The organism is Enterococcus sp. 125944 (genome assembly GCF_051909435.1).
GTDB lineage: Bacteria > Bacillota > Bacilli > Lactobacillales > Enterococcaceae > Enterococcus_D > Enterococcus_D gallinarum.
Genome location: NZ_JBQASY010000010.1, coordinates 57,672 through 112,394 on the forward strand (window position 1 = coordinate 57,672; position 54,723 = coordinate 112,394).

At 40.9% G+C, this 54,723-nt stretch carries 51 protein-coding genes, 2 tRNA genes and 1 pseudogene (1 of these 54 cut by a window edge); 4 read left to right on the plus strand and 50 right to left on the minus strand.

The features are described 5' to 3' along the window. The 4 genes from ACTFWY_RS10285 to ACTFWY_RS10300 all read right to left on the minus strand — a co-directional run. Window positions 1–310: the start of a ComF family protein gene (locus tag ACTFWY_RS10285; RefSeq protein ID WP_439926802.1), read on the minus strand. Its footprint begins 365 nt before the window's first position; only the first 310 of its 675 coding nucleotides appear in the window; it begins with the start codon at window positions 308–310; its stop codon lies off the left edge, out of view. Then, window positions 300–1,610: a DEAD/DEAH box helicase family protein gene (locus tag ACTFWY_RS10290; RefSeq protein ID WP_439926803.1), complete on the minus strand. Its 1,311-nt coding sequence runs from the start codon at window positions 1,608–1,610 to the stop codon at window positions 300–302. The genes ACTFWY_RS10285 and ACTFWY_RS10290 overlap by 11 nt, the downstream gene beginning before the upstream one ends. 215 nt (window positions 1,611–1,825) lie before the next feature. After that, complete coding sequence (locus ACTFWY_RS10295) at window positions 1,826–2,146, minus strand: PTS sugar transporter subunit IIB (RefSeq protein WP_003127611.1); 321 nt, start codon at window positions 2,144–2,146, stop codon at window positions 1,826–1,828. 71 nt (window positions 2,147–2,217) lie between these two features. Then, window positions 2,218–2,511 (minus strand): DUF7662 domain-containing protein, encoded by a 294-nt coding sequence (locus ACTFWY_RS10300; RefSeq protein WP_003127610.1) that lies wholly within the window; start codon window positions 2,509–2,511, stop codon window positions 2,218–2,220. A gap of 101 nt (window positions 2,512–2,612) precedes the next feature. On the opposite strand from ACTFWY_RS10300, the gene ACTFWY_RS10305 reads away from it, so the two are divergent. Next, on the plus strand, window positions 2,613–3,248 hold the full coding sequence (locus tag ACTFWY_RS10305) for a YigZ family protein (protein WP_003127609.1): 636 nt from the start codon (window positions 2,613–2,615) through the stop codon (window positions 3,246–3,248). Between the two features lie 192 nt (window positions 3,249–3,440). Here the strand turns inward: ACTFWY_RS10305 and ACTFWY_RS10310 are convergent, their stop codons facing one another. Continuing rightward, window positions 3,441–4,148, minus strand: coding sequence for a GntR family transcriptional regulator (locus ACTFWY_RS10310; RefSeq protein ID WP_003127608.1), 708 nt, complete (start codon window positions 4,146–4,148; stop codon window positions 3,441–3,443). Between the two features lie 188 nt (window positions 4,149–4,336). Beyond that, on the minus strand, window positions 4,337–8,569 hold the full coding sequence (locus ACTFWY_RS10315; RefSeq protein WP_439926804.1) for an acyl-CoA dehydratase activase-related protein: 4,233 nt from the start codon (window positions 8,567–8,569) through the stop codon (window positions 4,337–4,339). A 176-nt stretch (window positions 8,570–8,745) separates the two neighbouring features. Between ACTFWY_RS10315 and ACTFWY_RS10320 the strand changes: the two genes are divergently transcribed. Next, window positions 8,746–9,351 (plus strand): TetR/AcrR family transcriptional regulator, encoded by a 606-nt coding sequence (locus ACTFWY_RS10320; protein ID WP_060813470.1) that lies wholly within the window; start codon window positions 8,746–8,748, stop codon window positions 9,349–9,351. Window positions 9,352–9,507: 156 nt separating this feature from the next. Here ACTFWY_RS10320 and ACTFWY_RS10325 read toward each other — a convergent pair whose 3' ends face one another. The 43 genes and pseudogenes from ACTFWY_RS10325 to ACTFWY_RS10535 form a co-directional block, all read right to left on the minus strand. Next, window positions 9,508–9,675 (minus strand): hypothetical protein, encoded by a 168-nt coding sequence (locus ACTFWY_RS10325; protein WP_003127605.1) that lies wholly within the window; start codon window positions 9,673–9,675, stop codon window positions 9,508–9,510. Window positions 9,676–9,815: 140 nt separating this feature from the next. Next, a tRNA-Gln gene (locus tag ACTFWY_RS10330) sits at window positions 9,816–9,887 on the minus strand. A 1-nt stretch (window position 9,888) separates the two neighbouring features. Next, a tRNA-Tyr gene (locus tag ACTFWY_RS10335) sits at window positions 9,889–9,972 on the minus strand. A gap of 85 nt (window positions 9,973–10,057) precedes the next feature. Then, window positions 10,058–10,294 carry a DUF2969 domain-containing protein gene (locus ACTFWY_RS10340; RefSeq protein ID WP_005471857.1) on the minus strand — a complete coding sequence of 79 codons (237 nt, stop codon included), beginning with the start codon at window positions 10,292–10,294 and terminating at the stop codon, window positions 10,058–10,060. Between the two features lie 124 nt (window positions 10,295–10,418). Continuing rightward, window positions 10,419–11,066 (minus strand): CBS and ACT domain-containing protein, encoded by a 648-nt coding sequence (locus tag ACTFWY_RS10345; protein ID WP_003127602.1) that lies wholly within the window; start codon window positions 11,064–11,066, stop codon window positions 10,419–10,421. Window positions 11,067–11,091: 25 nt separating this feature from the next. Then, the gene (locus ACTFWY_RS10350) at window positions 11,092–11,793 is read right to left on the minus strand and encodes an ABC transporter ATP-binding protein (RefSeq protein ID WP_005471855.1); all 702 of its coding nucleotides are present in this window, start codon (window positions 11,791–11,793) and stop codon (window positions 11,092–11,094) included. Continuing rightward, window positions 11,793–12,569 carry an ABC transporter ATP-binding protein gene (locus ACTFWY_RS10355; protein ID WP_439926806.1) on the minus strand — a complete coding sequence of 259 codons (777 nt, stop codon included), beginning with the start codon at window positions 12,567–12,569 and terminating at the stop codon, window positions 11,793–11,795. Before ACTFWY_RS10355 ends, ACTFWY_RS10350 begins: the two co-directional genes overlap by 1 nt. Then, window positions 12,550–13,527, minus strand: coding sequence for a branched-chain amino acid ABC transporter permease (locus ACTFWY_RS10360; RefSeq protein ID WP_005471852.1), 978 nt, complete (start codon window positions 13,525–13,527; stop codon window positions 12,550–12,552). Before ACTFWY_RS10360 ends, ACTFWY_RS10355 begins: the two co-directional genes overlap by 20 nt. Before the next feature lie 9 nt (window positions 13,528–13,536). Then, window positions 13,537–14,415: a branched-chain amino acid ABC transporter permease gene (locus ACTFWY_RS10365; RefSeq protein WP_003127599.1), complete on the minus strand. Its 879-nt coding sequence runs from the start codon at window positions 14,413–14,415 to the stop codon at window positions 13,537–13,539. A 209-nt stretch (window positions 14,416–14,624) separates the two neighbouring features. Continuing rightward, a complete protein-coding gene (locus ACTFWY_RS10370; protein WP_003127598.1) occupies window positions 14,625–15,812 on the minus strand; it encodes an ABC transporter substrate-binding protein in 1,188 nt (395 codons plus the stop codon). Window positions 15,813–16,072: 260 nt separating this feature from the next. Beyond that, window positions 16,073–16,945, minus strand: a complete 873-nt coding sequence (locus ACTFWY_RS10375; RefSeq protein WP_439926809.1) for an ROK family protein — start codon at window positions 16,943–16,945, stop codon at window positions 16,073–16,075. Window positions 16,946–17,129: 184 nt separating this feature from the next. After that, window positions 17,130–17,585 (minus strand): GNAT family N-acetyltransferase, encoded by a 456-nt coding sequence (locus ACTFWY_RS10380; protein ID WP_439926810.1) that lies wholly within the window; start codon window positions 17,583–17,585, stop codon window positions 17,130–17,132. A gap of 53 nt (window positions 17,586–17,638) precedes the next feature. Then, window positions 17,639–17,914 carry a membrane protein insertion efficiency factor YidD gene (yidD, locus tag ACTFWY_RS10385; protein WP_003127593.1) on the minus strand — a complete coding sequence of 92 codons (276 nt, stop codon included), beginning with the start codon at window positions 17,912–17,914 and terminating at the stop codon, window positions 17,639–17,641. Window positions 17,915–17,997: 83 nt separating this feature from the next. Further along, a complete protein-coding gene (locus tag ACTFWY_RS10390) occupies window positions 17,998–18,174 on the minus strand; it encodes a DNA-directed RNA polymerase subunit beta (protein ID WP_005471848.1) in 177 nt (58 codons plus the stop codon). Between the two features lie 15 nt (window positions 18,175–18,189). After that, a complete protein-coding gene (gene murA, locus ACTFWY_RS10395) occupies window positions 18,190–19,479 on the minus strand; it encodes a UDP-N-acetylglucosamine 1-carboxyvinyltransferase (RefSeq protein WP_439926811.1) in 1,290 nt (429 codons plus the stop codon). 92 nt (window positions 19,480–19,571) lie between these two features. Beyond that, complete coding sequence (locus tag ACTFWY_RS10400; RefSeq protein WP_003127591.1) at window positions 19,572–19,805, minus strand: DUF1146 family protein; 234 nt, start codon at window positions 19,803–19,805, stop codon at window positions 19,572–19,574. Window positions 19,806–19,957: 152 nt separating this feature from the next. Then, entirely contained in the window at window positions 19,958–20,380 is a 423-nt protein-coding gene (locus ACTFWY_RS10405) for a F0F1 ATP synthase subunit epsilon (protein WP_003127590.1), read from the minus strand. Window positions 20,381–20,410: 30 nt separating this feature from the next. After that, on the minus strand, window positions 20,411–21,817 hold the full coding sequence (atpD, locus tag ACTFWY_RS10410; RefSeq protein WP_439926813.1) for a F0F1 ATP synthase subunit beta: 1,407 nt from the start codon (window positions 21,815–21,817) through the stop codon (window positions 20,411–20,413). Between the two features lie 26 nt (window positions 21,818–21,843). Continuing rightward, window positions 21,844–22,746, minus strand: a complete 903-nt coding sequence (locus ACTFWY_RS10415; protein ID WP_003127588.1) for a F0F1 ATP synthase subunit gamma — start codon at window positions 22,744–22,746, stop codon at window positions 21,844–21,846. 15 nt (window positions 22,747–22,761) lie between these two features. Then, complete coding sequence (gene atpA, locus ACTFWY_RS10420) at window positions 22,762–24,318, minus strand: F0F1 ATP synthase subunit alpha (protein ID WP_003127587.1); 1,557 nt, start codon at window positions 24,316–24,318, stop codon at window positions 22,762–22,764. 23 nt (window positions 24,319–24,341) lie between these two features. Further along, window positions 24,342–24,884, minus strand: coding sequence for an ATP synthase F1 subunit delta (atpH, locus tag ACTFWY_RS10425; protein WP_005471844.1), 543 nt, complete (start codon window positions 24,882–24,884; stop codon window positions 24,342–24,344). Then, the gene (atpF, locus tag ACTFWY_RS10430) at window positions 24,871–25,395 is read right to left on the minus strand and encodes a F0F1 ATP synthase subunit B (protein ID WP_003127585.1); all 525 of its coding nucleotides are present in this window, start codon (window positions 25,393–25,395) and stop codon (window positions 24,871–24,873) included. The genes atpH and atpF overlap by 14 nt, the downstream gene beginning before the upstream one ends. Before the next feature lie 82 nt (window positions 25,396–25,477). After that, a complete protein-coding gene (gene atpE, locus ACTFWY_RS10435; RefSeq protein WP_003127584.1) occupies window positions 25,478–25,693 on the minus strand; it encodes an ATP synthase F0 subunit C in 216 nt (71 codons plus the stop codon). A gap of 32 nt (window positions 25,694–25,725) precedes the next feature. Further along, window positions 25,726–26,445, minus strand: a complete 720-nt coding sequence (gene atpB / locus ACTFWY_RS10440; protein ID WP_003127582.1) for a F0F1 ATP synthase subunit A — start codon at window positions 26,443–26,445, stop codon at window positions 25,726–25,728. Between the two features lie 291 nt (window positions 26,446–26,736). Beyond that, entirely contained in the window at window positions 26,737–27,195 is a 459-nt protein-coding gene (gene smpB, locus ACTFWY_RS10445) for an SsrA-binding protein SmpB (RefSeq protein ID WP_003127581.1), read from the minus strand. Window positions 27,196–27,207: 12 nt separating this feature from the next. Continuing rightward, window positions 27,208–29,541 (minus strand): ribonuclease R, encoded by a 2,334-nt coding sequence (gene rnr / locus ACTFWY_RS10450; RefSeq protein ID WP_103300945.1) that lies wholly within the window; start codon window positions 29,539–29,541, stop codon window positions 27,208–27,210. A gap of 3 nt (window positions 29,542–29,544) precedes the next feature. Further along, window positions 29,545–30,300 (minus strand): alpha/beta hydrolase, encoded by a 756-nt coding sequence (locus ACTFWY_RS10455; RefSeq protein WP_003127579.1) that lies wholly within the window; start codon window positions 30,298–30,300, stop codon window positions 29,545–29,547. A gap of 122 nt (window positions 30,301–30,422) precedes the next feature. Further along, window positions 30,423–30,659, minus strand: a complete 237-nt coding sequence (gene secG / locus ACTFWY_RS10460; RefSeq protein ID WP_003127578.1) for a preprotein translocase subunit SecG — start codon at window positions 30,657–30,659, stop codon at window positions 30,423–30,425. 209 nt (window positions 30,660–30,868) lie between these two features. Further along, window positions 30,869–31,171 carry a GNAT family N-acetyltransferase gene (locus ACTFWY_RS10465; protein ID WP_225585961.1) on the minus strand — a complete coding sequence of 101 codons (303 nt, stop codon included), beginning with the start codon at window positions 31,169–31,171 and terminating at the stop codon, window positions 30,869–30,871. A 12-nt stretch (window positions 31,172–31,183) separates the two neighbouring features. Further along, window positions 31,184–32,119 (minus strand): alpha/beta hydrolase, encoded by a 936-nt coding sequence (locus ACTFWY_RS10470; protein ID WP_103300947.1) that lies wholly within the window; start codon window positions 32,117–32,119, stop codon window positions 31,184–31,186. Window positions 32,120–32,184: 65 nt separating this feature from the next. Beyond that, window positions 32,185–32,496, minus strand: a complete 312-nt coding sequence (locus tag ACTFWY_RS10475) for a hypothetical protein (RefSeq protein ID WP_208774862.1) — start codon at window positions 32,494–32,496, stop codon at window positions 32,185–32,187. A gap of 2 nt (window positions 32,497–32,498) precedes the next feature. Further along, window positions 32,499–33,842, minus strand: coding sequence for a hypothetical protein (locus ACTFWY_RS10480; RefSeq protein ID WP_341873446.1), 1,344 nt, complete (start codon window positions 33,840–33,842; stop codon window positions 32,499–32,501). Window positions 33,843–33,912: 70 nt separating this feature from the next. Continuing rightward, on the minus strand, window positions 33,913–34,296 hold the full coding sequence (locus ACTFWY_RS10485; RefSeq protein WP_003127574.1) for a hypothetical protein: 384 nt from the start codon (window positions 34,294–34,296) through the stop codon (window positions 33,913–33,915). Then, window positions 34,293–35,309 (minus strand): sugar transferase, encoded by a 1,017-nt coding sequence (locus ACTFWY_RS10490; protein WP_103300949.1) that lies wholly within the window; start codon window positions 35,307–35,309, stop codon window positions 34,293–34,295. The genes ACTFWY_RS10485 and ACTFWY_RS10490 overlap by 4 nt, the downstream gene beginning before the upstream one ends. Next, window positions 35,306–36,292, minus strand: coding sequence for a helix-turn-helix domain-containing protein (locus ACTFWY_RS10495; protein ID WP_003127572.1), 987 nt, complete (start codon window positions 36,290–36,292; stop codon window positions 35,306–35,308). The genes ACTFWY_RS10490 and ACTFWY_RS10495 overlap by 4 nt, the downstream gene beginning before the upstream one ends. Before the next feature lie 46 nt (window positions 36,293–36,338). Beyond that, on the minus strand, window positions 36,339–36,521 hold the full coding sequence (locus ACTFWY_RS10500) for a hypothetical protein (protein ID WP_005471830.1): 183 nt from the start codon (window positions 36,519–36,521) through the stop codon (window positions 36,339–36,341). An 83-nt stretch (window positions 36,522–36,604) separates the two neighbouring features. After that, window positions 36,605–37,138, minus strand: a complete 534-nt coding sequence (locus ACTFWY_RS10505) for a hypothetical protein (protein ID WP_003127569.1) — start codon at window positions 37,136–37,138, stop codon at window positions 36,605–36,607. Between the two features lie 7 nt (window positions 37,139–37,145). Further along, window positions 37,146–37,994 carry a hypothetical protein gene (locus ACTFWY_RS10510; protein ID WP_439926815.1) on the minus strand — a complete coding sequence of 283 codons (849 nt, stop codon included), beginning with the start codon at window positions 37,992–37,994 and terminating at the stop codon, window positions 37,146–37,148. Beyond that, window positions 37,984–39,423: a glycosyltransferase gene (locus tag ACTFWY_RS10515; RefSeq protein ID WP_138371634.1), complete on the minus strand. Its 1,440-nt coding sequence runs from the start codon at window positions 39,421–39,423 to the stop codon at window positions 37,984–37,986. The genes ACTFWY_RS10510 and ACTFWY_RS10515 overlap by 11 nt, the downstream gene beginning before the upstream one ends. A gap of 16 nt (window positions 39,424–39,439) precedes the next feature. Next, on the minus strand, window positions 39,440–40,333 hold the full coding sequence (gene asp3 / locus ACTFWY_RS10520; RefSeq protein WP_138371633.1) for an accessory Sec system protein Asp3: 894 nt from the start codon (window positions 40,331–40,333) through the stop codon (window positions 39,440–39,442). A 15-nt stretch (window positions 40,334–40,348) separates the two neighbouring features. After that, on the minus strand, window positions 40,349–41,941 hold the full coding sequence (gene asp2 / locus ACTFWY_RS10525; RefSeq protein WP_081131222.1) for an accessory Sec system protein Asp2: 1,593 nt from the start codon (window positions 41,939–41,941) through the stop codon (window positions 40,349–40,351). Further along, window positions 41,928–43,547: pseudogene (gene asp1 / locus ACTFWY_RS10530) on the minus strand (accessory Sec system protein Asp1). Before asp1 ends, asp2 begins: the two are co-directional and overlap by 14 nt. 3 nt (window positions 43,548–43,550) lie before the next feature. After that, window positions 43,551–44,768, minus strand: coding sequence for an accessory Sec system protein translocase subunit SecY2 (locus ACTFWY_RS10535; RefSeq protein ID WP_103300955.1), 1,218 nt, complete (start codon window positions 44,766–44,768; stop codon window positions 43,551–43,553). A 263-nt stretch (window positions 44,769–45,031) separates the two neighbouring features. Here ACTFWY_RS10535 and ACTFWY_RS10540 point away from each other — a divergent pair, with 263 nt between their 5' ends. Together ACTFWY_RS10540 and secA2 are read left to right on the plus strand one after the other, a co-directional pair. Next, window positions 45,032–45,487: a hypothetical protein gene (locus ACTFWY_RS10540; protein WP_103300956.1), complete on the plus strand. Its 456-nt coding sequence runs from the start codon at window positions 45,032–45,034 to the stop codon at window positions 45,485–45,487. A gap of 41 nt (window positions 45,488–45,528) precedes the next feature. Continuing rightward, the gene (gene secA2, locus ACTFWY_RS10545; protein ID WP_171917940.1) at window positions 45,529–47,898 is read left to right on the plus strand and encodes an accessory Sec system translocase SecA2; all 2,370 of its coding nucleotides are present in this window, start codon (window positions 45,529–45,531) and stop codon (window positions 47,896–47,898) included. Between the two features lie 136 nt (window positions 47,899–48,034). On the opposite strand, the gene ACTFWY_RS10550 is transcribed toward secA2, so the two are convergent. After that, window positions 48,035–54,673 carry an LPXTG cell wall anchor domain-containing protein gene (locus ACTFWY_RS10550; protein ID WP_439945123.1) on the minus strand — a complete coding sequence of 2,213 codons (6,639 nt, stop codon included), beginning with the start codon at window positions 54,671–54,673 and terminating at the stop codon, window positions 48,035–48,037. Window positions 54,674–54,723: the final 50 nt, after the last annotated feature.

Sequence of the window (54,723 nt, forward strand, 5' to 3'; positions counted from 1 at the left end):
GAAAGGTAGCTCGCAGACGAAAATCGCCCATTAATTTGTATTGATGGAGCCACTCCTGCATTCCTTGATTGTATGTCATCAGAGCACGATGCTGTAGCTGAAACTTTGGATAACGTTGCCCCCAATAGCGACAATCCCGACAATTTTGGCTTTCATTACAACATGTCTTGCAGCAGCTAGTCAAATCAACAAACTGCACTTTACTCCTACAGTCTGGACACTTCTCTGAAGCAGGAATTCCTAATGGCCATAAAATCTCCCGCAGCCACAGTTCTCGTGCAAACTCCTGTTGGCACCAGCTACACTTCACTTGCCAGCCACTCCTTTGCTAATCGATTCATCGCTTGGATTTCCAAGATCGCCTTACGAATCGCTGATGTTGCTTGATCATAGAAAAAGAAAACTTCTCCATGATTGAATGGACCTTTTCGATCAACTCGTCCAGCAATCTGGACCAGTGCTGATTTAGAAAAAACAGGATGATCTGCTCCTATCACCACTACAGAAACATTTTCAAAGGTAACACCTCGTTCCAAGATGGTAGTTGTGAAAAGAATCTGATACTTTGAATTGCGCGCCTTGACTACTTTTTCTATTCGAGCAGGGTCTTTTGCTGAAACACTGGTTATCGTCTCCTCTTTTAAGAATGATCGAACAGCTTTTTCTAGCCGTTCCATAAAAACAATACTTGGGCAAAAAACTAAGACAAAATTTGTTTGAGATAGGTGTTGCAGATGAAACAATAAGCGCCGTAGTCTTCTTTTTGTTTGATACACATTACGCCAACCTTCATACCAAATCAGTTGAGGAACGATCAGTGGTCGCTGATGAAAACGCAGCGGCATTTTTTCCACTGCAAAATTTGTTGTTTCTTTTAGTAACGCATCTGAAGGTGTGGCACTTAGATAAATCAGACAGCCGGTCGCTTTCAGTGCATTCATTAACCCGAACCTTAGTTGCTGGTCCCCTTCATAAGGAAAAGCATCTACTTCGTCAACGATTATCAGATCAAATGCCCGATAAAAATGCAGCAGTTGATGAATGGTCGCCACAAGCAAGTCTGTATACCGATAGTCTTCCTCTGAATCTCCGTAAAGCAGTAAACAAGATTCTTTGGGAAATGCCTGTTGGATCCGAGGGAACAGTTCGCGGCACACATCGATTCGCGGAGAGACGACAGCTACCCGATGTCCTTGCAGCCTTGCCGCTTGTATCACTTCAAAAATCATTTCCGTTTTGCCAGAGCCGGTTACCGACCAAACCAACGTTGCTTTTTTTTGTTGATAATTTCTTACCAACGCTTGTGAGATTCTTTTTTGAAAAACCGTTAGTGGACCAGGCCAATGAATTTTCGGAAAACTGACGCTGCTTTGTTCCGAAACTGTCACAAAAACTTTAGACGTATCTGCCCGTCCGTAATGGATGCAGGCAGGGCAATAGTGAATCCCTGTTGGCAGTTGTACCTCCTCTTTATTGAAGCAGCTGCCACAACGCTGACATTCAATTTGTGCCTCTTTGATTAAGACGGCTGGACGAATGTCACCTTTGAGTTGGTCGGAGTTGTTGCGTTCCCTTTCGGATACTAAAATTTGACGACCACCTTCTTCCATCGTATCCCTCCTCTCGTTATATATGACTGATCAAGCCTTCAAAAGCAGGTACATTCTCTAGTTTTTTCGAAAGCCTTGGTCATTCGACACAATTAAAGTACGCCATCCACAAAAAAAGAACCTTACTCGTTCTCATTTTCTGCCAAAACAGAGAAATTCGAAACCTGTAAGGTTCTACTCAATAGTCTTAAGTAATCGTTGAAAATGGATTGGGCTTATTCACCAATCAATGTCAATGCTTGATCCAACACTTTTTCACCATTCATCATACCATAGTCAGCCATGTTGATAACTTCCAATGGGATTCCCTTTGGTGCTAAACGTTTTTCAAAATCGCCTTTCATGAAACGAACTTGAGGGCCTAATAATAAAACGTTCACATCTTTGCTTTCTAAATGTTGATCTGCTTCTGAAGCGGAAACAGCAAAAATATCTGTATCAAGACCTTTTGCATCAGCAGCTTTCTGCATTTTTGTCACTAATAAGCTGGTGCTCATTCCTGCGGAACAAACTAACATAATCGTTTTTTTAGCCATATCGAACACTCCCTAAAATTTTAAATAATATAACATTACCTATTCCTAGTATAGAACAAGTTTCAAATTTGTCAACGCTTACTGTCTATTAACCAATTGGACTTGACCAATTGATTGAAAACAACATATTCCTTCTTTAAATTCACGTGAACCACTTCATATCTTGCATTCAACCACGCATAGGCACCGTTTTCCGGATGTCGATAATCATTGGCCCACCAATCAATGCTCTTGCGGGCACTCTTTGGCAGCCCTGTCGCCGGAAATAACAGTTCATCAAATTGTGTGAAAGTCAATGTGACTTGAGAACCGCCATTAGATTTTAAGTAATGAGTGATGATATCGTATTTCTTGCGTTTACTCAATGGCAACGCCTCCTTTTTTATCCGTTCACTTATTCTTTACTGATTTCTTTCATTGAAACTTTTCTCCACATTACCTATACTGAAAATAAAAGGAGGAGCCTATGAAGAATAGTTATCGCACCATTCGTGAGGATGGACAAAGTGAACAAGAAATCAAGAAATCCCGATTCATTTGTTCCCTTAAACGTGTCACTTCCGAAGAGGAAGCCAAAGCATTCATCCTCGCTCTCAAAAAAGAGCATTGGAAGGCCAATCATAATTGCAGTGCTTTTGTTATTGGCGAAAACAATGAGATCCAACGAAGCAGCGACGATGGGGAACCAAGCGGTACCGCTGGTGTCCCCATGCTAGATGTCCTCAAAAAAAATGAATTAATCAATGTGGTTGCTGTTGTGACCCGTTACTTTGGTGGGACGAAATTAGGCGCTGGCGGTTTGATCCGCGCTTATGCAAGCACTGTTGCCGCTGCCTTAAAGGAAATCGGTATCGTTGAAGGGACACTTAACCAGACACTTTATTTGACCATCGATTATCCTCAGCTAGGAAAGCTGCAAAATCACTTAGAGCACCAAAACATTCACTTAGCATCCATTGACTATACGGATAAAATCCGAGTAACGCTGATGGTTCCCGAAATATCCTTGTCCGCGGTAGAAGCCGATCTAACAGATCTGTTACAAGGACAACTAGAGATCGCACACGGCCCTGTCAGCTATGTGGAACGACCGATTTCCTGAGAAACAGATCGAATTTGTGTTGTCATTACTTGCTGGTGAAGCAGAATGATTGTTCAGATAGCTACTGTCAAGCGATGCCTCATGAATCTGCTTGAGGCATCATTTCTGACAATTCTTGCTACTCTTTCACCTCGTTTACTAGCTTTCACTTTTGTCTTTCACTTTGGTCAATATAATTTTCTATTTCCTGTCTTATTTTTCTAAATAAAATTCAAAACGATTCCCTACGTATTGTGTACGCACGTATTCAAATGGTTGTCCGTTTTCAAAACAGGTAATTTGCCGCATTCTTAAAATTGCATCCCCGCGTTTGATCTGCAAGTAATCAGCGATTTGCTCCGAAGCAATCATTGCTGAGATCGTTTGTGAGGCAGCTCCGATCTTATGACCGCCCTTTTCTTCTAACACATGATACAAAGATGAGATGATTTCTTCTTTACTAAAATTGTGAATCAATTTCTCTGGAATACTCGCCACTTCGAAACAAATAGGTACATCATCTGCATAACGAATGCGTTCCATCCGTAAAATCGTCTCATGTCCTTCTAATTGCAACTTTTCCATTTCACTCGAACTTGGGGCTGTCAAGAAGTAGGCCACTGCTTTACTAGAAGGCACCCGTCCAAGTGAGCGCATGATCTCAGTAAAACTCGTGGTTCCGCTCATTTTCTCCTGTACTTTCTGACGAGCCACATAAGTTCCTGATCCGATTTTTCTTTCCAAAATCCCTTCGTCGGCTAGTGTCTGAATAGCTTGGCGCAATGTCATGCGACTAACACCGAATTGTTTCGCTAACTCGCGCTCAGAAGGCAAACGGTCACCGATTTTGTAGGTTTCATTCTCGATGTTTGCTTTGATTTGATCATGTATCTGTATGTATACGGGTAAGTTCTCTGCCATAGTCTATTCCTCCATTCAGTTTCTATTATAACTGGTATATACCTAAATAACCAATGAAAAAACTAAAAAGACTGTCAATTTAAGGGAAAAATCCTTTTTTTCATTCTGTTCTTCTTGCAAAAGACAAAATAAGAAAAAAAGTTCCCTCAAATTGGTACAGTCTTATTGGATAGTTAAAGCGCTGAATGTTAGTTGCTGCTTTGCAAAGCTTTATTGGCCGTTGCCAACATTAAACGAATCCGATTCAATTGATTGACCATGGAGACTCCAGGATCATAATCAATCGCAGCAATATTGGCTTTAGGATATTGGTGCCGCAGTTCTTTGATTACACCCTTACCGACCACATGATTTGGCAAACAACCAAAAGGCTGCATGCAAACGATATTAGTCACATCAGATTTCAATAGATCAATCATTTCACCAGTCAAAAACCACCCTTCACCCGTATGATTACCAATAGATAAGATTTTGCTAGCATCATCTGCTAATTGATAAATCGAGTGTAATCCTTCAAATCGCTGAGAAGCCCGCAACGCACGGTCCATCGGTTTTTGGATCCGTTCGATCAATCCAATGGCAAATTCAGCGATCCATTTGCTTTTTTTGGCCATTCCTAGGTTTTGATAGCGCCAAATCTGATTATAAAGCGAATAATTCATAAAACCAACCATGTCTGGTACTACCGCTTCCGCCCCTTCTGCTTCTAAAAGTCTCACGATATCGTTATTCGCTGTAGGAGAGTATTTCACTAAAATCTCGCCTACCACACCGACTCTTGGTTTCACGATGTCCTGCAGATCAATCGTATCAAAATCGGCAATGATTTTTTTCATGTTGTGGTTGAACAAAGTAAAAGAACCGTTGCGTACATTTTTTTCAACTTTTTTAAGCCACGTTTCATGAAGCCGATCTACAGAACCAGAGATGGCTTCATAAGGCCGCGTTCGATAAACAACTCGTTCAAATAAATCTCCATACAAAAATGCAACAGCCACGCGTTTGAGCATTGGTAATGTAAACTTAAAGCCAGGATTTGACTCCACGCCTTGATTTCCCATGGAGACCGAAACGACGGGAACTTGTGGAAAACCCGCCTCGTTCAATGCTTTACGCAGCAGCGGGATATAATTGGTTGCCCGACATCCCCCGCCCGTTTGTGTCATCAATACGCTAGTGTTTTGCAAGTCATATTTTCCGCTTTGGAGTGCTTCGATCAATTGACCGATGGAAATAATGGCTGGATAGCAAGCATCGTTATTTACGAAACGCAGGCCCACATTGACTGCTTCTCGATCATCCGCCGGCAAGCAGATCACATTGTATCCCGAAGCTTGCAGTGCCACATCAACTAACCCACTTTGATGAATTGGGCTTAGCATGGGTAATAACAAAGTATGTTGTTTACGCATTTCTTTAGTAAATGTGATCTTGGCTGGTTCTTCAAAACGTTGAGTAGGAATAAAATGGTTTTTCTCCCTTTCATTGACAGCTGCCTTAAGAGAACGTAAACGGATCCGAATGGCGCCTAAATTAGCCCCTTCATCGATTTTCAATACAGTGTACAATTTGCCATATTGTTCCATGATCTCTTCTACTTGATCTGTTGTGACGGCGTCGATTCCACAACCAAATGAGTTTAGTTGGACCAATTCCAACTGCTTGCTTTTAGCAACGACCCGTGCTGCGGCATATAAACGAGAATGGTAAACCCACTGATTAACGACCCGTAAATGACCGACATTTCCCAAATGCGCAATGCTATCTTCTGTTAATACATGAAAGCCCTCTTGGGTAATCACTTCCGCGATCCCATGATTGATCTCCGGATCCAAATGATAGGGTCTGCCAGAAAGTACGATGCCTCGCTGATTGGTTTCGGTCAGCATCCGTAAGGTTTTTTCCCCTTGCTGACAAACATCTAGCTTAAATTGATCCAATTCTTCAAAACCAAGCCGCAATGCGTGCGCGATCTCTGTCTCAGTGATACCCAAATCTTGAAATTCTTCTGACAACACTTTGACCATTGAAGTTTCGTCTGCCAAATTTAGAAACGGGTTACGATAATCCACACGGCCAGCACGGATATCATCCAGATTGTTGCGAATAACATCTGGGTAGCTTTGTACGATGGGACAGTTGAAATGATTCTCAGCCTGCGCTGTTTCTGGTCTTTCAAAAATAATTCCTGGATAAAAAATCAATGGGACCCCTTGGTCGATCAACGCTTGAATATGTCCATGAGCGATTTTGGCCGGATAACAAGCGGTATCACTTGGAATCGTCTCGATACCTTTCTCATACAATTCTTTGTTTGATCGTGGGGACAGTTCAACGCGAAAGCCCAGTTCTGTAAAAAAAGTATGCCATAACGGATAGTTTTCATATAGATTCAATACACGAGGAATGCCGATACGCCCGCGAGACGCTTCTTTTTTGCGAAGCGGGCGATACTTAAACAAGCGACGGTATTTGTAATCGACTAAATTTATCTTGCGCTCTTCTTTTTTGATTTTGATGCGGGCACCCCGCTCGCAGCGATTTCCGGTAATAAATTTGCGTCCATCCGAGAATAAAGTGACAGTCAGCATACAATTATTTTCACATAACCCGCAATGAGTGAATTCTTTTTCAGCAGTAAATTGACTCAATTCATCACTTGAAAGCAAGGTTGTGACTTCACCAATCTCGTAATTTTCTAACGCGATCAGTGCTGCACCATAAGCCCCCATCAAGCCAGCAATTGACGGCCGCACGACTTCCCTGCCGCTGATTTTTTCAAAGGCTCGTAACACCGCCTCATTATAAAAGGTTCCTCCTTGGCAGACGATTTTTTCGCCTAGATCTTCTGGGCGACGAATTTTGATCACTTTATACAAGGCATTTTTGATCACAGAATAGGAGAGACCCGCAGAAATATCCCCGACAGATGCACCTTCTTTTTGGACTTGTTTCACTTTTGAATTCATGAATACCGTACAGCGAGAACCAAGATCGACTGGATTCTTGGCAGTAGTGGCTGCTAACGCAAATTCTTTGACTTCGTATTTCAGCGAACGCGCAAAGGTTTCAATAAAGGACCCGCAGCCTGAGGAACAAGCTTCATTCAGCTGGATCGAAGAGAGCGCACCATCTTTGATAGTCATGGCCTTCATATCCTGCCCGCCAATGTCTAAAATAAAATCGACCCCCGGTTGGAAATGTTCGGCGGCTTTATAATGAGCCATCGTTTCAACTTCACCAATGTCAATTTTCAGTGCATTTTTGATCAACTGTTCTCCATATCCTGTGACCGCAGCTTTCCCAATAAACACAGCTGGTGGCATCTGCTGATACATTTCCTGTAATACCCGCATGGTGGTTTCCAATGGCTGCCCTTCATTGTTGCCATAAAAAGAGTAAAGAATCCTACCCACTTCGTCGATCAATACGACTTTCGTTGTCGTTGAACCCGCATCGATACCGAGAAAGGCTGCTCCTGTATGAGAAGCAAGTTTTTTTTCTTCCACCGAAGATTGGCCATGACGCTGTCTAAAAACTGCGAGCTCTTCTTCCGTAGCAAATAGCGGCGCCAATGTGTGAGACGGTTGCAATTTCGCTGAATCATCGGTTGATAACCGGGCTAATAATGTATTGAGTTGAGCTGTTTCTTCTCCATATAAAGCGGCGCCGATCGCAACAAACAGCTGGGGATTTTCTGGAAAAATAATGTCTTCTTCAGCAATTTGCAGTGTCTCCACAAAGCGGCGCCGTAGTTCAGACATGAAATAAAGGGGGCCACCTAAAAAAGCCACTTTCCCCTTGATTTTACGACCAGCAGCTAACCCTGCAATCGTCTGATTGACCACTGCTTGAAAAATACTGGCGGCGATGTCGGCTTTATCTGCTCCTTCATTGATCAAAGGTTGCACATCTGTTTTTGCGAATACCCCGCAACGGGAAGCGATAGGATAGATCGTTTGATAATTTTTCGCTAAATCATTTACACCATTAGCATCGGTTTTCAACAATACCGCCATTTGATCGATAAACGCACCCGTCCCACCTGCACAGCTACCATTCATTCGTTGTTCCAACGCCCCTTCAAAAAAGGTGATTTTGGCATCTTCTCCCCCTAATTCAATGGCAACATTTGTTTCAGGAATCAGTGTCTCAACTGTTTTAGTACAGGCAATGACCTCTTGCACGAAAGGGATCGCTAAAACTTCGGCCAGTCCCATCCCTCCAGAGCCAGTGATTGCTAGTGCGACCTGTTGATTACCGATGACTTCCTGAGCTTCCAGTAAAACTTTTTTTGTGGCAGTTTTGATATCCGAATAGTGGCGTTCATACTTGGCAAAGAGGGTCTGCTTTTTTTCATTCAAGACCACCATTTTGACAGTCGTCGATCCTACATCGATACCAGCACTTAATTTTTTCATAGGGTGCCTCCGCTTTATCCAACACTTTGTTGATTATCTTACAAACTGTTTGTTATAATACTTATGTCTATTTTAAGAACAATCTATTGACATTTCAACAAACAGATTCATGGAATGTGTGGGATAAGCAACAGGAACGGTAAAAATGTCGTTTAAATTGAGAGGAAGTTCACAAAATGAAAAAAGTTGATTTGCGGGTTCAACGCACGAATAAACATATCATGGAGGCTTTTATCCGACTCGTAGAGCAAAAAGGCTACGATCAAGTGACTGTCCAAGATATTGCCGACGAAGCCATGATCAATCGTGCGACATTCTATGCTCATTATAAAGACAAACAAGATTTATATGAAAAAATTTTTGATATGGCAATCGACTCCTTTACTTCGATTTTGTCCCTTGAAGATTTAGTCCAGGGAAATCGAATCAAGATCAAACGAGTCGAACTTGCGATGACAAAAATCTATCAGCACATTCAGGACAATCGCTTTTTTTATCTGACCATCATGGATGGCGCGGCCATCGAATTAGTCCGGCAACGAATCGCGGAGATTCTCTATGAACAATATGACCATATTTTTTCAAAATTAAAAATTACAGAAAGCTCCATCGAAGTACCGCTGGATTTCGTTATTGAATATATGACATCGATTTTTGTTGGTACTCTGCACTGGTGGCTTACTGCCGATAGTCAAATGACTCCTGACCAACTAGCTAAACTGGTCATTAAATTAGTCGCCAATGGACACTTAACCGTTCTCGGTATCGAAATCGAAGGGTAACATACGAGAAGGAGAGCATATCGTATAAATCAAAAAACCGAACCAGAGTTGCTTCCCCCAGTACTTCCTCTCAGAAATCAGGAAAACGTGAAACGGCTGACAACTCTTGTCCGGTTTATTTGTTATTGGGCTGTTTTACTCAATGCCTTTTCGCAATCAATGATTCTTTGAACGCCATTTGATCGTATCTTTTGTTTTACGCAATTGTGTAACTTTGATACCTTTTGGTGCAATACGAATAGCATAATCTTCACGTTTGACAACATCATACACATGCTCAGCTGCTTCGGTGACTTTTTCTTTTAGATTCAATTTAAATTTCATCTTCTCATCTCCTGAGTTATTTACCTATAGCCTATCGTAAATAAAAAAAATCTTCAACTTTTAACCCTTAGAATTTTGCTATAAATAACGAAGAAAAGTCAGCAAGACATGCTTGCTGACTTTTCTTGATTGTTCACTGACTGGGGTAGCTGGATTCGAACCAACGCATGACGGAGTCAAAGTCCGTTGCCTTACCGCTTGGCTATACCCCAATGGTGGAGGAGAGTGGATTCGAACCACTGAACCCGAAGGAACGGATTTACAGTCCGTCGCGTTTAGCCACTTCGCTACTCCTCCAAACGGCTTTTAAAAAACCTGACTCAGTTATAATACCTAAAAATATAACAAATTGCAAGAGCAAAATGTCATTTTTTTTAAGAAATTATTCATGTAAGTTCCATTGGCGCAAAATCGTTTCAATTGCTGCATCCAAAGTTCGGCTTGCACCTAAATCTTCTTCGCCCAGAAAGCTTTGGAATTCTTTCGGACCGGATGCGAGAATTTCACCAATCACTTTTTTCCCTAATACTAGTTGATGGACTTCATATTCTTTTCCTTGGATCACCTTAACGGTTTCTTCCACACGGACTTCAATATCTTTATTTTTTTTCGACATCATACTCACCTCTTTCAGATACCTTGTTTATTCTACCAGAAAACACCGCAAAGCAAAAGCAAATCTAGTCAACCATTCATCCAGAAAAAAATCATGCAATCACTGATTGTGTTTGCATGATTTTTGCTTATTTTTGATTGGTCAATACCGCACTCAATACCGTATACCCAGCATTGGCAAAAATTTTCTCGATTTCTGACACTTGTCTGGATTCAACTTGAATCTCTACGATCGTTTTCAAAGCCATTCGGTTGACCACGATCGTTAAAATACTTAATTGATGATCTGTTAATAACTGCGTGATTTCCGCTAAGACACCGCTGTGGTCATCAATAATCTCAAGAGCTACTCTTGTACCGCCCTCATAGTAACCTGTGATCTTCAAGAAAGCATCAAAGATATCATTATTCGTAATGATCCCTACTAGTTCGTCATCTGCTAAAACAGGCAACACACCGACATTTTCTTCCCGCATGACTGCAATCGCGTCTTCTAGCAGCGCCTCCGGTTTGATGGTGGTCACTTTCTTCAGCATGATATCTGCTACAGTCGTTTTGTTTAATAAATAATTCATTTCATAAACACTTAAACTTGTCGCTTTTGAAGGCATTGCTTCTGCAATCGTGCCTTCTGTAATCAGGCCAACTAACCGTTGCTGATCAACAACCGGCAATCGATGGATGTCATGTTTTTTCATTAAGTCTATCGCATCAAATATTGGCATTGCCGAATGAACAGTGATGACATTCTTGGTCATAAAATCACGTACACTCATTTTTCATCCTCCTTGTTGTAAGCTATTAACCGCCTAGATAGGCTTTCTTGACTTCATCACTTTCCAATAACTCTTGCCCGCTTCCTTGCAAGACGATTTTGCCAGTCTCTAGAACATACCCGCGGTCAGCAATGGACAAAGCCATTTTGGCATTCTGCTCAATCAATAAAACGGTCGTTCCTTGCTGTTTGATTTCTTGGATAATCGAGAAGATCTCTTTGATGAATATTGGGGCTAGGCCCATGGATGGTTCATCGAGTAAAAGCAACCGAGGCTTGGACATCAGTGCACGTCCCATTGCCAACATCTGCTGTTCTCCTCCTGATAACGTTGAAGCATCTTGACTTAGTCGTTCTTTTAGGACAGGAAATTTCGTGAAGACCTGCTGATAGTCCTCTTTGACTTGATTGTCTTTTCGCAAAAAAGCGCCCATCTCAAGGTTTTCTTGAACGGAGAGTCCTGGAAAAACGTGACGTCCTTCAGGTACTTGTGATAATCCATTAGCAACGATTTTTTGTGGAGCTTCTTTTTGGATGGGTTTGCCTTCAAAGAGAATCGTGCCTTTAGAGGGTCGGATCAGACCGGAAATCGTCCGCAAAATCGTCGTTTTCCCTGCACCATTGGCACCGATCAACGAGACGATCTCTCCTTGATTGACTTCAAAGGAAACATCATGAACCGCTTGGATCATGCCGTAATGGACACTTAAATTTTCAATACGCAGCATTAGAGTTCCCCTCCTAAATAGGCTTCGATCACTCGCGGATCATTTTTGATCTCTTCTGGCTTTCCATGAGCAATCACTTGCCCATATTCCAGTACATAGATGCGTTCACAAACCTCCATGATTAAACTCATGTCATGTTCGATCAATAAAATCGTCAGTTGAAAGTCTTTTTGGATACGGTAGATCAATTTAGTCAGTTCCGCTGTTTCCTGAGGGTTCATCCCGGCGGCTGGCTCATCAAGAAAAAGGATCTTTGGTTCAGTAGCCAATGCCCGAACGATCTCAAGACGTCGTTGTTCACCGTAAGGAAGATTTTTTGCTAGTGTTTGGCTTTTATTTTCTAAGTCAAAGATACGCAATAATTCCATGACTTTCTCTTTCATTGCAGCCTCTTTGTGATAAAACTTTGGCAACCGCAACACACTCGTAAAAAAGCCTTCTTTTTGTTTGCTGTTCATGGCAATCAGAACATTGTCCATCACTGTAAGATCTTTGAACAACCGAATGTTTTGGAAGGTGCGGGATAATCCCATATCTGCGATATGATAGGGCTTCTCCCCATTCAATCGCTTGGATTGTCCTTGTTCTTCTAAAAGAACGTCGCCTTCACTTGGTTCATAGACGCCTGTCAGCAGATTGAAGAGTGTCGTTTTCCCTGCACCATTCGGACCAATCAGGCCAACTAGTTCATTAGTTTCTAAATGTAAATCGACATGTGAAACTGCCGCCAAACCACCAAAGTTCTTAGTCAGCTTCTTAACTTCCAATAGAGGCATTCGTGTCATCCCCCTTTTTTGTAAATTTATCAAAGATGCGCTTCACAGAAAATTCCCAAGTTCCCAAAAGTCCACTTGGCTTGAAAATCATAATGGCGATCAATGCCAGTGCGTAAATAATCATGCGCAAATCTGAGAAGCCTTGTAAGTACATATTCAATATACCTAATACGACCGCTGAAACCACTGCTCCTGTCGTACTACCGATCCCGCCAAACACAACGATGATCAAGACATCGATCGATTTCATAAAGCCATAATCTTTCGGAAATACCGATTGTTGATAACTTGCATATAATGTACCGGCAATACTAGCCATGACAGCACCCATCACAAAAGCAATCACTTTGTATTTCGTTGTATTGACCCCCATTGCTTCCGCAGCGATCTCATCTTCTCGTATCGCTAATGTTGCTCGTCCTGGTCCACTATGGATAAAATTAGAGACCACCAAGATGGAGCCGACAGCAAAAAGAAAGACGATTTGCCAATTACTGAATTGCGGTAACCCGAATATCCCTGCAGGTCCATTCGTCAATCCTCGTAAATTGACTAATAAGATACGGATAATCTCTGAAACACCTAACGTTGCAATCGCTAAGTAGTCTCCTTTCAAGCGCAATGTTGGAATCCCGACAACTAGTGCGATCAGCCCCGAAACGAACATCCCCACGATCAGACCAGAAAGAAATCCGCCAAATGTAGGATTGTTGGCTGTTAAAATTGCCCCTGCGTAAGCACCAATCGCCATAAAACCTGCATGACCTAAAGAAAATTGTCCCGAAAAACCAATAATTAAATTTAGCCCTACTGCTAAAATAATATTGATTCCGATATTGACGATAATCGCGTCTGAAAATAGATTGATCAATCCGCCGTTATAAGCTGCAAACAAACCGAAGTAGATAACAGCGGCGAGTGCTAACCAAGTAATGTTGTATTTCAAATTCTTTTTCATCACTGACACCTACACTTTCTCTTTCAGGTTCTTGCCCAATATTCCTGCCGGACGGACCAACAATATAATTATTAAAATGACATAGACTAAAGCATCTTTATAATCAGAAAAACCTAATGCAGTAGCAACTGTTTCAATTAGTCCGATCACGAAGCCACCTAATGCTGCCCCAGGAATGATTCCTATACCGCCTAATACAGCCGCAACAAAAGATTTTAGTCCCGGCACAACCCCCATCGTAGGATCGATCGAATTGTAATACAATCCAATTAACATCCCACCAGCAGCTGCCAACGCAGAACCAAGAGCAAATGTGAAGGAAATCGTCCGATTGACATTGATCCCCATCAACCGTGCGGCATCCGCATCCACGCTAACAGCACGCATCGCTTTTCCCATTCTGGTTTTCTTGACGATTAGCTGTAAAAGGATCATTAACGCCAATGAGACTGCTAAAATCAATAATTGTATGTTACTTACCTCCACAAAACCAATACTATAAGTTTTGCGGGCAATGGCTTGTGGAAATGGTCGGACATCTGGTGAAAAGAAAAAAATCATGACATTTTGCAATAAATAGGAAACACCGATAGCGGTGATCAAAGCCGAGATCCGGGTGGAATTCCGGAGTGGGCGATAGGCCAGAAACTCGATCGTCACGCCTAACGCTGCACTAGCGATCATTGAGATGAATAGTGCAGGAAAAAAGCCCAGATTCCATTGATTGATCAAAAAATAACCAATAAAACTGCCGATCATATACACTTCACCATGAGCAAAGTTGATCAGTTTAATGATGCCGTAAACCATCGTGTAGCCTAACGCTAATAAGGCATAGATACTACCTAGAAATAAACCGTTGATTAGTTGTTGGATCATCATTTCCATGTTTTCACTTCCAATACCTTAAATTCTTGATACTTGTCTAAGAAAAAGGAACCGCGACAGAAGTCTGCAGCAACGAGTCAAATGAGTATCTGCCATGATTGATAGGATCACAGATTTACGACTTTTTCATTTATCGTTCATCATTTTGTTCGCTTACCTTCGACTTTGTCTCAGTCCCTATTTGATCGTGTAAAGAACGGTCCTTCTATTTAAGGATTTACTGTATCAGCTGACGTTTCTTTACCTTCAGTTAGTCCTAATACAACTGCTGATTTTTCTGGATTATGATTTTTGTCCATGGTGATCTCTCCCGTCACACCTTGGAAGTTTTTCAAAGCAGATAGTCCTTCAGCAATCGCAGTTGAGTCTGCTGAATCTTGATCTTCAATGGCTTGTTTGATCATGTAGACAGCGTCGTATGCCAATGCATTAAATGCGGAAGGTTCTTTGCTATACTTTGCTTTGAATGCTTCGACAAAAGGTTCTACCTTGTCATTGGCAGGAGCTTTAGTTGAGAAGTGTCCTGTATAATAAACATCCGATACATTTTCCGCGCCTGCTGTTTGGACCATTTTTTCATCACCAAAGCCATCCGCACCAATAATTGGCTGATCGATTCCTAATTCTCGGGCTTGCTTGATAATCAAACCAGCTTCGGTGTAGTAGCCAGGAATGAACAATACATCAAAGTCAGCATTTTTGATTTTCGTCAACACCGCTTGGAAATCTTTGTCACCTTCTGTGAAATTCTCTTCGAGTACAATGTCGCCATTGTAGCTATCTTTAAAGGCTGCTGATAATCCATTCGCATAGTCGCTGGAATTATCGCCTAAAATAATTGCTTTTTTAGCATCCAAGTTGTCTGCAGCATATTTTGCTAAGATCGTTCCTTGGAAACTGTCTTGGAAACAAGAACGGAAAGCAAATCCTTGAACTTTGTCACTGCTGACAGTAATCGCATCATCTGTTCCGGAAGGTGTCACTAACGGAACTTGTGCTTTGGTGACATTTGGCAATGCCGCCTTCGTCGCACCTGAAGTTGCTGGCCCGATCATTGCTACTACTTTATCATTGGTCGTTAAATTGGCTGCGACTGTCGCTGACTCATTATTGTCAGATTTGTTATCTTTTGAAACAATTTCAATTTGTTTTCCTAAGATACCGCCACTCTCATTGATTTCTTCAACCGCCAGATCAATTCCTTCTTTTTCCGCCGTTCCATAAGCTGCAACAGCACCCGATAATTCTAAATTGACACCAATTTTGATCGTATCACCTTCTTGTTTGTTGCCACCGCTAGCAGAACCGCTACCGCTAGTGGAACCACCAGTTGGTCCCGCACTACAAGCCGATAATAAAAATAAACTAGCAAATAAAAATGCAAATTTCTTTTTCATCATTATTCCTCCCCTACTCCCATGGATATGTTATCAAATATACTTAATAATAGGGAAAATGTCAACGAATTATCAGAATATTTTCTTTATTCAGATACTTTAAATTATTTTAAAAAAAATAAAGATTGATGCGTCGCGATTGTAATCGATTTCCGAAAAAAATAGTTGTGACCACTCTTCCAAAGTGATCACAACTTGTGTATCTGTTGATTCAAGGTTTATGTTTAAAATTGAAAAAATGGCAGCAACAATGCGCTGAATCAATTCAGCACTTGTGCAGTGAAATTAGCTGCCGCTCCAACTAGATTGGCATCGTTTCGATAATCACAAAGCTTAATCAGTGGAACAAAGTCATTTAAGTCTTGTGCTGCCAGCATTTTCTTCATTCGTTGATTGATTTCTGGCAACAATCCTGCTTTTGCACTGACTCCGCCACCAATAATCAATACTTCAGGGTCAAAAGCAAATTGGATGCTGAATAACCCTTCAGTCAAATAGCGATAAAATTTGTCTACCTCTTCTTTGGCGATAATATCACTTTCTTCTGCTCGACGAAAGACTTCCTCGCCACTGATCGTTTTGCGGTCCACACCGATTCGGTCACAATAACGCCAAGCCATTTGAACAGCCGTCCCTAACTGTGAAAAAGATTTGCCTTTATCAAGAACCATCAAACCAAACTCGCCGCCGTAAAGATGGGCGCCTTTGATCAGTTTTCCTTGTTGAAAAAGTGCTCCGCCGACCCCAGTACCAATCACGATGAATGCTGCCGTGTCAAAATCTTTCCCAGCGCCTTGATAAAATTCTGCCATTCCGGCACAATTGGCATCATTCTCAATAGTGACTGGCAATTGAAATAACGCTTCCAATTCAGCGAAAATATTAAATCCATGAATATATGGAATGGCGCTGATCCCATTGATCTGCTGCTGTGCAACATTCACCGCTCCTGGCGCACTAATGCCAACGCCTTCAAGAGGTTTTTTAATGCTATCTCGAATTGCTTTGAGCTCTTCTTTCATTTTTTGCCAAGTATCAGGCGTCGCAAATTGTCCTTTGTCACTTAATTGTTCGTCCTGCCATAATCCATATTTCACTGCAGAACCGCCCATATCAAATACTAGTAATGTCATCTCAACATTCCTTTCTCACTCAGTTATCTCCCTTATTTTACTGTACTTTCCTCAGTTAAGAAAGCGATTTCTGTTGATTTCGTTGAAAAGGACAATAACGCGCTCTAAATGATTTGATTCAGAGTAACATGAATGGCGGACAAAACCCATTTTTCAAATGAAGTCAAAGTGCGCGAGATGCTTTTTAGAGAATTTTCTCTAAAATCACTTGATCAGTAAGTAGAATGCCGTTCTCATAAATGGGATCTTTGTAATGATCGACAAAATAGTTTTTGACTACTTTTTTTTCAATGAAACCCATTTTTTTATAAAGTGTTAACGCTGCGGAAGGAAGATTACCAGTTCTGATAGTTACACAAAGAGTTTCCGTAGTTTTTGTTGCAGCAATCTTACTTAACGCTGCGGTCAGTAAACGACCACCGATTCCTTGATTCTGTGCTTCCGGTGCAACAGCAACATTCATGATTTCCCATCCTGCTGTTTGCAGTTGATAAACAATCACTCCTACGATCTGCTGCTCATTTTCAAAAACAAGAATCTCACTGGCTTGTATGTATCGATCTACCGCTTCTTTTTCTGGATCAGCATCCAGTAATAGCGGCCATGGCAAAGATTCTTTTGGTGATAAAGCTCGAATCATCGTTTTGCTCCTTTACTCCGTTCATTCCTGCCTACCCCTGCAGTTTGAAGGGTTTATTTTTTGCGATAGTGATAAGTAGGCTGCTCCTGATCTTGGGTATTTCGTTTTAGTGTAAAGCGCTGAGGTACGTAGTCGATTCCCCCTTTTACAAACGGATGACAACGTAAAATTCGCGAGATTCCCATCAAACTTCCTTTACCTGCCCCATGTACTTGGATCGCCTGAATCATATAGGACGAACACGTAGGATAATAGCGACAGCTAGGGGGAAATAAGGGAGAGATGAATCGCTGATACAGCCGAACAAATCCAATCAAAAGCTTGCTCACATCTCATACTCCTCTCTCTTCTATTTATAGAATTGAAAAAAACTAGAATAAAGCAATGTGCTCCATTCTAGTTTCAGCTTTGTTTACTTCATGAAGTCCAATATATGGTTCCATAGATGAGGCGAGAACACTTTTAACGGCATACCGTCTCCAATGATACCATAGCCGATCATAGTGCCGGCAATAAAGAGCAGGATCGCCAATAAGATAACCAACAAAATTTTTACCAAACTAGTTAAAATATATCGATTAAGCTTCAAGGTCGCATCTCCTCTTTAAACGGTTACTGGTGCTGTTTTTTCAGAAGTTGTTACCCGCTCAACAGAAGCACCTAACTGTTGCAATTTTTCGTGGAATTTATAATAGCCACGGTCAAGATACTTCAGATTACGGACACGAGTCAATCCGTTTGAACGCAAGCCTAATAAAATCAAAGCTGCTGCCGCTCGTAGATCCGTTGCATAAACCAGCGCGCCTTGTAATTCGTGGCCGCCTTCGATCACAGCGATGTTTCCGTCAATTTTAACATGACCGTTCATACGGCGCATTTCTTCTAAATGTTGGAAGCGATTTTCAAAAACCGTTTCATTCACGATGCTAGTCCCATCAGCCAACATTTGAATCGCAGTCATTTGCGCTTGCATATCTGTTGGGAAACCTGGATGAGGCATCGTTTTTACATCAGTTGCTTTGATTGTTTTAGGTCCAACTACCCGAATCCCTTCTGGAACTTCAGTGATTTTAGCACCCATTTCAGTTAATTTTGAAATCAGTGGACGATTGTGTTCAGAAATTGCATCTTTGATAATCACATCGCCTTCTGTCATTGCAGCAGCTACCATGAAAGTTCCTGCTTCAATACGGTCTTGTACGATCGCATGAGAGACCGCATGCAAATGGTGGACGCCTTCAATGCGCATGGTTTCTGTCCCAGCACCAAAGACTTTTGCGCCCATTTTATTTAAAATGTTCGCTAAATCTACGATTTCAGGCTCTCGAGCGACGTTCTCAATGATCGTCGTTCCTTTGGCTTTGACTGCTGCCATCATGATGTTTTGAGTAGCGCCTACACTCGGAAAATCAAGGTAGATCGTATTTCCTTTTAACTCACTAGCAATCGCTTCTATGTAGCCATCTTTTTGAATAATTTCAGCTCCCAGAGCTTGGAATCCTTTGAGATGCAGATCAATTGGTCGTTTGCCAATAGCACAACCTCCTGGCATTGCAACTTTCGCATGACCATTTCTGGCTAATAAAGGTCCCATAACAACGATTGACGCACGCATTTGACTAACATATTCATACGGTGCTTCAATAGCTAATTCGCGGGAAGCATCCATTGTAATGGTATTTTTTGATTGATCAAAAGCAATCTCGACGTTTAAATGACGGATCACTTCATTCATTGTCAAAACATCAGATAAAATCGGTACATTCTCTAAAGTCGTTGTTCCTTCTTCTGCTAACAAACTTGCTGCTAAAATAGGTAAAACGGCATTCTTTGCACCTTCAACCTTGACAGTTCCAATTAAACGATTACCACCTTGAACGATAATCTCTTCCATTTTGTTCCCTCCAAATAATGCAGTTGAATCATACACAAAATCTCGACAATTATAGCATACAATCGCACAACCTGCATGTATTATTGAATTTCTTAAAAACCTATTAAAAATAAATTACGGCATAATGCAATCAGTTCAAGGAAAAAAGTGCTAGCAGTATAGCCTAAAGCAATTGCTAAAAAGACCATGACCATCCGTATTTGCGTCGTTTGTAAGGCTTTAAAAAAAGCATCGATCCGCAAAGACTGCAACGCCCAAAACGCTAAATAGATAAATGCTAAATGACTGACGATACGAATAATCGCATCTACTCCGTAAACTTGCATCCTCGATTCTCCTTTTCACATCTGAACGTTACTATCATACCACAAAATTTAAAAGAGCCAAAATATTCTTTCTTGAAACTTTCATTGGAAGACTTTAAAAAGACTTTAAAACGTTTTTGAGATAAAAAAAAGCAAAGACCACTGGTCTTCGCTTAGGAATGTTTTGACACATTGATTCGATTGATTGCACGATGCAAAGCAACAGTCGCACGTCGTAATTGGTCGATATCTTCCACTTGTTTTGCTTCTTCGATTTGCTTTTCGGCACGCTGTTTGGCACGTTCAGCACGAGAAACATCGATATCACGATCACGTTCAGCACTATCGGCTACAATTGAAACTACATTGTCCCGCACTTCCATGATTCCGCCATTGACAGCGATCCAATCGACGTGAGTATCGGAATCGATCCGTTTCACTCGAACTTCATCGATAGCCAAAGGCACGATGATCGGCGCGTGTTGCGGTAAGATCCCGATTTCTCCATCTGTCGTTCGTGCAACCACGATTTTGGCATGGTGTTCATACACCAAACCAGCAGGTGTCACCACATTAACCGTTAAAAATTGATCCATGAGGTTCCCCTCTTTCTCTATGGTTGCTTATTAATAACCTAGTGCTTTTGCTTTTTCAATTACATCTTCGATTCGACCTACACTTCGGAAGGCTTCTTCAGGAAGATCATCGTATTTACCTTCTAAAATCTCAGCAAATCCTTTGATGGTTTCTTCAACTGGCACATAAGAACCTGGTTGTCCTGTAAATTGTTCCGCTACGTGGAAGTTTTGTGATAAGAAGAATTGGATTCGACGCGCACGCGCTACGAGAGTCTTTTCTTCATCTGACAATTCATCCATCCCTAAGATCGCGATGATATCTTGCAATTCACGGTAACGTTGCAACGCATGCTGAACTTCGGTTGCTACTTCATAGTGTTTTTCCCCTACGATTTCAGGAGCTAATGCACTTGATGATGAAGCCAATGGATCTACCGCAGGATAAATCCCTTGTTCAGTCAATTTACGTTCCAAGTTCGTTGTCGCATCCAAATGGGCAAATGCAGTTGCTGGCGCTGGGTCAGTATAGTCATCGGCTGGCACATAGATGGCTTGAATTGATGTTACAGATCCTTTTTTCGTAGAAGTGATTCGCTCTTGTAATTGACCCATTTCAGTTGCTAGAGTTGGTTGATAACCAACGGCTGATGGCATCCGGCCTAACAAGGCAGATACTTCAGAACCCGCTTGTGTGAAACGGAAAATATTATCGATAAACAAGAGCACATCTTGACCTTCAACGTCACGGAAATACTCAGCAATGGTCAAACCAGTCAAAGCAACCCGCATCCGGGCACCTGGTGGTTCATTCATTTGACCGAAAACCATGGCTGTCTTTTCGATAACGCCTGATTCTTTCATTTCATAATACAAGTCATTACCTTCACGCGTCCGCTCGCCAACACCGGTAAATACTGAAATTCCCCCATGCTCTTGAGCGATATTGTGAATCAATTCTTGAATCAATACGGTTTTACCAACACCGGCACCACCGAACAAGCCGACTTTACCACCTTTTAAGTAAGGAGCTAATAAATCGATAACTTTGATCCCAGTTTCAAGGATTTCTGTACTTGTTGACAATTCATCGAAATCTGGGGCTTTTTTGTGGATACCACTACGTTTGGCATCTTCTGGGAATGGTGCTTCCAAGTCGATAGTATCGCCTAGTACATTAAATACTCGGCCTAGAGTATCTATTCCTACAGGGACAGAGATTGAGGCACCTGTATCGATGACTTCCATTCCTCGTTGCAAACCGTCTGTAGATTCCATTGCGATGGTGCGGATCACACCATCCCCTAGTTCTAAAGCGGCTTCCAATACTACTTTTGTTTTTTTCTCGTCTTTTTTGTAAACGATCAACGCATTGTTGATATCTGGTAAGGATTGGTCTAGAGAGAATTCCACGTCGACAACGGGACCAATGACTTGAACAATCTTGCCTGAACTCATTCGTATTCCTCCATTCGTTCTCGAAATTATTCTAACGCGGATGCCCCCGCAACAATTTCAGTAATTTCTTGGGTGATTGCTCCTTGACGCGCCCGGTTATAAGAAATCGTCAAATCCCCAATAATATTTTTGGCATTATCTGTTGCCGTCTTCATCGCAGTCATTCCAGCAGCATGCTCTGCTGTTTTGGCATCGACAATGGCACCATAAATCAAGCTTTCAGCATATTGCGGCAACAACTGATCCAAAATTGCTTCTCTTGAAGGCTCAAACAAATACTCTTGTTCATAGCTTTCTGCTTCTTCTGGATCCAAATCTGAGATAGGCAGCATTTTTTCCACGCGAAATTGGCTCGTCAACGAATTGATGTGATGGTTATAACAAACATATAGTTCATCAAATACTTCATTTTGATACATCGTTGTAGCTAAGGTAACAATTTTACGCACTTCGTCAAAACTTGGCTGATCGGAAAGATTTCTCAACTCATAAGCTAACTTGATTCCTCGTGTTTTAAAGAAATCTGCTCCTGTCGCACCGATGGCGATCATAACATATTCTTCATCTTGAGCATGATCTTCGTCCAGCATCGTCATCATTTGTTTCAAAATCGAACTGTTGTAGCCACCGACTAAACCGCCATCTGAAGTAATGACGATATAGCCAGTGCGCTTTACAGGACGACTAACAAGCATACTGTTGTAATTGACGCCCTCTTTAGGTCCAGCAGCTGCAAGATCTGAGAGTTGTTGCGCAGTAAGGTGAGTAACGATCTCACGCACTTTCGTTGCATAGACTTGAAATTGTTTTGAGTGTGCTTCTGATTTAGTCAATTTAGCAGCCGAAACCATTTGCATGGCGTTTGTGATCTGACTGGTTTTCTTGGTTGAGGCAATTCGTTGCTTGATCTCATTTAATGAAGCAGCCATTCATTCTCACCTCTTTTATGCATTTTGCATTGTTGACATTTTGTCTTGTGCTGAAACACGTGATGTATTTGCAGCCATGAAAATATCTTTGAATGCTTTGATTGTGTCATCTAATAAGCTTTCTTCTGGCAAGTCTTTCGTTGCACGAATCGTTTCAAACACATCTGCTTGATTTGCTTCAATGTATTCAAACAATTCTGCTTCAAAGTCTAATACTTTATTTACTGGCACACTGTCAAGGAATCCGTGCGTCAATGCGTATAAAATAACCACTTGTTTTTCAACTGCTAATGGTTCATGCAGTTTTTGTTTCAAAATTTCAACAGTCCGACGTCCACGATTCAATTTTGCTTGAGTAGCGGCATCTAAATCAGAACCAAATTGCGTGAAGGCTTCTAACTCGCGGTAACTTGCCAAGTCTAAACGCAATGTTCCAGCCACTTTCTTCATCGCTTTGATTTGTGCAGAACCCCCAACCCGTGAAACGGAAAGTCCGGCAGCTACGGCAGGGCGAACACCTGAATAAAACAGGTCATTTTCTAAGAAAATTTGTCCGTCTGTAATGGAGATCACGTTGGTTGGAATATAAGCAGAGATATCTCCTGCTTGGGTTTCAACGAATGGCAAGGCAGTCATTGAGCCTCCGCCTAGTTCATCACTTAATTTTGCAGCCCGTTCCAATAAGCGAGAATGCAAGTAGAAAACGTCCCCTGGGTAAGCTTCACGACCTGGCGGACGACGAAGTAGTAAGGAAAGTTCCCGATAAGCAACGGCTTGTTTTGATAAATCATCAAAAACGATCAAAACGTGTTTACCGTTATACATGAATTCTTCACCCATTGCTGCTCCAGCATAAGGGGCGATATATAATAGTGGTGCAGGTTGAGAAGCACCGGCTGATACCACGATCGTATAGTCAAGCGCACCATAACGGCGCAATGTTTCTACTTGTGCACGAACCGTGGAATCTTTTTGACCGATCGCTACATAAATACAGATCATATTTTGACCTTTTTGGTTGATGATCGTATCGATTGCGATGGTTGTCTTCCCTGTTTTACGGTCACCAATGACCAATTCACGTTGTCCGCGTCCGATTGGAACTAAAGCATCAATGGCTTTCAATCCAGTCTGCATTGGTTCTGAAACGGATTTACGTTGCATAACACCAGGTGCAGCTGCTTCTACCGGACGAGATTTATCTGTATCGATTGGACCTAAGCCATCGATTGGTTGTCCTAACGGATTCACTACTCGTCCAATCAAGGCATCCCCAACAGGAACTTCCATGATTTTTCCAGTACGTTTTACTTTGTCACCTTCACGAATGGATTCAAATTCACCTAAGATGATGATCCCTACATCGTTGGATTCCAAGTTTTGGGCCATACCGTAAGAACCGTTTGAAAACTCAAGCAATTCTCCACTCATCGCATTTTCTAATCCGTGAGCCCGGGCGATCCCATCCCCTACGTATGTGACTGTTCCAATTTCTTCTACAGAAAGTTCATTTTGATAATTTTTGATTTGTTCTTTGATCAAGGCACTTATTTCTTCTGCTTTGATGGCCATCCGATTCACCTCTTATCTCTTGTTTATCTGCCGATCTGTTGTCGCAGATAATCCAGTTGGCTCTTAATACTACCGTCGATCACTTGATGATTGGCTTCCACGATGACCCCACCTAAAATGGCTGGATCAACTTTTTCTGAAAGCACTGCTTTCTGGTAGCCGAGCGTCTGTGCGATTTGTTTCGACAATTGTTCTTTTTGACTTGACGACAATGCAACTGCTGTGGTCACCGTACCACTGACTAAACCTTGCTGCTCGTCATAGCGGCGTTCATACTCATCAATGATCAGCAATAGGTCGTCCATACGATTATATTCATACACGATCTCAAGAAAATTTTTGACTAATCCATCAAAGTTATTAAATAACTGATCAACAAGTTTTCTTTTTTCATGAAGATCCAAACGATTATCGGTCACGATTTGGCCAAACATCGGAATCTCTTGATAAATCTGACGTAGTGTCATCAACTCATGATAAACAGCTTCAGCTCGTTGTTCTTCCATCGCCAATTCGAACAACGCCTTGCCATAGCGTTTACCTACAGTAAATTTATCGAGTTTCATTGACTGAACCTAATCCTTCGATATATTGATTAATTAAAGATTCATGATTTTCGGGAGTCAATTCACGGCCCAAGATTTTTTCTGCGATTTGAAGTGAAAGATCTGCAACATCATCTTTGACTTCTTTTAACGCAGCTTCTTTTTCAAGCGTGATATCTGAGTGAGCTTTTTCTTTCAAACGAGAAACTTCTTCTTTGGTCTCGTTCAAAATATTTTGGCGACTCAATTCTCCGCTGTCTTTGGCGCTTTTGATGATCTCCGCAGCTTCTGAATGGGAATTGGCCAATTTTTCTTGGCGTTCTTTTTCCAGTTTCGCTGCATTCAAGCGGGATTGTTCCGCTGAATCCAAATCATTGGCGATTTTTTCTTCCCGTTTTTGCATCATGCTACTAATGGCATCCCATGCAAAGTGTTTCAACAAGAATAGCAAAAGAAGAATTGAGCCGCTGACAAGAATAATATTGCCAAGCATAGCATTTTTTACTTCTGCTAGAACCAAGTGATTTAGCATAACGACTCTTCCTTTCTGAAAGTAATTCTCTCATTTAAAAAAGCAAAAACGAGTGCATTGTTCGTTTCTGCCTTTTTCACGTTTAGCCTTGGAAGACTAATAGCAACGCGATAACTACCCCCAAAATAGGCACAGCTTCGACTAGCGCTACCCCGATAAACATTGTTGAACGTAATTGACCTGACATTTCAGGTTGACGTGCCATTGATTCGATCGTTTTGGCGATTACTTGTCCGTTACCATAACCTGCACCAATTGCTGCTCCGATAATTGCTAATCCTGCTCCGATGAAATTCATATTGTTTTTCCTCCTAAAAGTGTTTGTTTTGATTAGTGTTCCGCCACGATTTTGTGGCTCATAAATACCATGGTCAATGTGACAAATACATAGGCTTGGATGGCGCCTATAAACAATGAGAAGCCAATCCAAATCATTTCAAGCGGCATCGCGATAGGCAATGACCACCAACCTAGACTTGTGAACATATTCGCTATCAACCCTAACAAGACCTCTCCAGCAAAAATATTCCCATAAAGCCGTAAGCCCAAAGTAATAACATTTGTAAATTCTTCGATAATTTTCAATGGTAATAAGAAACCAACTGGTTTCAAGTAAGAATTGATCATAAAGTTTTTGAAACCAAGCGTTTTGATACCAAAGAAATGTGTCAAACTAATAACCATAAGTGCAAGTGTCAAGGTGACAAAAGGATCCGCTGTGGGACTCTTCCATAAAGAGACATCATCAGCTGTCACGATCTTTGTGACCAGCCCAATTTCATTCGCCACAAACACAAAAAGAAACATTGTTACACCCAGCAAATGAAAGTTGTTCACTTGCGATCCTGGTATATTGTCAGCTACGATTCCGCGAACAAAATCAATGACCCATTCAATAAAGTTCTGCTTCCCTTTTGGCTTCATTTGCAAATTTCGTGTACAAATGAACACCACCAAAAAAACAATTATACAAGAAATGATTGTCATCATTGCTACAGTTCCATCAAACCAAATCGGACCGATGTGAAACATAAGCGATTTTTCATCCAATCTTTCTCACCTCTTTTCCTGTCATCTCCAGAAAATATCTGGTGTTACAATGCGTTTCCTCTCATAACAATCGGTATCATACCACCACGACAAGAAAATTTCAAAGTATTTTCAAGAAAATTAGACAAAAAAGTTTTTCTGCCAAAATTCGAAAAAAACTTAATTGAAACACTGTCGTGAAATTTCATGAAAAGCTTGGTACATCAGTACCTTTGCCTTAAATGCTACCAAATTTTTCCCTAATCTCAAAGCAATACACTTTAAATGATTCTAAAAGAACTTCTTAGAAGATTAAAAGTTTCTAAGAGCACGATCAATTTGCCGTTCCTGATCTTTTCGTTTTAGGGTTTCTCGCTTGTCATATTCGCGTTTTCCTTTGGCTAAGCCGATCAAAACTTTGGCATAACCATCTTTGATATAAACTTTTAGCGGAACAATGGTCATTCCTGTATTTTTGCTTTCACCGATTAACCGAGCAATCTGCTTTTTATGCAGTAACAATTTTCTTGTACGCAAAGGATCATGATTAAAAATGTTCCCCTGTTCATAAGGACTTATATGAACATTATACAAATAGGCTTCTCCATTACGGATACGAACAAAGCCGTCTTTTAGATTGATCCGACTGTTGCGGATCGATTTGATCTCAGTTCCTTGCAGCACGATCCCTGCTTCGATCGTATCAAGGATCGTGTAGTCATGACGAGCTTTTTTGTTTTGGGCAATTAGTCTGCCCTCTCCCTTAGGCAACGGTCATCCCTCCTACTTTTTCTTAATTCCTTTATAGAAAGGTTTCTTTTTTGAATTTCCGTTTTTTTTCTTTTTACGAGAAGATTTTCCCCGTAAATTTTCTTTTTTCTGTCGATCTGAGGTTTGTCTTCGCTGTTTGTTTTCTTTATTTTGCTTTTTTTTAGGCTGTTGGATTCGTATGACTTCTTCTGCTTCAATCAATTCAAAATCGATTTCGCGAGTCTCTGGATCCGCTTTGATCACTTTGATGCGGACTTTTTGTCCGATCTTAAACGTTTGCCCAGTACGTTCACCTACTAATGCGAGGTGGTTTTCCAAGTAATGGAAGTAATCTTGTTTCAATGCAGTAATATGGATTAACCCTTCGATGGTATTCGGCAACTCCACGAAAAGTCCGAATTTTACTACTGAGCTAATAATCCCGTCAAACTCTTCTCCTACTTTATCGGCCATAAATTCAGCTTTTTTAAGAGCATCTACTTCACGTTCTGCTTCCACTGCTCTTCGCTCCATTTGTGAACTGTGTAAAGCAATATCTGGAAGGTTCTGCTCCCACTTTTCTTGATTGCTTTCTGACGGATCCGTACTGTATGAACGAATCAGCCGATGAACGATCAAATCGGGGTATCGGCGGATCGGTGATGTGAAGTGGGTATAGTAGTCTGCAGCCAGTCCATAATGCCCATAGTTATCTTCAGAATATTTTGCTTGTTGCATACTTCGCAACAGCATGGTGTTGACCACCATCGCTTCAGGTTTATCTGCAACATCTTCCACGACTTTTTGTAGATCTTTGGGCGTGATGGAGCCTTTTGTCTGCTTGACAACAATTCCTAACGCAGAAGCAAAATCAAAAAAGCGCCGCATTTTTTCTTCTTTTGGTTCTTCATGGATCCGATAAATGAACGGCAATCGACGTTTGTTGAAATGCTCTGCCACTGTTTCATTAGCAGCCAGCATAAAGGACTCAATCAATCGTTCGCCAACTCCTCGTTCGCGAAGAAGGATGTCCTGAGGATGCCCTGCTTCGTCAACCAATACTTTGGCTTCACGATCCTCAAAAGAAACTGCCCCCCGCCGAACGCGCATCGCTTCTAAGATTTGATGCAATTCAGCCATTTCCTTAAACATCGGAACAAGCGAGGCATAACGAGCCATTGTCTCAGGCTCTTGGTCTTCCAAGATTTCATTTACTGCTTGATAAGTCATTCGTTCTGTTGTTTGAATGATGCTTTGAAAAATCTCATGTTTGATCACTTTACCTGAAGAATCGATTTCCATCTCACAACTCATTGTCAACCGCGGAACGTGAGGATTCAGTGAGCAGATACCATTTGACAGCCGCTGAGGGATCATAGGAATGACCCGATCGGTCAGATAGACACTGGTGCCTCGTTCAAAAGCTTCCTTGTCTAGGGCACTGTTTTCTGTCACATAATAAGAAACATCTGCGATATGGACCCCTAAGAAAAAGTTGCCGTTGGCTAATTTACGAACGGTGACCGCATCATCAAGGTCTTTCGCATCTGCCCCATCGATCGTGACAATCAATTGTTCCCGCAGGTCACGACGTTCTGGGAATTGTGCTGGATCAATGGCATCAGGAACTGCATCAGCTTCCGCTAATGTTGCTTCTTCAAACTTTGTCGGAATGCCGTTAGCTACGACGATCGACAAAATATCCATTCCAGGATCATTTTTATGACCAACTACTTTTTTGACTAGTCCTTCCAAGCTTTTAGAGTAGCCTTTCTCCGGATAGTGAGTGATCTCAACGATCACAATGCTGCCATCTACCGGACGAACGCCTTCTGCACCGATGAATACTTTTAACTCATTCATTTTTTTATCTTTTGGCTGAACGACTCCATAGAGGTCTGTTTCTTGGATCTCCGCTTCATCAAAGAGTGTAAACTCACCAACAACTTGTGTGACTGCCCGTTTGCGGATTTCAACGACTTTTCCCTCTGCCCCTTTATCGGAAAAAGGATCAGCAGCATGAAGTATGTCGATAGCAACTGTATCTCCATCCATCGCATAGCCAGTCGATTCTTTAGGAATATAGATGTCTTCTTCTTCCTCATCGATACTCACAAATCCAAAGCCTCGTTCGTTTGCTCGGAATGTTCCTTCAACTAAGACTCGCTGCATTGGCAATTTGACTTTGCCTTTCTTATTGAAGAGAATGCTCCCCTCTCGTTCCATTGCGGCTACTGTTTGAACAAGATTTTTGAAATCCTCGCTTTTTTGCAGTTGCAATGCTTCGGCAATTTCTTCCATGGAAAAGCTTTTCTTGCGGCTTTCTTCCATGAACTGAATAATTTTTGTTTTAATCGTCTCTTTCATTTTTTACCCTTCCCAAGCGAGGCTTTCCAGAAAAGCCCAAACATCTTGTTCTAATTTTTTTCGTTCTGGGCCGACAGTCACTACATGTCCACTATGTGGATACCACTGTAATGTGTAGGGCACATGAGACAATGCTGCTGCTGTGCGAAAAACCGTCTGGGGATCGATCATACGGTCTCTTCCTGCTTGTGCAAGAAAAACAGGCACATCGATCGTGTCAAGATTAGTTGCTGTTTCTTGCCCAATCGATTCAATTTCTAGCAGCTGATCTCTGACTTGTTGCGGTACGCGAGCCAAAATCATTTGCTGCTCTTCGGATGAATAAGAAGAGTATTGCAGAATCATTTCTGCATATTTTTCAAAATTTCGCGGCACATCATTCTTTGTTTCAAAGAGCGGTGAACAGAATAGCCCACCACCGATTAGCGCAGGTTCCGCTTGTGTCAAACTGTTCATGGCAAAGATGCCTCCCATTGACAATCCCAACACAGCAATTTTTTGGTAACCTTTTTCTTTCAAAAATTCAATCGCTGCTTTGGCATCTGCTCGCCATTGTTGAATTCCTTGATTCAAAATATCTTCAGGGTTTGTTGTCCCATGACCCGAAAACATCGGTGTATAAACAGTATACTCTTTTTGTTCTAAAAACCGGCAAAGCATCCGCACATCATTGGGACTACCAGAATAAGCATGGAACAAAATCACTGCCCGATCTCCGTGGGGAGCAAACACTGGTTTTGGTTGGTTAAAATTCTTCATTTCTTCGTTTCACCTCACGTCCAATTCTACCATAGTTCGATGATTTCAACGATAAATGCGTTCATAAGATTTTTGGCAAAGAAAAAACCCCTCGCAGCCGAGAGGTTCCAAATTTCATCCAATTATTTTGATGACAAATAGGCCAAAAGAAATAGCAAGACCATCCATACAAAGCCTAAAATGGCAGTTGAACGTTGCATTACCGCTTCAAATCCACGCGCTTTTTGTTTACCGAACAATTGGTCTGCTCCACCCGTAAACGCGCTGGCAGCACTATTTTGTTTGCTTGGTTGCATCATAATCGTAATAACCATGATCACAGAAATCACAATCACTGCTGCTAATAATATATTGTACACGATAGCTCCTCCTTGCTTGCTAGAATCGTCCTTCTAACTCTACCACATTCGGGACCTTTTTTCCAGTATATTTTATTGATGCTATGGCGATGTTCCCTGCATCCAAACAAGACAACTACTAAATCCCGGAACAAAAAAAGACACTAGCCGTACAGCAACATAAAAATCGTTGTTGCACGACTGTTGTCTCAATCATTTTCTACCGAAATTCAGCGAGCCAATACATCATCATATTCTGATTTTTCTTTGAACTCTTTGACAGCGAATGAACAAACTGGCATGATTTTTCGATCTTCGCGGCGCGCTTTTTCTACCACCGCATTCAGTAATTTTTGTGCTAACTTCTGACCGCGATACGCAGAATCAACAAATGTATGATCAACCACCAACACATCGTCTGGCGCCTCTTGCCAGGTGATTTCTCCTATTTCTTTGCCGTCATCGTATAAGGCAAAACGTTTGTTTTCTTCTTTGATTTCCATTTTTTCACATTCCTTTCTAGTTAAAAAAATTCAAATGCACTATTACTCTGTTGCCTGGATAAATTGTAGAATAGTCGGCCAATATTCTGGACTTTCTGTGACCGCTTGAAGATGGCCCATCTTTGGAAAAATGACTCGTTTTTTTTCCCCAGCAGTTGCTTCCATCAATGTGTCTGTTTCTTCTGCTGAGACAAATGGATCTTCAGAACCATGTAAAAATAAAACAGGTAAATGGTTACTGCCTAGTTGGCGTGTGACAGAGATCTGTAGAAATGGGTACCCTACTAATTGTTTACTGTAACGATTTGCCATACGCAGGAACCGTTTGACGGGTAATCCAGAAAGACGCGGTAAATTGGCTCGTATCAAACTATAGATCGAGGTATAGCTGCTGTCTGCAATCAATCCTCGAACTTGAATAGGCAATACTTCTCCACTCGCTAAGAGGACTGTTGCGGCCCCCATCCCTTGACCATACAAGAAAATCTGGCATTGCGCATCTTTTTCAACTAATTTCTCGATCCAGAGAATCAGATCTAAGCGATCCAACCAGCCTAACCCGATTTGAAGCCCTTCACTTTGCCCGTGTCCGCGAAGATCTGGCACTAAGACATTGTGTCCGGCTTGCCACAAGCGTTCCGCGGCATCTTGACAATCGACTTGTCCAGAACTGCGATAGCCATGAAGACAAATCACCCATGTTTTGGCACACTGATCAAAGACCCGTGCATGTAACAGAACATCATCCGTTGCAGTAAGGGTACATTCGGACCCTTCTTGCCAGAAAGTTGAAGGTGCTTCCTGTGATCGCTGTCCCGAAGGAACAAGTTGTTTTCTGCCTTCTTTTTCATACCAATGGTTATTGCGCATGATCAGAGCAGATACAAAATAACGTACACCTTTTTTTAGGACTGCAGTTCGGTAAATATAGTATAACCCAGCAATCAGTCCAATAAGTACAATTATCAGCCAAAGCATAGGATCCCTCCCTTGACTCTAGTGTACCATCTGCACAGCAAATGAGCCAAAAATTTAAACAGATTTTAGGTGTCCTTATAAAATAACCAGTAATCAAAAACCTTTGAGAAAAAACATTTCTGAACCAGATAAATTGATTTTCCCCAAAGATTTTTTTTACGGTGACGGTAGCTGAAGATACCAGCAATCAGAAGGAGCAAACCTCCGAAGAAGATTAAAGCACAGAATGATTCTTCATTCATCTGCGACAGTTTGGCTGACAGATGATTGCCGATGACCAATTCTTGCCCTATTCGAGTATCGGATTTAAGCAAAAAAACCCAATCACGAGAAAAAGAGAATCTTGATCGTTTATCGATCAAAATTCTCTTTTTCATTGCTAAATGGAAGGCTCCTTGTCATCATTGATCAAGAATTTAAGCAATTCTGACTGTTCTGCAAAAATTGCTTCCACAGATGAGCTTCGATAATGACTCTTTTGCTCGGTAACTTCTGATAGCTCGGAATCAATTTGGTTAGTTGATTCGACGTACTCTTCGATTGGTGCAGATTCTGCACGCACTTCCGGTTCTGAAAAACCATGATTCATAGCTGATGGACGGCTATCCTCAAAGCGATCAGCCGAAGCCTTCGGTTGGTCTTGCCAGAACAATTCCCCAAATAAATACATTCCCAGCGCATTTTTATTATTAAACACTTTACAAGATAGCCCCATTTTAGCTAATACCTGATTCACTGTGTTTTCATTGATCGTTCCTGCAGAAATATCCCGGATCAGTATTGTATCCGCATATTGAACATCCTGATCACTATTGACATAATCAATGAATTGATCCGTCAAAGCCGTCAGCTCTTTTTTAACGATTTCGGTTAAATCGACGGTCTGACGTCCATTGATCGTCACAATAAATGGATTGTTCTTCTTCGTTGTGACCAGCATATCGTAGATTACCCCAGCATCCAAATCAAAAGTTGGCGTGGGATGATTTCCCTCATTTTCTTGGTAAGCTTGTACCACGTTGCCGGCTAATTCATACAAGCCGTCTGTAACTTTTGTACTTTTGATCAGTTCGCCATTTTCATAACTGTCACAAGTTAGATAATGATCATTAATCTCAAACACATAAGTCAATCCCGCCAGAATTTCTTCAACGCCTAACATTAAATGAATATCGTTTCGTCTACTTTCAAAAATCACAGCCAGCGATTTGGGAATCAGTTTTACTCGTTCGATTCGTATCCGATAGTGGGTACCATTAACGACTGTCTCGAATTCATCTGCCAGTTGCCTCTCGATTTCTGCCAGCTGGTCAAAACTTTCTGTTGCTACGCCAATGCACAATGAGCAGCTAAAGCAATCCTTTGCAATTTCAGTGAAAAGCGAGGTTCTCTTCTCTACTAAATAAGAAAGTATCGTTTTGATATATGTCTTAAAATTTTGGTCTCCAATGGCTGCCAATGGATTTCCAAAGGTTTGGTAAGCCTTCGAACGTCGACTATATAACTTGTCGAAGCCCCAAGTAATTTCTTGCTCGCTTCCCCCGAGAAGAATTCGTTCCCCAACTTTGTTTTTGGAGTGGGTCGGTTCATTATTCTTTCCTAAAAGATACTGCAGATTATTTTTTTTGACTTCTGAATAAACAGAACTTCTGACATCTTGATAACCATAGCCAACGACGCCTACTCGAAATTCATCAATGTCTAATGCAATGATTTTGTCCACACTAATCCTCCTAACTTCCCTATTTGTTATGATTTCTTGCTCCCCAAACATTCTGTTGTTGTTTCAGCCGCTACTCTTTTGTCTCCGCTTGAATAAAGAATGCATTTGACAGTTCTTGTATTTTCTTCGCCTGTTCGTTGACTTCTGTTTCTAAAAAAAACAAATCGTTGAAAATCGCTTTTGTATTGCGTACATGTTCCAAAAGGTCATTGACTTTGACCCGCTGCAAGTCAATTTTTTGGCAGAGATCTCTCAGCTCATCTTGACTGTTCTTCAGAATAAAAAAATCGCGATACCCAATGGTGGACTGTTTTTTTTCTGAGATCATTTGCTTTAATCGCTCAATTTTACTATCCCGTTGTTCGATCGTTTGATTCATCTCTGCTAGCATCTGGTCTAGCTCGCTGATCTGGACGATTGCGGATAATTTCTTTGTGATCATCGATTGTGTCATTCTTGATTTGCCCCTTTGTTTAGGAGTATTTTTACTTCTGAATCCACTAGTGCAGTCCTAGTAAATATTCCCGATCGCAGTAAGCAACTAAATGAAAGAACATTGTTCTTCATTCGCAGCATTTCTTCATCTGTTAACTCACCTAATTTATGGTCAATTTCTTCAATCCCAGCGATAACAATCCCAAGTCCTAGTTTCTGTACCATCTCCGCTATGGCTGCTTGTTGCCATACAATGACAGGGATGCCTAATGAGAGATACAATGAAATTTTGTGAGGCGCATTATACTTCGTGTACTGTTGATAATCACCACCAGCTGGCAATTTATCATCCCACGCAAGACCAAAGCCATTCTTCTCCATCTTGCGAATCAATTCTTCTTGCTCAAATACACCACAATAATGGACATTTGCGCCAAAAGGACGATCATTCTTTTCACCATATACGAGAATTTCAGTGCGATTGGGCCATTGCTGTAAAAAAAGGGTTTTTGCTAAATTCCCTGCAAAGACAACTCGTTTTTCTGGCCGCTCATGACTGACACTTACTTCCTTGTGTCGATAGTCAAAAAACGGTTTTTGGACCATTTTTCGGGTCACTCCTCGTTCGACTAAGGCTGTCTGCATAGCTTGACTATGAACGATTAATAATGTGGCTTCGTTGAAAAGAGCAGCTTCATCAAAGTCGACTTTTCCTCGCAACATCTCAGCATCATGGATGAATAAGATCGTATAGATCCCTCTTTGCTTCATTCTTTGTAAAAACATCCGATCGAAATGGGCACCGTTATAGCTTGGATATTGGTAGACCACCATATCTTGATTGGCAACACCAGCTGTAATGCCATCGATCCTCGAGGTAAGTGCGTAATCATCTTCATTCTCATCGATATAACGATAAATATATAAAGGCTGATAATCCATCCCCTTGGCAATGTCACAAACATCTGCTTTCGCCTTTTTGACTGAATCTGCTGCATTCGATTCAATGATCGTCGTCACCCACCGATTCACGCTTGCCCCATCTCCTTTTCCATCATTGCTCGCACAAACATCACTTCATCTTTTGGTAAGCACCATTCTGCACCTTTCAAATTTTTGGAAAACAGTTGCACAGCTGGATCTTCTTGCGAAGTATTCCTTGTAAGGATCAGATATTTGACTAGCTTTAGAACCGTTTGATTGTAGACATCAATATGCCAATGTTCTTCCATTAAACGACTCGCATGTTGAAGCAATTGAATGGCATCTTCACAGCGTTGCATATCTACCAAACATTCCGACAAATCCAATACGGCTCCTACTAAAACTGGTCGCAGTTCAGTAAAGTCAGTTGCATTTATTTTCTTTAATAGACAGCTTTCTAACAGAAACATTTGTTTTTCTAAAGAAGAGGATTGCAATCCATAGCGATGTTTGATGCGCAACGTAGCCAAATATAAGAGACTATCAAACAATGTATAAAAATCAGTTCCGAGAAAAAATGTTTCAAGCATCTCTAAACTTGCTTGTGGGACTTTCTGGTTCATACAGCCGAACACGAGGTCAGAATAGGCCAGCATAAGTTTAAACATCACATTATCCTCAGTAGCAGGACGAAATTTTTCTAACTCTTTTCTGACTTTGAGAAAGGTGACGAACATGTCCTCTTTCGTTGATAAAGAGCTATAAATCAGTACACTTAATAGATGAAGTTGTTCATCTGTTGACATAGCAAACATGTCTAACAATTCGGTATCTGATATGCTCAACATTTTCTTGATTCCAACAACCATTTCGAAAGGCAGGTCGATTTCATATTGTACCCACCTATAGTATCGTGAGCGAGATAACCCAATCTTTCTTTCAAAAGACTTCACAGATAGACCTTTACATTTGCGGATTTCTTCTAATTTCTCGCGATCAATATTAACAGCAACTACTGATGTATCAGGTATCTTTAAGTCTGGGTTGATCGTACTGATTAATCGACAAACGCTTAGTAATCTAGTTTCCATATTTTTCAAATCCTTTTTTCTAAAATGCAGGACCTATTTCCAATTTTTACTTCTGTAATGCTTCCAACAAAGAATAGACCAACGATCCAAGGATCACGATCGACATAACCAAGGAAAGCACGATGGTGACAGCTTTCCCTTTTTTTTTCTCTTCCGAGTGATCTCTTACGTTTTCTCGTTCTTCTTGAAATCCTGCTTGAATCGTTTTATCTAACTGATTATTTGCCAACGAAATCACCTCTTCCCAGTTTATTTCCAGCTAACAACTATGAAGAATACAGTGTTTAACTATTGGATTTGATCAGTTGCCAGCTATAGCGACTCACTCATTTCTGCAACGTTTTCTGTTGGTTCGTTTTCCTCTGCACCTGTATTAGCTTCTACTTCTGTTTCTTCTAATGAACGCAATTCATGAATCAGCTCTTGACTCAATTGACTCACTTCGCTATCCTGTCTTTCTACGGTTGAGGTCAACATATCAATGATCTGATCGGTTTCATTCAAGAAATACGTCCGAAGCATTTGCTTTTCAACCTCGTAAGCAGAAAAGAGTTTTTCATAAATCATTTGCAATCTGTTTTGCTCTTCCTGTTGCTGCTCAAAAGACGCATTGAATTGTTTTTTTAACGCTTGGATCTCATTTAGATCGATGTCATTTTCTGACTTATTGATCATTGCTTTCATCTCTTGATTGATCTGAATCAATTGATCAATCAATTCTTTTTGTTGATGCAGGATGCGCTTTGCTTCCTCCTGCTCATTCTCAAAAGAGAGCATGGATCCGCTGTTTTCTTTGATTAATGACATGATTTGCTCATACAATTCATTGACCTTCATTTTCTTCATTTCGTCTTCATCCTTTCAAGACAACTTTGTCCATGCAAACATTCTTATTTGCCAATAGTTGATAATTCTTCTGATCCACTTCCACCTTATGGATGTAAGGGATGTGATCATCTAAAATACTCATTAAATTTCCTTTGATATTCCCTTTGCCATCAAGAGGCGACTCTTCCAGATACAGGGTATTTCTTGAATTAGATGTTGCTAAAGCGAACAATTCTAATCCCATGTATGAAATTCCCACGGTATCATTTTCTGTTAACCGCAAAGCTAACTGTTCCCGAATGAAATCAAGTGTTGTATTAAATTTCTGGGTTACCTTCAATGTTGCAGTATCACGAATCGTGACCAAGTTGATTGCTCCCTGATAAAAGTAATAATTCAAGATGCTTTGCTGCTGATCATTGAAAAAAGCAATCTCTTGAACCTGATCGTTACAATAATAAATAGTTGAGAACAATTTCCCGTCAGCGGCATATTCTTCAATGAAGTCTATCGTACCATCCGGATAGAAGTACCGTACCTCTTTGACATGTCTTCTAGTCATAGGGTATAAGCTCACTTTGCCTATTTCATCCCCGTCTGTAATCAACGAAATGGTACGATCTTCGTTCATATAGACTTCTGTACAATAAGCCGTTGGGACTTGGTTAAAAAATAAAAAGGTTTCTGGATCGTGGCTCCGTTGTGTGACTTGATCTAAAATATTTATTCCCTGCACCGCTTCTTTTTGAAGCATCGCTTGAAAATTTGGACTTGGTGAGATAGACAACACTTGGTTTCCTTCTTTGATTCGTGATTTTTGTGTCATCCATATCCGGTCATTGGGTCGGATCACAGTGACTAATTCATAATGCATCGATCAACTCACTCCATTTCTCTGCAATTATCGAGTCTTGAAACATCCGGACAGACTTGCGGGTGTTGGCTTTAAGTTGGTTTAAATCAGTAGCGACTAACTGACGAATTCCTTCTGTTAGTTGCTGGACATTGTAGGTATCATCATTTCTGGAAAAGTCTTTCAAATACCCGTTGACCCCTTCTTTGATCAACTCCATCGCCCCAAAACGTGCCTTGTATGTCACAATTGGTAATCCCGCATTCAATGCTTCGATATAGGTCAATCCAAATCCTTCTGAAAAAGAGCCAGAAATAAAGGCATCATAATTGGGATATACCTCATTGATCGCATGGGAGTGGCCTTTTAATTGAATATATTCTTCTGCATTTAGCTCCTTGATTATTGCATTCAACTTGCTTTCTTCTCCGCCTTGACCATAGATATCTAAAGAGAGCGTTGGATGTTCTTTTTTTGCTGCAGCAATTGCACGTATCACAAGATCAATGTGCTTTTCTGATGCCAAGCGAGAGACCGTCACAAACTTCTCCGCCTGTTGTTTGCCTTTTTCAAATGATTCTTCTGTCATATCGCGAATCCCCCCCACAGGGATCGTCACAATTTTTTCGGATTCGTTTGGAAAATCGATCAGTAGATCTTGTCTCTGCAATTCTGTCGCAACAACGATGTGAGTAACTTGCTCTAAATGCGTCAATGCATATTCATAATAATTGTTCCAAAGAGGCGCACGAGGTACATCACGATCAGATAAATGATCAGCATGTACTATTTCGATCAATTTGATTTCTGGAGGACAATGATCATATAAGGCGGCCTCACTTTCTTCTCCTCGATCAATGATGATAGTTTTGATTTCTGGGAACTCTTCCATCAATTGTTTAAAGAAAAAGCGTTGCAGCAAGACTTCATTTCTAAAGAAGCGATGTTTGCCCTTAAAAGCAAACAAGTGAATATTCGTCATCACTCTTCCTCGATGAGGATCATTGCGATAGCTGTACATGATTTTTCTTTGATTCGTTCGATAGTCAAAAATCTCTACCCGATAATCTGAAACTAGCAATAACCCTTCTTTTTTTCGGCTAGGGGATTTTTCCATGTGCTCAACGATTTTCAATCCTGATGATGTGATGGTTTCTTTAATCCTATGCGTGTTCGTGGCGTCTACTAAGAGATCCTGTTTCGCGGTAAAATTCGCTTTAGCTCCTTGTCTTAAATAGTCACCTTCTAGGGCAAAATATTCCCACATGGAGATGACTTTATTGTCTGGTATCTTCCAAGCTGCCATCGCTTCATGAAGATTCTTTACTAATTCCATAAAAATATATTTATACGGAATATTTTTTCTATCAAAACAAGCAGCACGGTAGAACTGTGCATGTTCCACACCAGAATTGCCGATTCCCATTGCTTTATTTACAAAAAAATTCATGATGTCCCCCTTTTATTTAGGTTGATTTTTTTCTATTTTCTTTTAAATTTTCTAATACATTCAGTGCCCTTCGATTAAGTACGATTTTTTTCTGCAAACGATGCATAAGCTCAGTTGACTCAGTTTCTTTGTTTGGTTTTGCAAATAATAAAGCTAGTATAGAAAAATCATCGTGATAACAGGATTCCAGTAAAGAAAAATTTTGTCCCATTTTAAGGGTGATTTGATCAGGATTATCGATTCGCTGATAGATTTGTTCAAGCAAAACTTCCAAAAACGATGAAGCAGCCGTAACACCGGGTTCAATAAACAATCCCGCTTCACAATCAGGAAGTGAATATTCTTTGACATAACTATTCTGTTTTTCGAATACGACCGATAATGCAGCACTTTCCCCCACCAACGGAGTAACTGCAACAATGTTTGCTCCTGAGTTTGAGCCTGAGTTTGCTCCTATAGGAACCACCGCCAAAGCTTGGTTCTCCTTAGTGGATAAAACCAATTCCTTAAAAAGAATCTGTTGGTGCTTTTTGTTTACCATATGAATTTGGTAATCAGTGGCGTTTTGTGGAAAACGGAAGCTCTCCTGGGTTGTTTCGAAGACCAGTTTTTCAAGAAAAAAGCCGTCTTTATCAAAAAATTCCACCAGCAGCTGGACTGCTTCTTTACGATCGAATTCAGCATGAAGTGTTAACTCGTACTCGTGTCCAGGCAGCAACATCGGCAACATAGGTGATTTTCGACTACTGTGAAATTCTGTTTTCGAATACCAGGACTTAATACTGACGCCAGGAGGCATCAGAGGTGAAGAATAAGCGACGTCACCAGAGGATGTGTAGGCTATTTTTGCGCCATAATTGTAATTATCATTAAAGTCGATCCCCCACTTGATACGGTACATGCTATTCATCGACTCCCCCATTTCTTATAAAATTTTCTTGATATTCCGATGAAATGTATGCACAAGAATATTCTTGTATTGTTTCAAAAACCAATTGTTGATGGCGGGACTATTGTCGTTATGACGGCCTATCATGCCTTTATATAGAACACGAGTCATGGGAAAATTGTTTTTTAGAAATTCAAATAACATTGGAAATGCCTCCATGTCATAATCGTCTTGTTTCATGTAGGCGATAGCAAATGTCGTTTGCCTGTAGTCTCCACTTTTAAACTTTTCCCAGAAACGTCCATTCAATTGACTACTTGCTTCTTCTGAAACAAAGCCAATATTGTAAAGCAGCATATCCAATGAGGTTGGAAATCCTGTTGGCCGATTGATGCGTTCATTGAGTGCAATAGATCCAAGATTCGTCAACGGTTTCCCCACGATGACACTGTTTGGACTCAAATCACTCGCATAATAAAGAGCGCCAAAAGTGCCCATCGACAATCCAGATAAAATGAGATCCGATTTTTGAAATCCCAACAATGCTAGTTTTTCTAATATGATTGTTACGATTTCTTGTTCAAATTTCTGGCTGCCTAGATAGAAATTTCCTCCTTCTAGACGGGGGTCACCAATCAGCAAAAAAGGACAGCCCATGCTTCCCATCATTCCACGTCCTTCGAATCCTTCAGCAGAGCGATATCCGGAAAAATAAACCGCTAATGGAGGTTTTAGGTCTCCTGGATTAAAGTAATAGATCACTTCTCCGCCCAGATGCTCATCATCCCGGATCCGGCCGCCCCCTGGAATCATGACACTTTCATCTGCCATTGCTCGTCGCAAGTGCATTTGTCCGATCGTAAATTGTCCTTGATTTCCTTTGGCATACAATGAGACGTTAATGTATGCCTGTTGATCCAATTTGAAGTAAATCGGATCCCCATTTAGGATGCGATCGTGGGCGATCTCAATCACTTGAATGACCTGATTTGTGTTTTCTTTGATGAAAAAAAGTTTGATCTTCAGTATCGCCTCTCCTTGGATATTTGCGATCTCGGGATAAAAACATGTCCGTTCCTCTTTAGGGATCAGGTTCGTCATTTTCCAAGTAGTGATTTGCTGATAATCTGGTGTCAATTGTGCCTTTACCTGACAAGCTGCATGTCCTTCTTTAGTGATTTGCAACGATACATCTTTATTAAATTTCATGTGATCCATCGATAACTTATATCCTTGCTGCTTCGCTGAAAATTGTTCATTGATGCTACTAAAAACATTTTCCAACTGTTGTTCATCAAACAGTTTTGCTGCTTTTAATGTGAAGAGCGCTTGAACTTCGGGAGACAGCTGACAGTTTTTTTCGTAAAAGATTTGATAGGCTGGCAGTTGTTCCAATAGCTCCTTGTCTTCAAGAATCAACGCATCTTTCTCTAGTAGAAAAAGGGCTCGATGGTACTTGCTGTTATATTTGTCTTTCTCGAACAGCTGCAGTTCCTGCTCATCTTTTCTGAAATCATAGGCTAACGGAAGCCATTGATAAACAAACAAAGAAGAAAGCTGTTTTTGCCACTCTGAAGAAACAGCTGCAGCCGCAATATGGAATATCTTTATTTGTTTAGACGACGCCATAGAGCAGATCCCTCCATTGGTTGATGACATTTTCTTCGCTAAATCGTTCAATATAACTGATATTTTCTACTAGTGCTTGGTTCCAATTGTTTAAATCATCCATATAAAAAGCGATTGCTGGATCTAGGTCTCTGATTTGACCAATGATTTGCCCATTCTTTTGGTCATCAACATAATCGGTTTTCTTCCGAACGAGCTGAGGAATTCCTGCGCTTACTGCCAATGCTTGTTTCTGCACATCAACTTCAGCAGACAAATCAATATACAAACGTGTCTCATTAAAATCCTGTCGAATCGTCGTGAGGTGAGAATCCAATCGAAAGTGAATCCTGAAGTTGACATCAACTGCTTCTACCAGATTTCTCCAGTTTTCGCTTTCTCGGATCTCTTCAATCGCCTCTTCATCTGTTTTAAATAACTTCTTGGCTTTTTTTGCTTCAAAATACTTCAGTACCTTCTGATACTCCTCAGATTCACTATCGACACCAAAGTGAGTATCAACCATTTCTTTTTGTGCTTCACGTAAAACGACTTCGCTTTGGAATGTCGTCGTTTCGATAATTAAGTCATAACGATCATTTTGAATGACTTTTTGCAGCAATAAGTGATGGATTCTCAGAACGTCTTCGTTAAGCTCACCGGCGTTCCAATAAAGAACCAGCTGCGGAATGGAGTTGCTATTGCCTAGATGGAAAGAAGTTGTGTAAATAGGTATGCGCTGTATACGAGATGGGTCATTGACACCGGAATGTCTCATTAAAGACAAGAGCGCTGTTTGATTACTAGTGGAATCAGTAATAATTTTATTTTCGGCTGCCCACAATTCTGCTTTTTCCTCTGGTGCACACTTTGAAAGTTGGTGAGCATCAGAAACGATCTGAATCACTCGCTTTCGTTGCTAATTCGTTTTGACCAATCGCAGATTCCGCTCATTTGTCAAACAGATCAGTTGATCTTCGGATTCACTATTCCATTGAAATTGATTCATCATTTCTAAGAGAAGATCCTCCATACTTCGATACTGACTTTTCTTTAGTCCAATTCTTTGAGAATCAATCAGCTCAACATGCGGATTTTCTCCAAAGTATTCCACACATTTTTCCATTCCCGATTCGTTATAGTAAATCCTCTTTACTTGTTCCCCATTGTCTGTCTGCAATGATTTTGCAGAAATAAATCCTCGATCATCGAAGAAGAGAATTTGTCGGTAAGGGTCCGTCATTAAATACATTTGTTCCGCAAAGCCAAAAGCATTGAAACGAATTTCACCAAATGGTTGATCTTCCTTGATCAACGTGATACCAAAAGGCGTATAGACTTTCTCCACATTGTGAGAAAGAGGCAAGTCATCTACATCTAAAGGAAACCCATTGATCTTGTGAATATCTTGCAAGCGATCATAAAGCGAAGTCATCTGAGCTGCTTCTAACCCATACGCATGCATTTTATAGCGCAAAAACGGGATATGTTCCAATAACAATAAGTGGTACGGTTCTCGATTGTTCTTGAAAAGCTGAATGACATTCATCATGTAGTCACTTTCTAAATTGCCGCTGCTGGTCGTCCAATCGGGAATAAAATAATTCAAAGAATTGCCTCCTAACATCCTCTAAAAAATCCGGTAAGTGCGTCTGGAAAAGAGGAAGCGTATTTCATTTGTGATAGTTTCTAAAATAATGATCAACATAAAAATACTTCCAAAATAAAAAGCTAAGTTGGAAATGATCTGATTTTGCAACCCAATCAATAACGGAATCATTGAAATGATCACAAGATAACTGTTGCCAAGCAATGCAACCGTAGATAATCGCTTCAATATATATCTCTCCGTCTGTTTACCAGGTGCAATATTTAAAATATAGTCTCCTGTCTCTTTAAGATTTTTGGCTATATCGTAAGGTCGAACGTTAATAAAACTAAATCCATAACCTAAAACATAGAGAATCAGACCATAAGTGAAAACACCCCGCACATTATTAAATGAAAAGTAAGTCGTAATAAAATTCGAAAAGCCTGTGTCTCCCCACTTTTCATTCAAGAGTAAAAGCTGCGGCATTGAAAAGACGGTTACCGCAAACATAAACGGCATCGCTCCTGCAGGCAAAAGACGAATGGGAATATACGAATTGTTGAAGCGACTATCAATACCTGTCCGTTCAATATTGATGCGGTATTCTGCACTGTAAAGGAAAAGCGTTAGATAAATAAAGATTAAAGTCACTATAACCAAACCAATCATAAAATTTTGACTCAAGTGGACGGATTCTGTTTGTCCCGAAATTAACATAGCTGGGATGTTCATCAATAGACCTGGAACGATAAACAAGCTTTGACCACCGATTCCTTTGTCGATATTGATATCGGCTAGCCACGCAACGAACAATCCTCCAGCAGTCAAAATAAGGACTGCTCCTAAAAACAACAAGACAACGGATCCCCCAACAGCTTTTTGATCGATCATTGATGAACGAAATTTTAACACTAATGCGCAACTTTGAAGGACAGCAAATAAAAGAGTCAAACAACGTTGAATATAGCCGATTCTTTTTGTGGAAAGATTTCCGATACTTTCTGTATCAATCATGCTGATCGTTGTCCAGATGATCAGAGCAGTCATATACGGTCCCATTCCTAAAGAAAAAAGCGTTGGAACAGTGAAATTTCCACCGGTTGATGTTGCTAAGAATTTCAGAATCAAGCTAGTTGATTCCTCTGGTATCTTTTCTGAAATAAAAAAAGGAATCGGAATATGCTTTCCTATCTCAACGATGAACAACAGGAAGAAACTCGCGATGATCCTACGAATGAGTTCTTTTTGATTCTTCATTTTCATCTCCAATTTTTCTTACTTTTTTTTCATCTGTAAGGATTAACAAAATAATAGCAAGTTTAAATCCCCCTTTTTTATTTGTTTTTTTGTTGAAACGAAAAAAAAAATGAAAAGGTGGTGTTAGTCATTGTGGTATCATCGTTTTAAATTCAAATAAGAAAACAACGCTTCATTTTTAGATGATCATCTGAGAATGACGAGGATTGGAAAAAAAAGGGGAGAAAATTCCGTAGAAACATCCCCAAAAAGAAGGATTTCATATGAAGAAACTAATTGAACTCATCATACCTCTTGTTTTGCTGTTAGGAGGTATCTTTTTTTTGAAAGATACTTTGACGAATAATGAAACACAGACTGTAGAATCAAGGACTCCTGACAATGAACCTAGTCCTAGATTAGACTTGAAAGCTGTCGTTTTACGGACTGAAGATACTTTGGAGGTAGCTGATCAAGAGTCCATCTATCATGGGGAATTTCCCTACTATAATATGGACACCACCAAAACCTATACGTTTTCCCTTCACTTCGTAACAAGTTCTGGTGAAGCGTTACTTGATCAAAACAAGGAACCACTTATTGCGTCCAAAAAAATGAAACTAGCTGCTTCGAAGGGAAAAATCGTCTTTTTTTTAGAAGCCAATGATTTGATGCGGGATTATCTTTTTGAACTAGAGGACGTAATGATTCGTGCTAAATTAGCCAGTAACACAAATTAATCTGCTAACACTATCAATTTTTGGGGGAAGGATCAGCAAAAATGAAAGATAAAAAATTTCGCAAATATATGCGGTTAGCGAGAAAGGTTCAAAATCTCGCAGACAAGTATCGGCAATTGTCGGATCAAGAATTACAAATGCAAACTATTCTTTTTCGTCAACAACTCGAACTAGGAAAAAAGTTAGAGAGTATACTCCCACAAGCCTATGCTGTAGTTGTCGAAGCAGACCGTCGTGTCTTAGGAATGGAACCTTATTTTGTCCAAATTCTTGGCGCGATTGCTCTTTTTTATGGCAATGTTGCTGAGATGAAAACCGGTGAAGGAAAAACATTGACAGCCACCATGCCGATGTACTTACACGGTCTGGGAGGCAAAGGAAATTTTTTGATTACTTCCAATACTTATTTAGCATTGCGGGATATTGAGGAAACCGGGAAAGTCTATCGTTTTCTAGGACTAACCGTGGCTGCTGGAGTCCCCGAACATGAAGATGAAGGAGAAGAAGTCGACAAAGAGGTCGTCTATGCAGCAGACATTGTCTATACTACCCATAGCGCATTGGGATTTGACTACTTGTTTGACAACTTGGCCGTTTCTCCAGATGAACAATACGTTACCCACTTCAATTATGTACTGATTGATGAAATTGATGCAATATTACTCGATATGGCTCAAACACCATTGATCATTTCAGGAGCTCCCAAAGTCCAGTCCAACTTTTTTACGCTATCTGATTGGTTTGTAAAGAGCCTGATTGAAGGGAAAGACTACCTAAGGAGCGAAAATAAGCGCCACGCCTGGTTTACAGAAACAGGTATTCAAAAAGCAGAAGACTATTTAGGTATCGAAAACATTCTTTCAGAAAAATGGAAAAATCTTTACCGCCATTTAGTCATTGCCTTGCGGGCCAATTATCTCTTGCACTTAAACAAAGACTATGTTGTGGAAGACAATGAAATTCTTTTACTTGACGAAGCAAATGGGCGCAAGTTGATCGGAACAAAACTACAAGCTGGGCTTCATCAAGCAATCGAAGCCAAAGAAGGTGTAGAGATCACCACGGAAAGCCGATCCATGGGCTCCATTACCTATCAGAATCTCTTCCGAAAATTCAAGATTTTATCCGGAATGACCGGGACAGCCAAAACAGACGCTGACGAATTTCGTGAAACTTATAATATTGACGTAATCGAAATTCCAACGAATAAACCCATTCGCCGAAAAGATCATCAGGACCTTGTATATGTTACCAATCAGTCAAAGATCATGGCTTCTTTAGAAGCAGTAAAAAATGCTTTGATCCAAGAACGTCCCGTTCTGATTGAAACAGGATCGGTCTCAATGTCGACTTTATACTCTCTGATTCTCTTAAAGCATCGAATTCCTCATAACCTTTTAAATGCTACAACAGCGACCAAAGAATCCTGGATCATCTCAGAAGCGGGCAAAAAAGGGGCCGTAACAGTAGCCACTTCAATGGCTGGACGCGGTACAGACATTAAACTTGAACAAGACGCGCGGGAAAACGGCGGTCTGTTAGTAGTTGGAACCGAACGAATGACCAGTGACCGAATCGATAATCAGCTGCGGGGGCGCTCCGGACGTCAAGGAGACCCTGGTGATAGCATTTTTTATGTATCCATGGAGGATAAAATCGTTGTTGAAAGTGCACCTAAATGGGCAGCTCAGGAACGAGAACTATTAACTGAACAAGAAAAATCAGCCAATGGTTTCAAGCCATTAAAAAAGAAAAAATACAATAAATTGATCAATCAGTCTCAAAGCAATCGCAAAAATCAAGAAATTGCTGGACGTCAAACAACGCTAGAATTTGACTCAATCATCACCATTCAAAGAGACAAAATGTACAGCATGAGGAACAGTATCATGACAGGCACGCCAGTTGAGTTAGAAAAAATCTTCAACAAATGCATGGAAGAAGCAATCAATCAATTCATCACTAAGAAAGAGAATCTAAATAAACAAGCGATCCTTGATTTCATCTTTAATAATTTGGACTATAATTTTGATATTTTTGAAATCGAGAAACTGGATAAATTTAATAAACGAACCGTCAAAAAATTCTTATTAGCTCTGATTTCAGATCGTTTGACTCACATTCAGCAATTCATGCCAGACAGTTTCCAGCAGCTGTTCTTCAAGCGAATTGTTCTTTTAAAAGCGTTGGATACTCTTTGGATCGAACAATCAGACAACTTGCAGCAATTGAAAACAGTCATCAATGGAAGAAACTGGGGACAACACCGTCCCATCTATGAGTTTCAAGTAGAGGCACACCGTTCTTTCACTCAAATGCGTGAAGCAATTTATCTAGAAGCAATCAGAAATTTATTATTATCCGAGTTGGTAAAAACAGAAGATGGTTCATTCGATGTTGAATTTCCATAATCGGCTATAGCGAATAAAAAAGCGTCACAGTTAGGCAAATCTAACTGTGACGCTTTTTTATTGAGTAGTAACACTTCTATCATTTTAGAAGAGCTAGGAAATTTATCCCAGCCCTTCATAAACTGAAAGGAACTGATTAATCCGTTTCACGCTTTGCTGCATCTTTTTTCTTTTTCATTAAAGCAATCGCAGCTAACAGCGAGGCAATTCCAGCAAGAGACATTTGACTACCGCTTGCATCAGATTCACCAGTCTTAGGAAGAGTGGCTCCAGTCGCATGTCCCCCCACTCCTATGTTGCCTTGTGACGTTCCTGTATTTCCATTCGTTGCATTATTCTGCTCGGAATTTGTAGGAGTTGAAGTAGATCCGCTGATTGATGCACTTTCTGAAAGTGAATGATCTTGACTAGTTGATTGTGATTGTAGTTCTGAAAGACTTTCAGACAAACTATTACTATGATAGTCACTGACGATTTCAGAGTTGACATCACTTGTACTTGTACTTAACGAAGCAGATTCACTAACGCTTGTACTTTCGCTGATTGATTCGCTTGCGCTCATAGAGACGGAGTCCCGATCAGAAGCACTAAAGCTTTCACTCAGACTAGCAGAGTTGCTAGCACTTGTACTATTGCTTGTAGAGCCAGATTCACTTGTCTCAGCACTGCTTGACATTGAGTCACGTTCACTATCACTGATGCTTGTGCTTTCGCTAGCTGATTCACTCACACTTAGACTTTCACTTGTTGAGTTCGAATCACTTACACTTGCACTATTCGACATTGAATCACGTTCACTATCACTGATACTTGTGCTCTCGCTAGCTGATTCACTCACATCCAGGCTTTCACTTGTTGAGTTCGAATCACTCACACTTGCACTATTCGACATTGAATCACGTTCACTGTCACTAATGCTTGTGCTTTCACTGACGGATTCACTCGTACTTGTACTTTCACTCGTTGAATTCGAATCACTTACACTCGCACTATTCGACATTGAATCACGCTCACTATCACTAATGCTTGTGCTTTCGCTAACGGATTCACTCGTACTTGTACTTTCACTCATTGAATTCGAATCACTTACACTTGCACTATTCGACATTGAGTCACGTTCACTGTCACTCGTACTTGTACTTTCACTGGCTGATTCACTCATACTTGCACTTTCGCTTTGACTAATCGATGTGCTTTCACTTGCAGAAATTGACTCACTTGTACTGAAAATGCGGCTTTCTTCCGTAGAAATACTTGCGCTTTCAGACTCAGAATCACGAGTGCTGGAGCTGTCGCTTATACTCTCAGAAGCAGAGACTTGGTCGCTAGTGCTCATTGATTGACTCAAACTTGTACTGTCACTTGCACTAACCGATTCAGAATCTCGGAAACTTTCACTCGTACTAATACTTTCACTAATCGAAGTTGATTCGCTAGGTGAAACCACCGTACTATTCCGCTCGCTTTCGCTAGTACTGATGCTGACGCTAACTGATTCACTTATACTCGAACTTTGTGAATCACTTGTTGAAGCACTCACACTTTGAGACTCAATCACTTCTTGTTTTTCGCTAAGCGACGTACTGATTGATGCCGATTCGCTTAGACTCGTACTAATTGATTGTGAGGTGCTAGTGCTTTCACTAGCACTTGCTGAGACAGAATCATTGGTACTTGTACTGTCACTTGTTGAAAGGCTAGAACTATTCGATCTTGAATATAGATCACTTAAGCTGTCACTTGCACTAGCGCTATTGCTGATTGATGTGCTAGCACTATCACTCGTGCTGAAACTACGTGATTCGCTTGCACTTTCAGATCTAGATACTAAATCACTTTGGCTCGTGCTTAAACTTAAGCTGTTACTAATCGATGTGCTGCCGCTATAGCTCAGGCTGTCACTTCGCGATTCACTCGCACTCTCTGATCTAGATAGTAAATCACTTAAGCTAGTACTTGCACTCAAGCTATCACTGATTGAAGTGCTCATGCTGTTGCTTACACTATCACTCCGTGACTCACTAGCACTTGTTGATTGAGAGTTCATTTCACTTAAACTTAAGCTAGTACTGCTGCTTCCGCTAAAGGAAGTACTTGTGCTTTGACTTAAGCTATTGCTCCGCGACTCACTGGCACTGGCTGAACGAGATAGTAATTCGCTCAAGCTAGTACTGCTGCTTTCACTCGTACTAATTGACGTGCTGCTGCTATAGCTGACGCTATCACTCCGTGACTCGCTGGCACTTACTGATTGAGATAGTTGTTCACTTAGACTTGTACTAGAGCTCAAACTCGTACTAGCTGAAGTACTATTACTGAAACTATTACTTAGACTATTACTTAAGCTAATCCCTTCGGAAAGCGAGTCGCTTGTCAATTGGCTCAAGCTAGTACTCAAGCTGGTACTGTTGCTCATGCTAGTTGACGATGAATCACTCAATGAAATACTAGTACTTGTGCTGAGACTCAGACTTGCAGAAGTACTACTGCTGTAGCTTTGACTTTCACTTGCAAATGATCTACTTTCTGAAAGACTATCGCTATTGCTCAAGCTTGCACTGATTGACAACGAGTCACTTATTGATGTGCTGATACTCAAACTTTCGCTCATACTTACAGAAGCACTATTACTAATACTTGTACTATCACTAGTGCTTGCACTAATGCTTGCTGAGGTACTACTGCTGTAGCTAGAACTGTCACTAGTACTTTGACTAATACTTGCCGAAGTACTGCTGCTATAGCTTTCACTCATACTAGAACGTGAATCACTGATTGACGTACTCATACTATTCGATTCACTGTTGCTGATACTTGAACTAATTGAAGCAGAATCACTGACTGAAGTGCTGACACTTGTGCTCAGGCTCAAGCTGGCTGAAGTACTACCGCTATAACTTTGACTTTCACTAGCCCGCGAATCGCTAACTGACGTACTTGTACTTGTTGATTCACTAATACTTGCACTAGTACTACCGCTGTAGCTTGCAGAGTCGCTCGCACTTTGTGAAACCAAACCACTAGTACTCAATGAGGATGAATCACTGATTGATGTGCTCACACTTGCTGATTCGCTGTTACTGATACTTGTACTTAGTGACGATGAGTCACTTAATGACGTGCTTACACTCGTGGAATCACTGTTACTGATACTTGTACTTACAGATAATGAATCACTGATCGACGTACTTGTACTTGTCGAGTCACTGTTACTTACGCTCGTGCTGCCGCTGTAGCTTGCAGAATCGCTCGCACTTTGTGATACAGAAATACTTGTACTCAATGAGGATGAATCACTGATTGATGTGCTTACACTTGATGATTCGCTGTTACTGATACTTGTGCTTACAGATAAAGAATCACTTAGCGATGTGCTTGTACTTATCGAGTCACTGTTACTTACACTTGTGCTGCCGCTATAGCTTGTAGAATCACTCGCACTTAACGATGCGGAAATACTTGTGCTCAATGACATGGAGTCACTGATTGATGTGCTCACACTTGCTGATTCGCTGTTACTGATACTTGTACTTAGTGACGATGAGTCACTTAATGACGTGCTTACACTCGTGGAATCACTATTACTGATACTTGTGCTTACAGATAATGAATCACTGATCGACGTACTTGTACTTGTCGAGTCACTGTTACTTACGCTCGTGCTGCCGCTGTAGCTTACAGAATCGCTCGCGCTTTGTGATGTCGAAATACTTGTGCTCAATGAGGATGAATCGCTGACTGACGTACTTTCGCTTGTTGAATCGCTACTGCTTACGCTTGTGCTGCCACTGTAACTTGCAGAATCACTCGCACTTTGTGATACGGAAATACTTGTACTCAATGACATAGAGTCACTGATTGACGTGCTCACACTTGCTGATTCACTGTTACTAATACTTGTACTTACAGATAATGAATCACTGATCGACGTACTTGTACTTGTTGATTCACTGTTGCTTACGCTTGTACTTAGCGACGAAGAATCACTTAGTGACGTGCTTTCGCTTGTCGACTCACTGTTACTTACGCTCGTACTACCGCTGTAACTTGCAGAATCACTCGCGCTTAATGATGCAGAAATACTTGTACTCAATGAGGATGAATCACTGATCGACGTACTTGTACTTGCTGAATCGCTGATACTTACGCTCGTACTACCGCTGTAACTTGCAGAGTCGCTCGCGCTTAATGATGCAGAAATACTTGTGCTCAATGATGATGAATCACTGATTGATGTGCTCAAGCTTGTTGAATCACTGATACTTGCAGATGTTGACTCACTAGCTGACGTACTTGCACTTGTCGAATCACTGTTGCTTACGCTCGTACTACCGCTGTAACTTGCAGAATCGCTCGCACTTAGTGATGCAGAAATACTTGTGCTCAATGATGATAAATCACTGATTGACGTACTTACGCTTGTCGACTCACTGATACTTACGCTCGTACTACCGCTGTAACTTGCAGAATCACTCGCACTTAGTGATGCCGAAATACTTGTACTCAATGAGGATGAATCACTGATCGACGTACTTGTACTTACGGATTCACTATTACTGATACTTGTGCTTACAGATAATGAATTACTGATCGACGTACTTGCGCTTGTTGAATCGCTATTACTTACGCTCGTGCTACCGCTGTAGCTTGCAGAATCACTCGCACTTAGTGATGCGGAAATACTTGTGCTTACTGACAATGAATCACTGACTGACGTACTTGCGCTTGTCGACTCACTGTTACTTACGCTCGTACTACCGCTGTAACTTGCAGAATCACTCACGCTTAATGATGTCGAAATACTTGTACTCAATGACATAGAGTCACTGATTGACGTACTTGCACTTGCGGATTCACTATTACTGATACTTGTGCTTACTGATAATGAATCACTGATCGAAGTGCTTGTACTTGTTGACTCACTGTTACTTACACTTGTGCTACCGCTATAACTTGCAGAATCACTCGCGCTTAATGATGCAGAAATACTTGTACTCAATGAGGATGAATCACTGATTGACGTACTTGTACTTGTCGAATCACTGTTACTTACGCTCGTACTACCACTGAAACTTGCAGAATCGCTCGCACTTAGTGATGCAGAAATACTTGTGCTCAATGAGGATGAATCACTGATTGACGTGCTCAAGCTTGTTGACTCACTGATACTTGCAGATGTTGATTCACTAGCTGACGTACTTGCACTTGTCGAATCACTGTTGCTTACGCTCGTACTACCGCTGTAACTTGCAGAGTCGCTCGCGCTTAATGATGCAGAAATACTTGTGCTCAATGATGATGAATCACTGATTGATGTGCTCAAGCTTGTTGAATCACTGATACTTGCAGATGTTGACTCACTAGCTGACGTACTTGCACTTGTCGAATCACTGTTGCTTACGCTCGTACTACCGCTGTAACTTGCAGAATCACTCGCACTTAGTGATGCCGAAATACTTGTACTCAATGAGGATGAATCACTGATTGACGTACTTGCACTTGCGGATTCACTATTACTGATACTTGTGCTTACTGATAATGAATCACTGATCGAAGTGCTTGTACTTGTTGACTCACTGTTACTTACACTTGTGCTCAATGATGATGAATCACTGATTGACATACTTGCACTTGCGGATTCACTGTTACTTACGCTAGTGCTTAGTGATGATGAATCACTCATTGACGTACTTGTACTTGTCGAATCACTGTTACTTACGCTCGTACTACCACTGAAACTTGCAGAATCGCTCGCACTTAGTGATGCAGAAATACTTGTGCTCAATGAGGATGAATCACTGATTGACGTACTTACGCTTGCGGATTCACTATTACTGATACTTGTGCTTACAGATAACGAATCACTGATCGACGTACTTGTACTTGTCGAATCACTGTTACTTACGCTCGTACTACCACTGAAACTTGCAGAATCGCTCGCACTTAGTGATGCAGAAATACTTGTGCTCAATGAGGATGAATCACTGATTGATGTGCTCAAGCTTGTTGACTCACTGATACTTGCAGACGTTGATTCACTTGCTGACGTACTTGTACTTGTCGAATCACTATTACTTACGCTCGTGCTACCGCTGTAGCTTGCAGAATCACTCGCACTTAGTGATGTGGAAATACTTGTGCTCAATGAGGATGAATCACTGATTGACGTACTTACGCTTGTTGAATCACTATTACTTACGCTCGTGCTACCGCTGTAGCTTGCAGAATCACTCGCACTTAGTGATGTGGAAATACTTGTACTCAATGACATAGAGTCACTGATCGACGTACTTATGCTTGTTGAGTCACTAATACTTGCAGATGTTGACTCACTAGCTGACGTACTTGCACTTGTCGAATCACTGTTGCTTACGCTCGTACTACCGCTGTAACTTGCAGAATCGCTCGCACTTAGTGATGCAGAAATACTTGTGCTCAATGAGGATGAATCACTGATTGACGTGCTCGTACTTGTCGATTCGCTATTACTTACACTTGTGCTACCACTGAAACTTGCGGAATCGCTCGCACTTAGTGATGCAGAAATGCTTGTGCTCAATGAGGATGAATCACTGATCAACGTACTTGTACTTGCTGAATCGCTGATACTTACGCTAGTGCTTAGTGATGATGAATCACTCATTGACGTACTTGTACTTGTCGAATCACTGTTACTTACGCTCGTACTACCGCTGTAGCTTGCAGAATCGCTCGCACTTAGTGATGCAGAAATACTTGTGCTCAATGAGGATGAATCACTGATTGACGTGCTCAAGCTTGCTGACTCGCTGATACTTACGCTAGTGCTTAGTGATGATGAGTCAC

Coding starts and splice junctions, on each gene's coding strand:
- ACTFWY_RS10290 (WP_439926803.1), bottom strand. CDS start 1,610: ATGGAAGAAGGTGGTCGTCAAATTTTAGTATCCGAAAGGGAACGCAAC.
- ACTFWY_RS10295 (WP_003127611.1), bottom strand. CDS start 2,146: ATGGCTAAAAAAACGATTATGTTAGTTTGTTCCGCAGGAATGAGCACC.
- ACTFWY_RS10305 (WP_003127609.1), top strand. CDS start 2,613: ATGAAGAATAGTTATCGCACCATTCGTGAGGATGGACAAAGTGAACAA.
- ACTFWY_RS10310 (WP_003127608.1), bottom strand. CDS start 4,148: ATGGCAGAGAACTTACCCGTATACATACAGATACATGATCAAATCAAA.
- ACTFWY_RS10315 (WP_439926804.1), bottom strand. CDS start 8,569: ATGAAAAAATTAAGTGCTGGTATCGATGTAGGATCGACGACTGTCAAA.
- ACTFWY_RS10320 (WP_060813470.1), top strand. CDS start 8,746: ATGAAAAAAGTTGATTTGCGGGTTCAACGCACGAATAAACATATCATG.
- ACTFWY_RS10325 (WP_003127605.1), bottom strand. CDS start 9,675: ATGAAATTTAAATTGAATCTAAAAGAAAAAGTCACCGAAGCAGCTGAG.
- ACTFWY_RS10340 (WP_005471857.1), bottom strand. CDS start 10,294: ATGATGTCGAAAAAAAATAAAGATATTGAAGTCCGTGTGGAAGAAACC.
- ACTFWY_RS10345 (WP_003127602.1), bottom strand. CDS start 11,066: ATGAGTGTACGTGATTTTATGACCAAGAATGTCATCACTGTTCATTCG.
- ACTFWY_RS10350 (WP_005471855.1), bottom strand. CDS start 11,793: ATGCTGCGTATTGAAAATTTAAGTGTCCATTACGGCATGATCCAAGCG.
- ACTFWY_RS10355 (WP_439926806.1), bottom strand. CDS start 12,569: ATGCCTCTATTGGAAGTTAAGAAGCTGACTAAGAACTTTGGTGGTTTG.
- ACTFWY_RS10360 (WP_005471852.1), bottom strand. CDS start 13,527: ATGAAAAAGAATTTGAAATACAACATTACTTGGTTAGCACTCGCCGCT.
- ACTFWY_RS10365 (WP_003127599.1), bottom strand. CDS start 14,415: ATGGAAATGATGATCCAACAACTAATCAACGGTTTATTTCTAGGTAGT.
- ACTFWY_RS10370 (WP_003127598.1), bottom strand. CDS start 15,812: ATGAAAAAGAAATTTGCATTTTTATTTGCTAGTTTATTTTTATTATCG.
- ACTFWY_RS10375 (WP_439926809.1), bottom strand. CDS start 16,945: ATGACATTACTAGTATTTGATATGGGCGGTTCTGCAGTGAAATATGGA.
- ACTFWY_RS10380 (WP_439926810.1), bottom strand. CDS start 17,585: ATGATTCGAGCTTTATCACCAAAAGAATCTTTGCCATGGCCGCTATTA.
- murA (WP_439926811.1), bottom strand. CDS start 19,479: ATGGAAGAGATTATCGTTCAAGGTGGTAATCGTTTAATTGGAACTGTC.
- ACTFWY_RS10400 (WP_003127591.1), bottom strand. CDS start 19,805: ATGCAAGTTTACGGAGTAGATGCGATTATTCGTATCGTCAGTCATTTA.
- ACTFWY_RS10405 (WP_003127590.1), bottom strand. CDS start 20,380: ATGGATCAATTTTTAACGGTTAATGTGGTGACACCTGCTGGTTTGGTG.
- atpD (WP_439926813.1), bottom strand. CDS start 21,817: ATGAGTTCAGGCAAGATTGTTCAAGTCATTGGTCCCGTTGTCGACGTG.
- ACTFWY_RS10415 (WP_003127588.1), bottom strand. CDS start 22,746: ATGGCTGCTTCATTAAATGAGATCAAGCAACGAATTGCCTCAACCAAG.
- atpA (WP_003127587.1), bottom strand. CDS start 24,318: ATGGCCATCAAAGCAGAAGAAATAAGTGCCTTGATCAAAGAACAAATC.
- atpH (WP_005471844.1), bottom strand. CDS start 24,884: ATGAAACTCGATAAATTTACTGTAGGTAAACGCTATGGCAAGGCGTTG.
- atpF (WP_003127585.1), bottom strand. CDS start 25,395: ATGCTAAATCACTTGGTTCTAGCAGAAGTAAAAAATGCTATGCTTGGC.
- atpE (WP_003127584.1), bottom strand. CDS start 25,693: ATGAATTTCATCGGAGCAGGATTAGCAATTATCGGAGCAGCAATTGGT.
- rnr (WP_103300945.1), bottom strand. CDS start 29,541: ATGAAAGAGACGATTAAAACAAAAATTATTCAGTTCATGGAAGAAAGC.
- ACTFWY_RS10455 (WP_003127579.1), bottom strand. CDS start 30,300: ATGAAGAATTTTAACCAACCAAAACCAGTGTTTGCTCCCCACGGAGAT.
- ACTFWY_RS10470 (WP_103300947.1), bottom strand. CDS start 32,119: ATGCTTTGGCTGATAATTGTACTTATTGGACTGATTGCTGGGTTATAC.
- ACTFWY_RS10475 (WP_208774862.1), bottom strand. CDS start 32,496: ATGAAAAAGAGAATTTTGATCGATAAACGATCAAGATTCTCTTTTTCT.
- ACTFWY_RS10485 (WP_003127574.1), bottom strand. CDS start 34,296: ATGACACAATCGATGATCACAAAGAAATTATCCGCAATCGTCCAGATC.
- ACTFWY_RS10495 (WP_003127572.1), bottom strand. CDS start 36,292: ATGGAAACTAGATTACTAAGCGTTTGTCGATTAATCAGTACGATCAAC.
- ACTFWY_RS10505 (WP_003127569.1), bottom strand. CDS start 37,138: ATGAAGAAAATGAAGGTCAATGAATTGTATGAGCAAATCATGTCATTA.
- ACTFWY_RS10510 (WP_439926815.1), bottom strand. CDS start 37,994: ATGCATTATGAATTAGTCACTGTGATCCGACCCAATGACCGGATATGG.
- ACTFWY_RS10515 (WP_138371634.1), bottom strand. CDS start 39,423: ATGAATTTTTTTGTAAATAAAGCAATGGGAATCGGCAATTCTGGTGTG.
- asp3 (WP_138371633.1), bottom strand. CDS start 40,333: ATGAATAGCATGTACCGTATCAAGTGGGGGATCGACTTTAATGATAAT.
- asp2 (WP_081131222.1), bottom strand. CDS start 41,941: ATGGCGTCGTCTAAACAAATAAAGATATTCCATATTGCGGCTGCAGCT.
- ACTFWY_RS10535 (WP_103300955.1), bottom strand. CDS start 44,768: ATGAAGAATCAAAAAGAACTCATTCGTAGGATCATCGCGAGTTTCTTC.
- ACTFWY_RS10540 (WP_103300956.1), top strand. CDS start 45,032: ATGAAGAAACTAATTGAACTCATCATACCTCTTGTTTTGCTGTTAGGA.
- secA2 (WP_171917940.1), top strand. CDS start 45,529: ATGAAAGATAAAAAATTTCGCAAATATATGCGGTTAGCGAGAAAGGTT.